Source organism: Polynucleobacter sp. VK25 (assembly GCF_018687355.1).
Classification (GTDB): Bacteria; Pseudomonadota; Gammaproteobacteria; order Burkholderiales; family Burkholderiaceae; genus Polynucleobacter.
This window is the reverse complement of the sequence record NZ_CP061288.1, coordinates 1,489,063-1,545,605: the sequence shown is the minus strand read 5'-3', so window position 1 is coordinate 1,545,605 and position 56,543 is coordinate 1,489,063. Positions and strand designations below refer to the sequence as shown.

Annotated in this window: 59 protein-coding genes and 1 other RNA gene (2 of these 60 only partly in view); 37 read left to right on the top strand and 23 right to left on the bottom strand. The window is 45.9% G+C overall.

The window, feature by feature from the left end; all coding sequences use genetic code 11:
- The 3 genes in view from AOC21_RS07770 to AOC21_RS07760 are tightly spaced (at most 46 nt apart) and all read left to right on the top strand, a layout consistent with a single transcriptional unit that may run on beyond the window.
- On the top strand, positions 1 to 993 hold the 3' portion of the coding sequence (locus AOC21_RS07770; RefSeq protein ID WP_215391430.1) for a TAXI family TRAP transporter solute-binding subunit. Its footprint begins 309 nt before the window's first position; only the last 993 of its 1,302 coding nucleotides appear in the window; its start codon lies off the left edge, out of view; its stop codon occupies positions 991 to 993.
- A 9-nt stretch (positions 994 to 1,002) separates the two neighbouring features.
- The gene (locus AOC21_RS07765; RefSeq protein ID WP_215391429.1) at positions 1,003 to 1,968 is read left to right on the top strand and encodes a tripartite tricarboxylate transporter substrate binding protein; all 966 of its coding nucleotides are present in this window, start codon (positions 1,003 to 1,005) and stop codon (positions 1,966 to 1,968) included.
- 46 nt (positions 1,969 to 2,014) lie between these two features.
- Positions 2,015 to 2,770 carry a 2OG-Fe dioxygenase family protein gene (locus tag AOC21_RS07760; protein ID WP_215391428.1) on the top strand — a complete coding sequence of 252 codons (756 nt, stop codon included), beginning with the start codon at positions 2,015 to 2,017 and terminating at the stop codon, positions 2,768 to 2,770.
- Between the two features lie 11 nt (positions 2,771 to 2,781).
- Here the strand turns inward: AOC21_RS07760 and AOC21_RS07755 are convergent, their stop codons facing one another.
- A complete protein-coding gene (locus AOC21_RS07755; protein ID WP_215391427.1) occupies positions 2,782 to 3,765 on the bottom strand; it encodes a tripartite tricarboxylate transporter substrate binding protein in 984 nt (327 codons plus the stop codon).
- A gap of 85 nt (positions 3,766 to 3,850) precedes the next feature.
- Here AOC21_RS07755 and AOC21_RS07750 point away from each other — a divergent pair, with 85 nt between their 5' ends.
- From AOC21_RS07750 to AOC21_RS07705, 10 genes are all read left to right on the top strand, one after another.
- Positions 3,851 to 5,092 carry an MFS transporter gene (locus AOC21_RS07750; protein WP_215391426.1) on the top strand — a complete coding sequence of 414 codons (1,242 nt, stop codon included), beginning with the start codon at positions 3,851 to 3,853 and terminating at the stop codon, positions 5,090 to 5,092.
- Positions 5,093 to 7,534: a heavy metal translocating P-type ATPase gene (locus AOC21_RS07745; RefSeq protein WP_251371485.1), complete on the top strand. Its 2,442-nt coding sequence runs from the start codon at positions 5,093 to 5,095 to the stop codon at positions 7,532 to 7,534.
- 9 nt (positions 7,535 to 7,543) lie between these two features.
- Positions 7,544 to 7,699 (top strand): cbb3-type cytochrome oxidase assembly protein CcoS, encoded by a 156-nt coding sequence (ccoS, locus tag AOC21_RS07740; RefSeq protein WP_215391425.1) that lies wholly within the window; start codon positions 7,544 to 7,546, stop codon positions 7,697 to 7,699.
- 190 nt (positions 7,700 to 7,889) lie between these two features.
- Positions 7,890 to 9,332: a cytochrome-c oxidase, cbb3-type subunit I gene (gene ccoN, locus AOC21_RS07735; RefSeq protein ID WP_215391424.1), complete on the top strand. Its 1,443-nt coding sequence runs from the start codon at positions 7,890 to 7,892 to the stop codon at positions 9,330 to 9,332.
- A 10-nt stretch (positions 9,333 to 9,342) separates the two neighbouring features.
- Positions 9,343 to 9,990, top strand: coding sequence for a cytochrome-c oxidase, cbb3-type subunit II (gene ccoO, locus AOC21_RS07730; protein WP_215391423.1), 648 nt, complete (start codon positions 9,343 to 9,345; stop codon positions 9,988 to 9,990).
- Positions 9,991 to 10,009: 19 nt separating this feature from the next.
- On the top strand, positions 10,010 to 10,177 hold the full coding sequence (locus AOC21_RS07725) for a CcoQ/FixQ family Cbb3-type cytochrome c oxidase assembly chaperone (RefSeq protein ID WP_216862047.1): 168 nt from the start codon (positions 10,010 to 10,012) through the stop codon (positions 10,175 to 10,177).
- Entirely contained in the window at positions 10,174 to 11,097 is a 924-nt protein-coding gene (gene ccoP / locus AOC21_RS07720) for a cytochrome-c oxidase, cbb3-type subunit III (protein ID WP_215391422.1), read from the top strand. Before AOC21_RS07725 ends, ccoP begins: the two co-directional genes overlap by 4 nt.
- A gap of 12 nt (positions 11,098 to 11,109) precedes the next feature.
- Positions 11,110 to 12,567 carry a cytochrome c oxidase accessory protein CcoG gene (gene ccoG / locus AOC21_RS07715; protein WP_215391421.1) on the top strand — a complete coding sequence of 486 codons (1,458 nt, stop codon included), beginning with the start codon at positions 11,110 to 11,112 and terminating at the stop codon, positions 12,565 to 12,567.
- Positions 12,568 to 12,591: 24 nt separating this feature from the next.
- On the top strand, positions 12,592 to 12,807 hold the full coding sequence (locus AOC21_RS07710; RefSeq protein ID WP_215391420.1) for a FixH family protein: 216 nt from the start codon (positions 12,592 to 12,594) through the stop codon (positions 12,805 to 12,807).
- Entirely contained in the window at positions 12,804 to 13,064 is a 261-nt protein-coding gene (locus AOC21_RS07705; RefSeq protein WP_215391419.1) for a hypothetical protein, read from the top strand. Before AOC21_RS07710 ends, AOC21_RS07705 begins: the two co-directional genes overlap by 4 nt.
- On the opposite strand, the gene fnr is transcribed toward AOC21_RS07705, so the two are convergent.
- Positions 13,061 to 13,831: a fumarate/nitrate reduction transcriptional regulator Fnr gene (gene fnr / locus AOC21_RS07700; RefSeq protein ID WP_215391418.1), complete on the bottom strand. Its 771-nt coding sequence runs from the start codon at positions 13,829 to 13,831 to the stop codon at positions 13,061 to 13,063. The genes AOC21_RS07705 and fnr overlap by 4 nt on opposite strands.
- 76 nt (positions 13,832 to 13,907) lie before the next feature.
- Between fnr and AOC21_RS07695 the strand changes: the two genes are divergently transcribed.
- On the top strand, positions 13,908 to 14,627 hold the full coding sequence (locus tag AOC21_RS07695; RefSeq protein ID WP_215391417.1) for a sulfite exporter TauE/SafE family protein: 720 nt from the start codon (positions 13,908 to 13,910) through the stop codon (positions 14,625 to 14,627).
- On the opposite strand, the gene AOC21_RS07690 is transcribed toward AOC21_RS07695, so the two are convergent.
- Together AOC21_RS07690 and AOC21_RS07685 are read right to left on the bottom strand one after the other, a co-directional pair.
- Positions 14,624 to 16,249: a SulP family inorganic anion transporter gene (locus AOC21_RS07690; protein ID WP_215391416.1), complete on the bottom strand. Its 1,626-nt coding sequence runs from the start codon at positions 16,247 to 16,249 to the stop codon at positions 14,624 to 14,626. The two genes, AOC21_RS07695 and AOC21_RS07690, sit on opposite strands and share 4 nt — an antisense overlap.
- Before the next feature lie 35 nt (positions 16,250 to 16,284).
- Positions 16,285 to 16,686 (bottom strand): DUF2177 family protein, encoded by a 402-nt coding sequence (locus AOC21_RS07685; RefSeq protein ID WP_215391415.1) that lies wholly within the window; start codon positions 16,684 to 16,686, stop codon positions 16,285 to 16,287.
- Positions 16,687 to 16,772: 86 nt separating this feature from the next.
- Here AOC21_RS07685 and AOC21_RS07680 point away from each other — a divergent pair, with 86 nt between their 5' ends.
- Entirely contained in the window at positions 16,773 to 17,213 is a 441-nt protein-coding gene (locus tag AOC21_RS07680) for a universal stress protein (protein WP_215391414.1), read from the top strand.
- 48 nt (positions 17,214 to 17,261) lie between these two features.
- Here the strand turns inward: AOC21_RS07680 and AOC21_RS07675 are convergent, their stop codons facing one another.
- A complete protein-coding gene (locus tag AOC21_RS07675) occupies positions 17,262 to 18,671 on the bottom strand; it encodes a M23 family metallopeptidase (protein WP_215391413.1) in 1,410 nt (469 codons plus the stop codon).
- Between the two features lie 285 nt (positions 18,672 to 18,956).
- Here AOC21_RS07675 and AOC21_RS07670 point away from each other — a divergent pair, with 285 nt between their 5' ends.
- Positions 18,957 to 20,090: a mandelate racemase/muconate lactonizing enzyme family protein gene (locus AOC21_RS07670; protein WP_215391412.1), complete on the top strand. Its 1,134-nt coding sequence runs from the start codon at positions 18,957 to 18,959 to the stop codon at positions 20,088 to 20,090.
- A gap of 81 nt (positions 20,091 to 20,171) precedes the next feature.
- On the opposite strand, the gene AOC21_RS07665 is transcribed toward AOC21_RS07670, so the two are convergent.
- The 4 genes from AOC21_RS07665 to AOC21_RS07650 all read right to left on the bottom strand — a co-directional run bounded on the left by AOC21_RS07665 (position 20,172) and on the right by AOC21_RS07650 (position 25,137).
- On the bottom strand, positions 20,172 to 22,184 hold the full coding sequence (locus AOC21_RS07665) for a TRAP transporter fused permease subunit (RefSeq protein WP_215391411.1): 2,013 nt from the start codon (positions 22,182 to 22,184) through the stop codon (positions 20,172 to 20,174).
- 97 nt (positions 22,185 to 22,281) lie between these two features.
- Positions 22,282 to 23,232 carry a TAXI family TRAP transporter solute-binding subunit gene (locus tag AOC21_RS07660; RefSeq protein WP_215391410.1) on the bottom strand — a complete coding sequence of 317 codons (951 nt, stop codon included), beginning with the start codon at positions 23,230 to 23,232 and terminating at the stop codon, positions 22,282 to 22,284.
- Positions 23,233 to 23,265: 33 nt separating this feature from the next.
- Positions 23,266 to 24,192 (bottom strand): dihydrodipicolinate synthase family protein, encoded by a 927-nt coding sequence (locus tag AOC21_RS07655; protein ID WP_215391409.1) that lies wholly within the window; start codon positions 24,190 to 24,192, stop codon positions 23,266 to 23,268.
- A gap of 15 nt (positions 24,193 to 24,207) precedes the next feature.
- Complete coding sequence (locus AOC21_RS07650) at positions 24,208 to 25,137, bottom strand: 2-hydroxyacid dehydrogenase (protein WP_215391408.1); 930 nt, start codon at positions 25,135 to 25,137, stop codon at positions 24,208 to 24,210.
- An 85-nt stretch (positions 25,138 to 25,222) separates the two neighbouring features.
- Here AOC21_RS07650 and AOC21_RS07645 point away from each other — a divergent pair, with 85 nt between their 5' ends.
- Positions 25,223 to 26,164, top strand: coding sequence for a 3-hydroxyacyl-CoA dehydrogenase family protein (locus AOC21_RS07645; protein ID WP_215391407.1), 942 nt, complete (start codon positions 25,223 to 25,225; stop codon positions 26,162 to 26,164).
- Between the two features lie 22 nt (positions 26,165 to 26,186).
- On the opposite strand, the gene AOC21_RS07640 is transcribed toward AOC21_RS07645, so the two are convergent.
- Entirely contained in the window at positions 26,187 to 27,392 is a 1,206-nt protein-coding gene (locus AOC21_RS07640; RefSeq protein WP_215391406.1) for an MFS transporter, read from the bottom strand.
- A 43-nt stretch (positions 27,393 to 27,435) separates the two neighbouring features.
- Here AOC21_RS07640 and AOC21_RS07635 point away from each other — a divergent pair, with 43 nt between their 5' ends.
- Entirely contained in the window at positions 27,436 to 28,116 is a 681-nt protein-coding gene (locus tag AOC21_RS07635; protein WP_215391405.1) for a cytochrome b/b6 domain-containing protein, read from the top strand.
- Positions 28,117 to 28,135: 19 nt separating this feature from the next.
- Here the strand turns inward: AOC21_RS07635 and AOC21_RS07630 are convergent, their stop codons facing one another.
- Positions 28,136 to 28,588: a cytochrome c gene (locus AOC21_RS07630; protein WP_215391404.1), complete on the bottom strand. Its 453-nt coding sequence runs from the start codon at positions 28,586 to 28,588 to the stop codon at positions 28,136 to 28,138.
- Positions 28,589 to 28,652: 64 nt separating this feature from the next.
- Entirely contained in the window at positions 28,653 to 29,315 is a 663-nt protein-coding gene (locus AOC21_RS07625; protein ID WP_215391403.1) for a site-2 protease family protein, read from the bottom strand.
- Between the two features lie 28 nt (positions 29,316 to 29,343).
- On the opposite strand from AOC21_RS07625, the gene AOC21_RS07620 reads away from it, so the two are divergent.
- Genes AOC21_RS07620 through crcB form a run of 4 tightly spaced genes read left to right on the top strand, consistent with a single transcriptional unit; the run spans position 29,344 to position 30,870 of the window.
- Entirely contained in the window at positions 29,344 to 29,511 is a 168-nt protein-coding gene (locus AOC21_RS07620) for a hypothetical protein (protein WP_215391402.1), read from the top strand.
- Between the two features lie 44 nt (positions 29,512 to 29,555).
- Positions 29,556 to 29,693 carry a hypothetical protein gene (locus AOC21_RS07615; RefSeq protein ID WP_169709848.1) on the top strand — a complete coding sequence of 46 codons (138 nt, stop codon included), beginning with the start codon at positions 29,556 to 29,558 and terminating at the stop codon, positions 29,691 to 29,693.
- Positions 29,694 to 29,702: 9 nt separating this feature from the next.
- Positions 29,703 to 30,482 (top strand): 4,5-DOPA dioxygenase extradiol, encoded by a 780-nt coding sequence (gene ygiD / locus AOC21_RS07610; RefSeq protein WP_215391401.1) that lies wholly within the window; start codon positions 29,703 to 29,705, stop codon positions 30,480 to 30,482.
- A 10-nt stretch (positions 30,483 to 30,492) separates the two neighbouring features.
- Positions 30,493 to 30,870, top strand: a complete 378-nt coding sequence (crcB, locus tag AOC21_RS07605; RefSeq protein ID WP_215391400.1) for a fluoride efflux transporter CrcB — start codon at positions 30,493 to 30,495, stop codon at positions 30,868 to 30,870.
- Between the two features lie 43 nt (positions 30,871 to 30,913).
- Here crcB and AOC21_RS07600 read toward each other — a convergent pair whose 3' ends face one another.
- The 7 genes from AOC21_RS07600 to AOC21_RS07570 all read right to left on the bottom strand — a co-directional run bounded on the left by AOC21_RS07600 (position 30,914) and on the right by AOC21_RS07570 (position 37,287).
- On the bottom strand, positions 30,914 to 31,891 hold the full coding sequence (locus tag AOC21_RS07600; protein WP_215391399.1) for a tripartite tricarboxylate transporter substrate binding protein: 978 nt from the start codon (positions 31,889 to 31,891) through the stop codon (positions 30,914 to 30,916).
- 18 nt (positions 31,892 to 31,909) lie between these two features.
- Positions 31,910 to 32,494 (bottom strand): chromate transporter, encoded by a 585-nt coding sequence (locus AOC21_RS07595; RefSeq protein ID WP_251371482.1) that lies wholly within the window; start codon positions 32,492 to 32,494, stop codon positions 31,910 to 31,912.
- The gene (locus AOC21_RS07590; protein ID WP_215391398.1) at positions 32,431 to 32,979 is read right to left on the bottom strand and encodes a chromate transporter; all 549 of its coding nucleotides are present in this window, start codon (positions 32,977 to 32,979) and stop codon (positions 32,431 to 32,433) included. The genes AOC21_RS07595 and AOC21_RS07590 overlap by 64 nt, the downstream gene beginning before the upstream one ends.
- Before the next feature lie 20 nt (positions 32,980 to 32,999).
- Positions 33,000 to 33,977, bottom strand: coding sequence for a D-2-hydroxyacid dehydrogenase family protein (locus tag AOC21_RS07585; RefSeq protein ID WP_215391397.1), 978 nt, complete (start codon positions 33,975 to 33,977; stop codon positions 33,000 to 33,002).
- Between the two features lie 25 nt (positions 33,978 to 34,002).
- Positions 34,003 to 35,376, bottom strand: a complete 1,374-nt coding sequence (locus AOC21_RS07580; protein ID WP_215391396.1) for an MmgE/PrpD family protein — start codon at positions 35,374 to 35,376, stop codon at positions 34,003 to 34,005.
- A 53-nt stretch (positions 35,377 to 35,429) separates the two neighbouring features.
- Positions 35,430 to 36,434, bottom strand: coding sequence for a tripartite tricarboxylate transporter substrate binding protein (locus tag AOC21_RS07575; RefSeq protein WP_251371481.1), 1,005 nt, complete (start codon positions 36,432 to 36,434; stop codon positions 35,430 to 35,432).
- A gap of 76 nt (positions 36,435 to 36,510) precedes the next feature.
- Complete coding sequence (locus AOC21_RS07570; protein WP_215391395.1) at positions 36,511 to 37,287, bottom strand: sulfurtransferase; 777 nt, start codon at positions 37,285 to 37,287, stop codon at positions 36,511 to 36,513.
- 88 nt (positions 37,288 to 37,375) lie between these two features.
- Between AOC21_RS07570 and AOC21_RS07565 the strand changes: the two genes are divergently transcribed.
- From AOC21_RS07565 to AOC21_RS07535, 7 genes are all read left to right on the top strand, one after another.
- Positions 37,376 to 38,389: a tripartite tricarboxylate transporter substrate binding protein gene (locus AOC21_RS07565; protein ID WP_215391394.1), complete on the top strand. Its 1,014-nt coding sequence runs from the start codon at positions 37,376 to 37,378 to the stop codon at positions 38,387 to 38,389.
- 35 nt (positions 38,390 to 38,424) lie between these two features.
- Positions 38,425 to 38,976, top strand: a complete 552-nt coding sequence (locus tag AOC21_RS07560; RefSeq protein ID WP_215391393.1) for a carboxymuconolactone decarboxylase family protein — start codon at positions 38,425 to 38,427, stop codon at positions 38,974 to 38,976.
- A gap of 34 nt (positions 38,977 to 39,010) precedes the next feature.
- The gene (locus AOC21_RS07555) at positions 39,011 to 39,865 is read left to right on the top strand and encodes a pirin family protein (RefSeq protein ID WP_215391392.1); all 855 of its coding nucleotides are present in this window, start codon (positions 39,011 to 39,013) and stop codon (positions 39,863 to 39,865) included.
- Positions 39,866 to 41,038, top strand: coding sequence for a class I SAM-dependent methyltransferase (locus AOC21_RS07550; RefSeq protein ID WP_215391391.1), 1,173 nt, complete (start codon positions 39,866 to 39,868; stop codon positions 41,036 to 41,038).
- A 232-nt stretch (positions 41,039 to 41,270) separates the two neighbouring features.
- Positions 41,271 to 41,762, top strand: coding sequence for an energy transducer TonB (locus AOC21_RS07545; RefSeq protein ID WP_215391390.1), 492 nt, complete (start codon positions 41,271 to 41,273; stop codon positions 41,760 to 41,762).
- A gap of 3 nt (positions 41,763 to 41,765) precedes the next feature.
- On the top strand, positions 41,766 to 41,945 hold the full coding sequence (gene hemP / locus AOC21_RS10155) for a hemin uptake protein HemP (RefSeq protein ID WP_251371480.1): 180 nt from the start codon (positions 41,766 to 41,768) through the stop codon (positions 41,943 to 41,945).
- An 84-nt stretch (positions 41,946 to 42,029) separates the two neighbouring features.
- Positions 42,030 to 44,108, top strand: coding sequence for a TonB-dependent receptor domain-containing protein (locus AOC21_RS07535; RefSeq protein ID WP_215391389.1), 2,079 nt, complete (start codon positions 42,030 to 42,032; stop codon positions 44,106 to 44,108).
- A 79-nt stretch (positions 44,109 to 44,187) separates the two neighbouring features.
- Here AOC21_RS07535 and ssrA read toward each other — a convergent pair.
- The 4 genes from ssrA to ompA form a co-directional block, all read right to left on the bottom strand.
- Positions 44,188 to 44,546: a transfer-messenger RNA gene (ssrA, locus tag AOC21_RS07530) on the bottom strand.
- A 65-nt stretch (positions 44,547 to 44,611) separates the two neighbouring features.
- Positions 44,612 to 45,292, bottom strand: coding sequence for an HAD family hydrolase (locus tag AOC21_RS07525; RefSeq protein ID WP_215391388.1), 681 nt, complete (start codon positions 45,290 to 45,292; stop codon positions 44,612 to 44,614).
- A 7-nt stretch (positions 45,293 to 45,299) separates the two neighbouring features.
- Positions 45,300 to 45,989, bottom strand: a complete 690-nt coding sequence (gene ubiG, locus AOC21_RS07520) for a bifunctional 2-polyprenyl-6-hydroxyphenol methylase/3-demethylubiquinol 3-O-methyltransferase UbiG (protein ID WP_215391387.1) — start codon at positions 45,987 to 45,989, stop codon at positions 45,300 to 45,302.
- 96 nt (positions 45,990 to 46,085) lie between these two features.
- Positions 46,086 to 46,658, bottom strand: a complete 573-nt coding sequence (gene ompA / locus AOC21_RS07515; RefSeq protein WP_215391386.1) for an outer membrane protein OmpA — start codon at positions 46,656 to 46,658, stop codon at positions 46,086 to 46,088.
- Between the two features lie 159 nt (positions 46,659 to 46,817).
- Here ompA and gyrA point away from each other — a divergent pair, with 159 nt between their 5' ends.
- The 8 genes from gyrA to rpsA form a co-directional block, all read left to right on the top strand.
- On the top strand, positions 46,818 to 49,526 hold the full coding sequence (gene gyrA, locus AOC21_RS07510; protein ID WP_215391385.1) for a DNA gyrase subunit A: 2,709 nt from the start codon (positions 46,818 to 46,820) through the stop codon (positions 49,524 to 49,526).
- Between the two features lie 26 nt (positions 49,527 to 49,552).
- Positions 49,553 to 50,650, top strand: coding sequence for a 3-phosphoserine/phosphohydroxythreonine transaminase (gene serC / locus AOC21_RS07505; protein ID WP_215391384.1), 1,098 nt, complete (start codon positions 49,553 to 49,555; stop codon positions 50,648 to 50,650).
- Entirely contained in the window at positions 50,650 to 51,729 is a 1,080-nt protein-coding gene (gene pheA, locus AOC21_RS07500; RefSeq protein WP_215391383.1) for a prephenate dehydratase, read from the top strand. Before serC ends, pheA begins: the two co-directional genes overlap by 1 nt.
- A gap of 41 nt (positions 51,730 to 51,770) precedes the next feature.
- Entirely contained in the window at positions 51,771 to 52,889 is a 1,119-nt protein-coding gene (hisC, locus tag AOC21_RS07495; RefSeq protein WP_215391382.1) for a histidinol-phosphate transaminase, read from the top strand.
- Positions 52,886 to 53,767: a prephenate dehydrogenase/arogenate dehydrogenase family protein gene (locus AOC21_RS07490; RefSeq protein ID WP_215391381.1), complete on the top strand. Its 882-nt coding sequence runs from the start codon at positions 52,886 to 52,888 to the stop codon at positions 53,765 to 53,767. Before hisC ends, AOC21_RS07490 begins: the two co-directional genes overlap by 4 nt.
- Positions 53,768 to 53,775: 8 nt before the next feature.
- Entirely contained in the window at positions 53,776 to 55,095 is a 1,320-nt protein-coding gene (gene aroA, locus AOC21_RS07485; RefSeq protein WP_215392790.1) for a 3-phosphoshikimate 1-carboxyvinyltransferase, read from the top strand.
- Positions 55,096 to 55,109: 14 nt separating this feature from the next.
- Entirely contained in the window at positions 55,110 to 55,772 is a 663-nt protein-coding gene (gene cmk / locus AOC21_RS07480; protein WP_215391380.1) for a (d)CMP kinase, read from the top strand.
- Between the two features lie 143 nt (positions 55,773 to 55,915).
- On the top strand, positions 55,916 to 56,543 hold the start of the coding sequence (rpsA, locus tag AOC21_RS07475) for a 30S ribosomal protein S1 (protein ID WP_068324328.1). It continues 1,046 nt past the right edge of the window; only the first 628 of its 1,674 coding nucleotides appear in the window; it begins with the start codon at positions 55,916 to 55,918; its stop codon lies beyond the right edge, outside the window.

The window sequence follows — 56,543 nt, the reverse complement described above, 5'->3', positions numbered from 1 at the left end:
GATGAGTATCCAAAATTAGTATCAGTTGCCGGCATGTTTTATGAGCCGATTTGGGTTTGGTATCGCCCGGGTGCATTTAAAAATGAAGGTAGTCAGCTAACTATATTGAGTCAACTCAAAGGCAAGCGAGTTTCGATAGGTAATGAAGGAAGCGGTACCTTAGTGCTTGCCAAAGATTTGTTGCAGGCAAGTGGTATTACTGAAAAAGAGATTGGCGCCGAGAGATTAAAGCCTGACGATGCTATTGAAAAATTAAGCAATGGTGATCTAGACGCGGTATTTGTGGTTGCGGCTGCAGAGGCCCCTATTTTGAGAAAGTTCTACTCTATTCCAGGCATTCGTTTAATGAACTTTGATCAGGCGGATGCTTATACCCGCAATCTCACCTACCTTTCCAAGGTTACCGTTCCTCGAGGCTTATTAAGTATTGTGCATGATCAGCCGCGGCAAGACATTCAAGTAATGGCTGCAACAGCCACTTTGGTTGCTAATGAGAACGTGAGCCCTGCTCTTGTATCTCTATTACTGAGCGCCTCGTATGATATTTTGAAATCGTATTCACGCTTACAAAAAGTTGGCGAGTTTCCTTCTAGTGCCGGATTAGATTTCCCATTGCATGTAGATGCGGAAATTTATTTAAAAGATGGGCCTTCTTTCTTGCATCGTCATTTACCATTTTGGACGGCGGTATGGGCAGGTCGCTTTGTGAAGATTGTGATTCCGTTGTTGGTGATTCTGATTCCATTGTTTACATACATCCCATCTGCTAAGAATTTCTTTTTGCGTTTGAAATTGGCTCAGGTGTATGAAGAGCTGAAGGTGATTGAAAGAAATGCCCAAAATCCTGCCTTAAAAGAAAAGAACTTTAAAGAATTGGCTGATATTGAAAGGCGAGTGGGTAACATTAAGGTATCCATGCTGGATGCCAAAGAGCTATATGATCTTAAGGGGCATGTGGGTGAAGTGCGCATGCGCTTAAGTTTGGTTCACTAGGGAGACGCAATGTATAAAAAAATTCATAAGCTATTTTTGATGTTGGGGGCTATCTTATCCCTAGGCGTCCAAGCGCAAGGTTATCCTATCAAGCCAATATCGATGGTGGTTCCTCAGACGGCGGGAGGTACTAATGACATTGTTGCGCGTTTAATTGCGCCTGCATTTGGAGAATCGATTGGTGCCTCTATTGTGGTTGAGAATAGGCCTGGTGCTGGAGGCAATATTGGTACACAAAGTGTTGCTCGTTCAGCAAAAGATGGTTACACCCTATTACTCACTATTAATAGTGCCCAGGCCATTAATCCTTCCTTATATAAAAATCCTGGCTTTGATCCTATAAATGATTTTGTGCCTTTGTATTACATTGGTGCCACTCCTTATGTATTGGTTTCTCCACCAAGCTCACCATATAAAACGCTGGCAGATGTGGTTGCGGCAGCTAAGAAGAAGCCCGGTGAATTGTCTTACGCCTCAGCTGGCAATGGCACCATTAGTCACTTGTTAGGCGCTATGCTAAATGCGAGTGCTGGTATTGAGATGCAGCATATCCCCTATAAGGGTGTAGCCCCAGCTATCAATGATGTCTTGGGAGGACAGGTTCCTTTGGCGTTTGCCAGTTTGCCATCCGCCTTAAATTACATCAAAGCCGGCAAGCTTCAAGCTATAGCTATTAGTTCTGCAAAGAGATCAAGCGCCGCTCCTGAAATCCCGACTATTGCTGAAACTTACCCTGATTGTGTGGGTGAGGTCTGGGTAGCAATCTTTGCGCCTACTGGTGTTAGTCCAGATGTAGTGAAGAAGGTGCAGGCAGCAATGGATAAGACGATGGCTAAAGCTGAAGTGCGTGAAAAGTTGACCGCACAGGGCTTGGATCTTGCCCCTGTTCCTGCTGCTAAGCTGAGCTCTCTACTAAAAGACGAGTTGGTAAAGTGGGCGAAGATCGTGAAGGCATCTGGCGCACAGTTGGATTAACGCAGTTGAATAAACCAAGTTCCGTCGCTTGACCTAAAATAGATCCATGACGATTGCTGGCCTTGCGCCTCCGCTGACCCCTCTTAAGCAAATTGATCAAGCTTTGCGAAATGATGGCTTTGCCATTGTTTCGGCTGAGACTGTCGCCGAGTTTAGTCATATTGCGCTATCTAAGCTTCAGGGCCTCACTCAGTTTTGGGAAAATTTGCCGCGCGACCCGTATTTAAAAGATGGTGGTCGCTATCGTTTTCGGCGTCATGCCAGCTATCAAATTGAGGGCGATGATCTTGCCTTAGTTCCACATCGTGCACATTGGCAATCACTTGATTACAACGCGCTGCATGGTGGTATTGAGCGTTGGTTTGAGCCTATTCAGGCCGAGCTATTAAGTAATCCTGCTTGGCAATCCGTATTGCTCGGATTGGCCCATATCCTCAATGGTCTAAAACCTGTAAAAACGTGGTTTGTAGAGGCCCATCAGTTTCGAATAGATACCACTGATGGGATTGGGCGACCAACGCCTGAAGGTGCACATCGTGATGGCGTTGATTTTGTGGCCGTCTTCTTGTTGGATCGCTCTGGCATTAAAGGTGGCGAGACCAGAATATTTGATGCTACTGGTTCTGCAGGCTTACGCTTTACGCTAACGCAGTCCTGGTCTTTATTATTGATGAATGATCAACGCATGATTCATGAATCTACACCGATTCAGCCTTTAGCGAATTATGGCTATCGAGATACCTTGGTCCTTACTTACCGCTCCAACGGTTTTCAGGACTCACCTAAGCATAGCCAGCAATAAGCAGCTCAGGCTTACTCTGGCTCCATGCCTGCTTCTTTGATAGCCTTTGCCCACTTCGCAGTTTCTAATTTAATTTTTTGTCCAAGTGCCTCTGGTGTACCTGGTTGTGTTTCAAAACCGTTTGCAGAAAGTCGCTCAACAAGATCTTTTGATTTAGCTGCATTGTTGATTGCTTGATTAAGTTTGAGAACGGCATCTTTTGGCATGCCTGCTGGACCAAACGCTGCAAAGAAAGCAATCAGCTCATAGCCTTTAGTGCCTAATGCTTCATTCACAGTGGGTAGTTCAGGAATCACTGGCGAGCGCTTTAATGAGGTAACAGCTAGTCCTCGGATCTTTCCTGCTTGCACCTGCGGTAAGGAGACTCCAAAGTCAGATGTGAACATATTGACTTGACCACCTATTAAATCAGTCATTGCATTAGGCCCACTCTTGTAAGACACCCCAGTCATTTTGATGTCAGCAAAGCTCGCTAACATTTCTGACGAAACACGTTGTGACGTACTCGCATAAGCAAAAGTAACTTTTCCTGGATTGGCTTTAGCTAGCGATACAAATCCATTGAGTGACTTAACAGGCACATCATTATTGACAGCAACAATGAGCGGGGCTGACCCAAAGTAACCAATGGGAGTAAAAGCAGTATCTTGGTTATAGGGCAAATTTTTGACTAAGCTTTTCAGGGCAGCATTAGTACTATTGGTGCCGATAAGAATTGTGTAGCCATCTGCAGGAGCCTTAGCCACAAAATCTGCACCAATGAGGCCATTTGCGCCAGGTCGATTTTCAATAACTACCGGCTGTCCTAATGTTTCAGACATTTTTGCTGCAAAAGCGCGGCCGATCTGGTCGGTAGTGCTTCCTGGTGCAAATGGAACAATCGCTTTAATAGGTTTGGAGGGGTAACTATCTGCAAATGCTAGGGGGCTTGCAAGGCCAATAAGGGTGCTGACCCCGATCTGCAATAAGTAGACTCTCAAAGATTTAGTTTTCATGCTGTCTCCATGGTGTTTTCAATAGTGTAGCGGGTCTCTTTCCTTCTGGGCGAGTAGAATGAGTTCACGTTTCTACTGACTATTTATGCGCTTTCGTTCAGCTGGTTATACCCCTCTTATGCTCATGGCACAAACCTGTGCTTTATTAGGCTTTGCGTGTTATGCCGTTGTATTAACGACTTTACAAGCAGAGTGGCATCTCAGCAATTTGCAGTCAGGTTTAATTGCCAGTGCCTTCTTCTTTGGCTATATGCTTGCTGTACCTTTGGCTACCGCATTAACTGACCGTGTTGATGCTCGTAAGGTCTATTTAATAGGTGGCCTCACTGCCACTTGCGGTCTTTTGGGTATGGGCTTATTGGCTTATAACTTTTGGACTGCACTCCTATTTATGGCTCTGAATGGTGCGGGTCTTGCCGGTACTTACATGCCCGGTCTCAAGATTTTGTCAGATCGCATTCAATCTGGAGAGTTAACGCGCCATATTGCGTTTTACACCGCCTTCTTCGGCATTGGCACTGGATTTTCGTATCTTTGTTCAGGTTGGATTTTGAGTGCGCTTGGTTGGCAGTATGTATTTGGCCTGATTGCCTTGGGCCCATTGAGCGCCTTTCTGATTGTCTTGTTATTGATTCCAGCCTTGCAACATGAGAAGTGGAAAGGATCTATCAATATTCGCTTGCACGATATTTTCCCGGTAGATAAGTGGAAATTGGTTTTGCAGGATAAGAATGCTTCAGGATTTATTTTTGGTTATACCGCGCATACCTTAGAGCTGTTTGCCTCTAGAAGTTGGATCGTTGCTTTCTTTGCTTTTTGTACGATTGCTTCTGGCGAAGAATTTTTTCTGGCAGCCACGACTTTAGCTGGGGTAATTAATTTCTTTGGTGTGCCCGCATCTATATTAGGAAATGAAATTGCTCTAAAAGTAGGGCGCCAAAAATGGGTGTGTATTGTGATGCTGACTAGTGCTGTATTGGGTATTGCATTTGCTTTCTCAACGGGCCATTCTTGGTGGTTAATTGTTGCTTTAGCAATTGGGCATGCTATTTTCATCATGGCAGACTCTTCAACGCTCACAGCTGGCTTAGTGATTAGCGCACAAGAAAATATCAAAGGTGCGGCGATGGGCTTGCACTCTTTAATGGGTTTTGGTGGTGGCTTATTGGGCCCCGCCATTTTTGGTTTTGTATTGGATATTTCGGGCTCCCAAACTTCGCAAGTTGCCTGGGTATGGGCTTATGCTGCCGTAGTGGTATGGGGGGTGTTGTTTGTTATTTACGAGCGTCGCAGAGGTTGGGGCAGTAAAGCGTCTGTGAGTCATTAGATGAATCAGATTAATCAGAGGCATTCTTTGACTTGCTATCACTGCGCAAGCCAGATTCTTCCGGGTGAGTTAATCGAAGCAGAGTTAGGTGGCGAGCCCCACACATTTTGCTGCCCTGGTTGCATGGCCATTGCGCAAACAATTCATGGTGAAGGCTTGGAAGTGTTTTATGCCAGACGTTCACAGTCTGGTGACAAGCCTGCGGCTTATCTTGCTAGCAATGAAATTCCTGAAAAGCTGAAGCCTTATGATGATCCATCCTTAAGAGCTCGCTTTACTCGTTTGTATGGTGAAGCAGGCGATCTTGAGACAACACTGCGCTTAGAGAAAATTCGCTGTGCCGCCTGTGTTTGGTTATGTGAGCAACACTTGCGTCGTAATGCCGGCGTTCAAGATGTACAAATTAATTACGTCACACAAAAAGTGATGGTACGTTTTTCCCCGGACAAAACAAGTCTAGCAAGATTGCTTTTTGAGATTGAGCGCATTGGATACGAGGCCTGGCCATTTGAGCCTTCTCAATCCTTAGATAGAGCAAAAAAAGAAAGACGCAGCCTGCTTCTACGTCTTGGAGTGGCAATGCTGAGCATGATGCAAGTCATGATGTATGCATGGCCAACTTATGTTGGTGCTGACATCACTCCTGAGTTTGAGATTCTTTTAGGCTGGACTAGTTGGGGCTTGACTGTGCCAGTGATGGTGTACTCAGCAGGACCAATATTTCAGGCGGCTTGGCGTAGCCTTCAATCGTTCAAACAGACTCACATGTTGGGTATGGATGTGCCGATTGCTTTAGCCTTGGCCTTAGCATTTATAGCGGGCACAATTAATTTAATTACTGGCGCAGGCCAGAGTTATTTTGATTCCATCACCATGTTTGTCGCGTTCATTTTGGCCGCAAGATATGTAGAGTTATTAGCAAGGCAAGATGCGCAAGGTGGGGCGGAAGCTTTAGCAAAACAATTGCCTGCAACTTGCGAGCGCGCATTGAATTACCCTGTATCACAGGAGATTGAGCTTGTTCCAGTGGTTAATTGCAATCCTGGTGAAGTACTACGCGTTTCTCCTGGTGAAGTGGTGCCAGCTGATGGCGTATTAATTGAGAATGCCAGCTCTCTAGATGAATCTTTGTTGACTGGTGAATCCAAGCCTGTTGAGAAAAAAGTTGGGGATCTTGTGTATGCAGGTACACATAACATTCTTAATCCATTTTTCATGAGAATTGAGGCGGTAGGACAATCAACTCGCATTGCAGGAATTGCCTCTCTGTTAGATCAAGCATTGCTTGCCAAACCAGTGATGGTGAGTCTCGCAGAAAAATGGACAGCGTATTTTGTCGCTTTCTTATTATTGGGCGCACTTGTTTCTTCGGCGATTTGGTTGTTCTTTGACCCTAGCCGTTCCTGGACTGTTTTGGTTTCTGTTCTGGTCGCCAGTTGTCCTTGTGCATTGTCTCTAGCAGTTCCTACTGCAATGGCGGCTGCCCAAGGTGCTGTTACTAAATTAGGTCTACTGATCGTGCGTGGCCACGTGATGGAGGGCTTGGCAAAGTCAACCGACTTAGTGCTTGATAAAACAGGCACTTTAACGATGGGCCAACCTGAGTTGCAAGAAATTATTAATTTACGTACAGACTATCGTCGCGAAGATGCTTTAGCTCTTGCTACAGCTTTGGAGGCAGGGCAAAAGCATCCGCTTGCACTTTCTTTAATGCGTGCTGCCGAAGTTGAGAATATTTCTTTGCTTTCATTGAATGAGCCAGTCATTAATCACTTAGGCAAAGGTTTAAGTTCAGGCGACTATCGACTGGGTAGCGCTCTGTGGATAGGTGTAGAGCAGGGTACTCAGCTGGGGCAATACGGCCAAGTACATTTAGCGGATGCACAAGGGTTAATAGCCAGCTTTATTTTTTTAGATACTCCGAGACCAGGGTTAGAGCAGTTTTTAAAAGCAGTGAAGGCAAGAAACATTGCTCTACATTTAGTTTCTGGCGATGATCATGCCACGGTTTCCTGGTGGGCTAATCATGTTGGCATTGATCACTATCAAGGCGGATGTGCGCCTGAAGATAAATATGACTACATTGAACGTTTGCAAAAAGCAGACTGTTTTGTCTGGGCCATTGGGGATGGTGTGAACGATGCTCCCTTACTTGCACGTGCAGATATTTCCATTGCCGTTGGCGCGGGCGCGCCATTGGCAGCAGCAGGGGCTGACGCAATTCTGACGGCAGTCTCACTAGAGCCTCTAGCCAAAACTTTACGCTTGGCAGATAAGACTCGGACCATCATTAAAGAAAATTTATGGTGGGCCTTGGCATATAACGTGTTGGCCATTCCTGCTGCAATGATGGGTTTGGTTAACCCATGGGTTGCTGGCATTGGGATGTCACTTTCTTCGTTGGCAGTGACTTTAAATGCCTGGCGTTTGCGAAAAGCTTAGACTGTAGGGATGGAAAGCCTATTTCTCCTCATCCCCTTATCGCTAGTTCTGGTTGGTCTCTTGGTCTGGATTTTGCGTTGGTCCATTAAAAGTGGGCAATTTGATGATTTAGATGGTCCAGGACATGCCATTTTGATGGATGATGACACGCCAGAGTCTAAATAAGTTAGTAATCACTATCTTATATATCTATATAAAACAATGACTTAATAATTCTTAATCCTGTCTTTTGGGGTCAGCCTGAATATGACCCACCCTTTTTGATATAGATCAAAACCCCTCCGTAACCTTACTTTGATAATCAATCCAGTCTATTTGGATTATGTCGTTGTTTGGCCACAAAAAAGGAGAAACCATGGGACTTACCGTGGGGAGTAATCAAGATACCTTCAATTACAAGGTTGTCAGCCAATTTGCCATCGTTACTGTGCTTTGGGGGATTGTTGGCATGCTCGTGGGGGTTATCCTCGCAGCCCAGCTCATCTGGCCTGAAATCACTTTTAATATTCCTTGGTTGAGCTACGGGCGTTTGCGTCCACTGCACACTAACGCGGTGATTTTTGCCTTTGGGGGCTCTGCACTATTCGCAACGTCCTATTACATCGTGCAACGCACATGTCAGGTACGACTCTTTTGTGACAAGTTGGCGGCGTTTACCTTCTGGGGTTGGCAGGCAGTGATTGTTTCCGCTGCCATCACTTTGCCATTGGGAATCACCACTTCTAAAGAATACGCTGAACTCGAATGGCCAATTGATTTGTTAATCACAGTCGTTTGGGTTGCTTATGCAGTGGTGTTCTTCGGTACCGTGATTAAGCGCAAAACAAAACATATTTATGTTTCTAACTGGTTCTTCGGCGCATACATTTTGACGATTGCCGTCTTGCATATTGTTAACAATATGGAAATGCCAGCAAGCCTCTTCAAGTCTTACTCGGCCTATTCTGGTGCACAAGATGCAATGATTCAGTGGTGGTACGGACACAATGCAGTGGGCTTCTTCTTGACAACCAGCTTCTTAGGCATGATGTACTACTTCATTCCAAAGCAGGCTGAGCGCCCAATTTACTCATATCGCTTATCTATCGTTCACTTCTGGGCTTTGAACTTTACTTATATGTGGGCAGGTCCTCACCACTTACAACACACTTCATTGCCAGACTGGACCCAGTCCTTGGGAATGGTTTTCTCATTAATCCTGTTGGCGCCATCATGGGGCGGCATGATCAACGGCATTATGACTTTGTCAGGTGCTTGGTATAAATTACGTCGTGATCCAATCTTGAAATTCTTGGTAGTTGCATTGTCGTTCTACGGTATGTCTACCTTCGAAGGTTCGATGATGTCTATCAAGACAGTGAACAGCTTGTCTCACTACACTGACTGGACCATCGGTCACGTTCACTCTGGCGCTTTAGGCTGGGTTGCCATGATTACTATTGGCTCCTTGTACTACCTCATTCCACGCTTAGTTGGTCAAAGAGATATGTACAGCACGAAGTTAATCGAATTTCATTTCTGGATTGCAACAATCGGAGTGGTGATTTACATCGCTGCAATGTGGATTGCTGGGGTAATGCAAGGTTTGATGTGGAGAGCATTTGAGCCGGATGGAACTTTGACCTATAGCTTTGTTGAATCCGTTAAAGCAACTTACCCCTTCTATGTTATTCGTTTGATAGGCGGCCTATGCTACTTGAGTGGCATGTTTGTAATGGCTTACAACGTCTATAAAACAGTGATCGGTAAAAAATTCATTGACGCTGCCATTCCACAAGCGTCTGTAGCAGCTCATTAAGGATAAGAACATGTCAGAACAACGTCGATTTTTCTCCCACGAAACGCTTGAGCGTAATGTTGGTTGGTTGATCATCGCTACCATTGCGGCAATCTCGATTGCGGGCTTGGTGCAGATCGTGCCTTTGTTTTTCCAACACTCAACCACTGAGCCAAGCCCAGGTGTTGAGCCGTATTCGGCTTTGCGTTTAGCCGGTCGCGATATCTATCAACGCGAAGGTTGTATGGGCTGCCATTCACAGCAGATTCGTACCCTGCGTTCGGAAGTAGAACGCTACGGTCCTTATTCTTTGGCTGGAGAATCAGTATTTGATCATCCATTCTTATGGGGTAGTAAGCGTACTGGTCCAGATTTAGCTAGGGTAGGTGGTCGCTATTCAGATGATTGGCATCGTATTCACTTGCGCAATCCGCGCGATGTAGTGCCTGAGTCTAATATGCCAGCGTATCCATATTTGCAAACACCAGCTGCTGCAGACACCATCTCCTCACATATGACTGCAATGCGTCGCTTGGGTGTTCCATACACTGATGAGCAAATCGCAAATGCACCTAAAGAGTTAGAGGGCAAAACTGAAGAGGATGCATTAATCGCTTACCTCCAAGGTCTTGGCGTCAATCGTAGATACATCATTGTGGATGAGGTGGTTGCTAAGTAATCCTTAGCGACAGAGAACTATGCAAAATATTGCCCCTTATCTCTCAGCAATTTCTACCGTGCTTGGCTTGGTATTTTTTATTGGAATCGTTTGGTGGGCTTGGTCTGCAAAAAGACAGCCTGCCAATCAAGAGTCCGCCGAACTTCCGTTCGATCTTCCCGATGAATTCAGTAAGGATAAATCATGAGTGACTTTCTTGGTGCTGGTTGGAGCGCCTATATCGCCTTAGTAACATTGGTCGGTATTTTTTGGTGCATCTGGCTATTATTTTCTCAACGCAAGACCAAGGTAACCCTAAAGCCGGATGGTCAGGTGGACGATACCGGTCATGTATGGGATGGTGATCTACGTGAGTTGAACAATCCATTGCCTCGTTGGTGGATGTGGATGTTCTTGCTCTCATGCATCTTTGCTTTGGTTTATTTGGTTCTCTATCCAGGGCTTGGTTCCTATCCTGGTGTTTTGGGATACAGCACAGACGGCGCCTTGATGAATTCAATGACTACCGCTAATGATGAGCTCAAGCCTGTTTATGCTAAGTACGTCAAGATGGATATTGAGCAAGTCGCAGCCGATCCAAAGGCGCGCGAAATGGGGCAACGCCTCTTCTTGAATTCCTGTGCACAGTGTCATGGTTCTGACGCTGGTGGTGCTAAAGGCTTCCCAAATCTGACTGATGGCGACTGGCTCTATGGCGGTTCACCAGAAAATATCAAAGCTTCTATCGTTAATGGTCGTGGCGGAGTAATGCCTCCATTCCCACAATTAGATAGTAAGCAAATTGTGGATGTTGCTAACTATGTTCGTAGCCTTTCTGGCTTACCAAATGATGAGCAAAAATCAGCTCGTGGAGCAGAAGTTTTTAATGCAAACTGCGTAGCCTGTCACGGCCCTGATGGTAAAGGCAATATTGCCTTAGGTGCACCGAATTTGACGGATAAGACTTGGTTATATGGCAGTTCAGAAGCAACTATTGTCGAGACGGTTACCAAAGGTCGTATGGCAATGATGCCCGCTCAAGACAAAGTGTTGAGTCCAGAGAAAATTCAGTTGTTAACTGCCTATGTTTGGGGTTTATCTAACAATAAACCTGCAGCAGCAAAGTAAGCAAAGTAATTAGTGTCAAATAATTCGCCGGGTGGGAAACCAGTTCCGATAGAAGTTATTGAGGAGTCTCTTTACGAGGTCCGGCGAAAGATTTACCCGCGTTCAGTATCAGGACTCTTTGCTCGTTGGCGCTTTATATTGGTTTTTGCAACACAACTATTGTTTTATGGTTTGCCATGGTTGAGTTGGAATGATCGTCAAGCCGTTCTCTTTGATCTAGTGCAGCGTAAGTTCTATATTTTTGGCTTAGTACTTTGGCCACAAGATGTAATCTATCTCACGCTCTTGCTCATCCTATCTGCCTTAGCCTTATTTCTCTTTACAGCAGTCGCTGGACGTTTATTTTGCGGTTATGCCTGTCCACAAACGGTTTATACCGAGATCTTTATGTGGATCGAGCGTAAGGTCGAGGGTGACCGCTTTGCGCGCATTCGTTTAGATGGTGAGGAGTGGCCTTGGGGTTTTCGCAAATGGCGCTTAAAGATCACTAAACATTTCCTTTGGCTATTAATTGCTTTCTGGACGGGCTTCACATTTATTGGTTATTTCACCCCAATAGAAACATTAGGTGCATCACTACTCCACCTTTCTCTCGGGCCATGGCAAACATTCTGGCTATGCTTTTATAGCTTCGCGACTTGGGGTAATGCTGGTTTCATGCGCGAACAGGTTTGTAAGTACATGTGTCCATATGCGCGTTTCCAAAGCGTGATGGTGGATAAAGATACCTTCTTGGTGACATATGACAAAGTGCGTGGTGAGCCAAGGGGTAGTCGCAGTAAGTCAGCTGACCACAGCTCCTTGGGATTAGGCGATTGTGTTGATTGCAGTATTTGCGTGCAGGTTTGCCCAACGGGTATCGATATTCGTGATGGCCTGCAATATATGTGTATAGGTTGCGGCGCTTGTATTGATGCCTGCAATCAGGTGATGGAGAAGGTCAACTATCCCAAGGGCTTAATTCGCTATACAACCGAGCGTGCCATTGAGGACAAGGAATCCAATCAAAGTGCAATTCGTCATATTTTGCGACCACGGGTATTGATTTATACCGCTTTTATCACGGTTCTTACGTCGGCATTTTTGATTTCTCTAGCAACACGCAACCCATTAAGAGTTGATGTGATGCGCGACCGCGGGGCATTGGCTCGTGAAGTAGAGGGCGTCCGTATCGAGAATATTTATCGCATCCAGATCATGAATGCCTCTGAACATCCAATGAAAGTGCGAGTAAAGGCGACTGGCCTGGATGATTTAAAGATTCTCAACTCTCAGGGTGGAGAAATTCAAGAGATTGATGTTGCACCTGCAAGCAATCAGTTGTTCCCAATTAAGGTCAGTACTACTATTGGTCAAAGCGAGTCTGGAAATTACCCAATTCACTTTGACGTGGTTGCCCAAGAAATATCTGGCAATCAGACAGTCATTCGAACTCGCGATGAAAAATCAACTTTTATAATTCCCCGTTAAGTGATAGCAATGAAGAGGATGCATATGATAGAAGAGCAAACTACTAAACCTTGGTTTAAACAGTTATGGCCATGGTTACTAATCAGCGGTCCTGCAGTTGCCATGATTGGCTGCATCATCACTATTTACTTGGCGATCAATTTATATGCGGATAAACCTTTGCGCGAAGGTCTTGTTAAGCAGGGTTTAAAAGTTGAGCAACTTAAAGATGTGCAATCAGATGCACAGGCAAAAAAATGAAGTCCCGCCTGCTAATCTGGATTTTGTGGCCCTCCTTTTTGGTGGCTGGTATGGCAGAGGGCCTTTTGTTCACTGTGATAAATCCACAAGATCTTTTATTTTTTGGTCATCATCCAGATATTGCTGATGAAGGCATCTACACCATTGGATTTTTTGCAATTTGGATTTTTTGCGCAATTTCTAGTGCGCTTACTGCTTATATCTTGCCTGGTATTGAAGCTTCGGATAGTAAAGAAATCGACCGCGGCTTACTTTAAGTGTGTTTTACAGGGATGTCTGCGCTGACGCAGGCTGATCTATCTGGGTTAGGGACCCCAGCAAGTTCATATAGACCATCCATATCAATCAGTTTGATATGGCGTTGCTTAATTTGAATGAGGCCTGACTCGGCGAAGCGCGACAGCATACGACTGACAGTCTCAATTTGAATGCCTAAATAGCTGCCAATATCATTGCGACTCATACGTAAATCAAATTCATTATTAAGATAGCCACGCGCTGCTAAGCGTTGTGAAAGACTCAATAAGAATGCTGCCAACCTCTCTTCTGCGCGCATCGTGCCCAGCGAAAGTAGGTGGCGCTGATCCTGAGTCAATTCACGACTCATGATTTTATGAAACTGATTTTGTAGGACTGGGATCTGGCGTGCTAGATCTTCAAAGGCCTCATAACGAATAATGCAAACTTCACTTTCTTCAAGAGCGATTGCATCAGATTGATAGTGGCCTTCGCCAATGCCATCAAGACCTAAAATCTCACCAGGAATGTGAAAGCCGATAACTTGTTGTCTACCATCTTGAAGGCAGAATTCTGTTTTGAGGGTGCCAAAGCGAACGCTATAGACTGCGCTTAGTGGGTCACCATGACGATAGAGGCTCTCGCCTTTCTGCAAGTGAACGCGCTCTTTTACTAAGGTATCGATTTTTGAAACTTCGGTGCTATTAAGACCTACCGGAAGGCAAAATTGACCCAGTACGCAGACTGAGCATTTGCTGGCTGGGCTATCGGTAGGTTTGTAATTCATATTTGAACGATTCTATAAGAGCAGTTTATTCTATTAATATGAAAATCATGGCTTTTACCTACTTTTTATTGATGTCATGCTAACGACCAGTCTGCTGTTAGCTGTGTTTCTGGGGGCCTTAGTGAGTGGCTGGCACTGCGCTTTGATGTGTGGTGGCATAGCCGCAGCCATTGAGCGACCTGTAGCCTTGGAGACCCCTATAAGAGCTAAATCCGAGCTTTTTTATCTACAGTTGATTATGCATTTGGGGCGTGTAACGACTTATGTCCTATTGGGTGCTTTAGCTGCCTCTATAGGAGTAGTGGTTTGGCAGCAAAACCTCATTCCGATACAGCGCCCTCTATTTGCTTTGACATCGCTGATCTTGATTTTGATGGGCATCCGCCTGCTAAGAATGGGTAAGTCAGAAGGCTTACTTGGGGGTAAATGGCTGAGTACCAAAATTGCAGCTTATTGGGCCAAATACTTGGGCCGTATCGCTAGCGGTCCATCCCGGTGGTTCAGCGGCATGCTGTGGGGCCTGTTACCTTGCGGATTGGTTTACAGCGTCTTACCGCTCGCATTTTTATCGGGAGATATTTTTACTGGTGCCGCATTGATGTTGGCATTTGGTTTGGGTACTTTGCCTAATCTGTTACTCATCTCTAAATTTTCAGCAGCGCTTACCCAGTTTGGACAGTATCGCTGGGTGCGCTATTTGGCTGCTTTACTTTTGCTGATTGCTGGTGGCTTTGGTTTATATCGTGCCTGGGTTTTGCCTGAAGCCCTTTTAAAAGGTGGCTTCTGTATTTCTTAAGAGCTTGCCGCCTCTATTCCGGAAGCAAGGTCTGGATATAAAGAGTCTTGCGATAGTGAAGCAATAAAGTCACTACGCTCTGCCATCTCTAAAGGTTGATGCGCCAAGCCACAAATGATCAATCGAATGTTCCGAATCTTGCATAAGTGTGCGAGTTCCATGATCGTATCCATACCGGATGTATCAATGTAGATCACATTCTTCAAGTCGAGCAAAAGTGTTTGTGACGGTAAGTTCGTCTCAATCTTTTCAAGGAGTTTTACTGCTCCAAAAAAGATAGCGCCATGAATGCGATAGGCATCAATTCTGCCTTGCTGATTGCTCAGTCCAGGGAAGTCACTGGCTAGCGCAATCTCGCAACGCGATAGGCTGGAGATACGATAAATAAAGGTGATGAAAGCAAGCAATAAACCGACCTCAACAGCAATGGTGAGATCTAAGACAACGGTCAAAATAAAAACGCTCAAAATAGTAATGCGATAAGGTAGACGAAATTGTTTGAGCTCAATAAATTTTTTCCACTCACCCATATTCCATGCCACATACATCAAGATAGCAGCCAAGCTAGCGAGGGGAATATTTTTAGCAAGGGGTGCTGCAAATAAGACGATGATCAGTAACGTGCCTGCGTGAACAAGGCCCGAGATTGGTGTGGAAGCGCCGCTTTCGACATTGGTAACGGTTCGGGCAATGGTGCCCGTTGCTGGCATCCCACCAAAGAATGGAATGGTGAAGTTGGCAATGCCCTGAGCCATGAGTTCTTGATTGGATTCATGGCGATCATGCATCAGGCCATCGGCAATCCGTGCGCAGAGTAAAGATTCAATGGATCCTAATAGAGCAAGCGTTAAGGCTGGCGCCACCATAAATTGAGCGCTATCCCAGCTTACCGGAATCCATTGAAAAGTGGGGAGTCCGGATGGAATGCCACCAAAGCGACTACCAATAGTATCAACAGGTAAGTTAAAAATACTGGCAACGATCGTCGCTACCACCATGGTGACTACAGTGCCAGGCAGGTGCGACAGCCAGCCTAGCCGCTTCTGAAATAATTTCCAGAAAATTAATAACGCAAGGCTAGCGCAGGCAAGGCCAAGCGCAGCAGGATTGAGGGTGTCGGCCGCTACGTAGAGCGCATGAACTTGTTGAAAAAATTGCGCCGGCATTTTTTCAATCCGTAGTCCAAAAAAGTCTTTTATTTGGGACAGGCCAATCAGAAAGGCGATGCCGTTAGTAAAACCAATAATGACTGCAATCGGAATAAAGCGTACCAACGTTCCAAGGCGGAATAAGCCCATCAGAAATAAAAATACTCCTGACATGGCGGTTGCTAGCAATAAATTTGGCACACCATAGCGCTCGACAATGCCGTAGACAATCACAATGAAGGCTCCAGCAGGGCCGCCGATTTGAACGCGGCTCCCACCGAGTAAGGAAATGATTCCGCCGGCAATAATGGCAGTAAAGATGCCAGCTTCAGGCTTTAATCCGCTAGCAATTGCAAAAGCCATGGCCAGAGGCAATGCAATAACACCAACGGTTAATCCCGCTAGAACGTCTTTTGTGAAGAGGGTGCTGTTATAGCCAGAAAATGAATCTAGTAGCCGGGGGCGAAAAAACATTATTGAGATGTCTTAATAATTTAAGAGATAAATATTCAGGAGATACGGTTGCCAACCCAATAAGCACAGCCTGAACATACAGCCGTCACAAAACTTCCCCAGGCAATATCAATGAAAGCCAATTGCGTTGGAAAGTTTCTCACTACCGCTAAATTGGTTAGGTCGTAAGTCATATAGCAAAATAGACCAAACAAGGCTCCATATTGCAGCGCATATATCCAAGACTGTTTTGATAGCGCTGGAACAATGACAAAAATACAGACGCCCAGTGCATAAAGAAGGTAGAACGCGAGTCCAGCCAGTAGTTTGGGTTCGCTTGCCATCAGGTCGCCCATCTCAGTGCGGTAGAGGTTTTTCGCAACCCCCAGGAGCCATACCAAATCGATTGCGATAAGGGCGATTAAAAATGAGAGGTAGATAGCAAAATTCTTGAGCAATTAAGTTACCTTTATTCTTTTATATACTAATAATAAGCATTATGATGGAAAGAGTAGAGTAGTAGTTCAATTTAAGAGGAGTTAATATGTTTAAGCATTTATTGGTGCCGGTAGACGGCTCAGATGTCAGCAAAAAATCCTTGAAGAAAGTGGCTGCACTTGCCAAGGCGGATGGTGCTGCGGTTACTTTAGTGTATGTTTCCGATCCTACGCCCCCGATGGCGTATTCAGATAGCACTATGGGCTATGGGATTTCTAAGAAACAGCATACTGAAGCTTGCGCGGCTTTTGCGCAGGATGTCCTTAAGAAGTCGACAACTGCGCTAGGCGCTGGTAGCAAAGTGAAAAGTCTTCACATTGAAAATAGTAATTTATCTGAAGGCATTTTGGCTGGCGCTAAAAAGGCGAAGGCTGATGTGATTGTCATGGCATCACATAAGCGCACAGGTATTAAAGGTATTTTGTTGGGTAGCGAGACTCACGAAGTCATCGTCCACGCAACTTTGCCAGTGCTAGTACTGGGTTAACTTACTCAGTGCTTAACAAAAGGGTCCAAGTGGACCCTTTTTTATTGCTTAGTTATGCTTGATCGGGCTACCTAACAGGAGAATTTCTCTAGTGAGTAGTCCACTTTCGTTATCTCGCATAGACCACAAATCGAGTTGAGTCTTAGAGCCATAAGGGTCAACATAAATCCCATTTTTTCTTAATTCAAAATGAAGGTGTGGTCCAGTGGATCGACCAGTTGATCCTACATAACCAATTTCTAAACCGCGCCGCACTTCATTGCCCAATTCAAGTTCTACGTTGTAATTGCTTAAGTGAGCGTAGTAGGTGTGGTAATTGCCTGGGTGCTCCAAAATGATCAAATTCCCAAATGCACCGCTGTAACCAATATGAGCCACTCTACCGTTGGCAACGCTAAAGATCGGCGTGCCGATTGGCGCGGAGTAATCAATGCCCATATGAGCGCGATAACGTTGTTTAGTTGCTGGAGCTGGAGCTGGAGTTGGGGCTGGGGCTGTAGTTTTGGCTGCTGGCGCTGTAGTTTTGCTACGTTTGCCTGAGGAGGCTCTCACCATGCCAACGCCCCTTGAAATACGGCGATAGCTCAACGGGTTGGTCCAGAAGGAGCGCTCAAGCGATTCACCAGTCCCCGTAAAGAAGCCACCGGGAATGTCGCTACGCTCCATCCAGAAGGCATTTGCAAATACTTCTTTGGTGGTGGGATCAATGATTTCAACGGCCCAAATTTGTGCCCACTTCTCTCGATCACCAAAGTCGACAATTAAACGCACAACACTATTAGTATTTTCTAGGGAATTATTTTCTTCTGGGTAAATTTGCTTGATCAGAGAGTTCAATTCCCATACCAGTTCAACCGGCAGTTGGTCGCTTACTTTGCGTGGATCATATAAAACATCTCTTAAGGGAATGCGTATTTCGGTTAGGCGCTTAGATTCATCCCTCAGGTAGTCCTGCTGAATTAAAAATCCACCAACAGCTGAAGGTGTAAATGTCCAAACTTCTGTTTTACTATCCTGGATAGGGCCGTTCATGATGCTTAATGAATCAAAACGATTTCGGCTACCAAAAGCAACTGCGTAAGGAATGCAGTCTCCACGCATGCGATCAAAAAACGTTTTAGTCTGACTTTTGAAAAATTCAGAAAACTGGCGGTTATCGATGCCAACACTTGACGGCAAATTATCTTCGTTAAAGTTGCGTCGTAAGCAGCCTTGGGCAACCCGGTAATCTAAATTAGCATCGCTATCGAGCATGAGCTCATCTGGTGATTTGCGCTGGAATAGGGATGGGTTCAGACTCATGCTACTGATCTTTGAGCCAGCACCCGCTGATTTATCTTTAAAGCCAACCTGTTTGGAAGGTTGAACAATTACCTTCTGGCGAGTTTGGTTGGCATTTTGCGCTTGAGCTGCATAAGCTAGGCCCGGAGTTGAGCTCAGAAAGGCGCAGCCAGACAAAATGATTATTCCCTTGGTGAACAGGGAGCTAATAGATGCGTTTTTATTCACCCCCCAATTATCTAATAATGTGAGGTCGAACCCGAATAAATATGTTGTGCTGCAGCAAAATCAATTCAGTCTTGATCTGGGGGCAGCCTACGGACCTCAAAGCCGGTACCTTTGGCAGTGCCAGTTTTGTTACTTTTAACTACATCTGTAGTGCTACCAGAAGCTGTGCCTATCTTGGGTGGAGAAAGATAAATGAAATTCTCGATACAATTATTTTTTGATTAAGGAGTGTAGATGCCGATTATTGAATCTATCCAAGTTGCCTCAGTGGCAGTGCCTTTAGATAAGGTCACCTCATTTTCTACGCGTACCGTATCTGAGCGTCACTATTGCCTTGTAAAAGTGCGCGGTAAAGATGGCAATGAAGGCATTGGCTTTTGTTATGTCGGTAGCGCTGGTGGAGATATCGCTAAGATTGCTGTTGAGCAACTACTTGCTCCAAAATTGATTGGTCAAAACAGTCATCGCAGTGAAGGTCTTTGGATGGAGATGTATAACGAATCCATCCTTCAGGGCCGTGCGGGCGCAGTAATGCGCGGCATCTCAATTTTGGATACGGGCTTATGGGATTTAAATGCCCGTTCAGCGGGATTACCTTTACATCAATACTTGGGCTCGGTTGTAGATGATCGTGTCCCGGCCTATGCTAGTGGTGGTTATTACTTGGATGGTAAAACTCCTGCCAAGTTAGGTGCAGAGATGGAGTCTTACGTAAAGCAGGGCTTTAAAGCGGTCAAGATGAAAGTGGGTCGCTTATCCCCTTCTGAAGAAGAAGCGCGCGTGAAGGCGGCTCGCAAAGCGGTAGGCGATGATGTATTACTGACTTTGGACGCTAACAATGCTTGGCGTGATTTGCCGACTGCACTGGAGTATGTGCGTCGCTTTGAGGCTTACAACCCTTACTGGATTGAGGAGCCGTTCTCGCCAGATGCAATTGATTTACATGCAGCATTGGCTCGTCAAACCAAGATCAACGTTGCTACTGGTGAAATGGAAGCAGGGCGCTGGCGCTTTAGAGAATTAATCGATGCTGGTGGCGCTGCCATTTTGCAATCAGATGCTGCAGTCTGTGGTGGCATTACCGAATGGCGAAGAATTTCTGCATATGCCGATTTAAAAGGCGTCATCGTTTGTCCACACTGGATGCATGATTTACATGCACCGTTAGTAGCTGCTACTCCGAATGCACGCTTTGTTGAGTTTTTCTTAGATGATCAAGTTCTGAACTTCCGCAGACTAATCAACAAACAACTCACCTTTAAGAATGGGGATTTGATTTTGCATAAAACTCCTGGATTGGGATTTGAGTTTGATGAGGCTGCTGTTAAAAAGTACGCAGGTAAGGCTGCTTGGAGCAAGATTACTTAAGTTAAGCAGTAGTCAGAAACAATAAAGCCCGCTATTGCGGGCTTTATTGTTTCGAAGATTCAATCCTCATTCAGGTATGCATCAAGAAGATCTCGGATTGAGCTTGAAGTGTGTAATGGTTTGCGTTACCAGAACCAAGCCAAACCCAATAAAGCCGATTAAGTCTGCTTCTGTAGAAGGGTAAGCTAGGGCAACACCAGAAATCACCATGATCACGCGTTCAAAGATCTTAGTCTTCTCAATGAACCAGCCTTGAAGCCCTCCTGCTAAGCAGATAATGCCAACAACTGCCGTAAAGGAAACCCAGGCAATTTGCATCCAGTCAGCTTGCTCTAAGGCGCTAGTAGATCCCATCAACAGCAAGCTCACACCGGATTTATCTAATACAAACATAAATGGAACTAGGATAGCTGGAGCTACATACTTCCAGGTTTGCAAGGTGGTCTTATAGGGATTGCCTTTACAAATTGCCGCTGCTGCAAATGGTGAAAGCGCAGTCGGAGGTGACACTTCCGAAAGAACAGCGTAATAGAAGATAAACATATGCGCAGCAAAAGCAGGTACGCCTAAATTAATTAAGGCTGGCGCTGCAATCACCGCACAAATAATGTAAGAAGCGGTAACTGGAACGGCCAGTCCAACTACCCAAACAACTAAGGCGGTAAAAATAGTCGTCAGCAAGAGTGAGCCGCCTGCGTACTGAATCACAATCGAGCTAAATTTCAGGCCAAGACCAGTCAAAGTAACGGTACCTACAATCAAGCCAGCCCCAGCGCAGGTAGCGGCAATGGCTAAAACGCCCGTTGAGCCAGAGGCAAGTGCTTTGGTTAGGTTGGAGTTGTAGAGTCCAGAGAGGATAGGCTCTTTTCCTTTAAACCATGCCCATGGAATAATGGCGGTATCTTCGCGCAACATACTTGATAGGGCTGAAACCACTGTCGCCCAAAACACCGACATGACAGGGGAGAAGCCCATCAGCATGAACACCACAATCGAGATGAGCGAGAAAAAATGGAACCAATATTTTTTGGTTAGTTGCCATGCAGTCTCAGTCGATGAAAACTGAATACTCTTCATGCCGTACTTGCGAACATCAATTTCCACCATGACAAATAAACCAAGATAGAAAAGAATGGTTGGAATAGTTGCCATGAGCAACACATCTAAATACGAAATCTTTAGGAAGTCAGCAATCAAGAAGGCTGCTGCACCGAGTACTGGTGGTGAGATGATGGCGCCAAGACCGCCGGCTGCCAAAAGTCCACCAGCAGCATTTTTTTCGTAACCCACTTTATCCAACATAGGAGCTGCGACTGAGCCAACCGTAACGGTCGTAGCTACACCTGAGCCTGATGGTCCACCCAATAAGAATGAAGACATCACAATGGTTCTGCCGACGCCTGAGGATTTGCCACCCATTGCAGCAAATGAAAAGTCGATAAAGAACTTACCCGCGCCAGTGAACTGCAAGAAGGCGCCGAAAATAGTGAAAAGAATAATGAGTGTTGCTGAGACGTCCACAGCAGTGCCATAGATACCTTCTAGTGTCATATACATATAACCCACTAAACGATCTAGACCGTAACCTTTGTGGGTCCAAGGTGCTGGCAAATAGTCACCAAACAGGGCATAAAGAAGAAACAAGACAGTGACCGTTACTAAAACCATGCCATTCGTTCTTCTAACGCTCTCGAGAATGAGCAGAATTAAGCCAATGCCAATCATGACATCGGTAGAGTTGGGGGCAGTATTTCTATCCATGAAATCATCGCCGCCAGTCAAAATGTAATAGGCGATGGCTACAGACCCTAGCGCAAACAGTGCATCCCAGAACATGAGACGGTTTTTGAAGCGAGCGGCTATTGGGAAGCTTAAGAAAACCAGGAACAGAACCAAAGCTACGTGGATCACACGCAATTGTTGCGTTGGAACAATAGAGTATGCGGCGTAAAGATGAAATAAAGACATGCCCACTGCTACCAGAGTGATGAACTTGGCTAGTAGGCCCTTGTAATCATTGGAGTCACCTTCTTCCTGTTTGATGAAGGCGTCTAATTTTTCTTGGGTTTCGTTATCTATAACGTTTTGATTCATGTCTCAACCTATTTTTTATATTGATGCGTACTTTATTTTTTGTCCGCTTTAAAACGAAAGGGGTGAGCTTGACTCACCCCTTATTGCAAAATTGAACTTAATTAACTTTGATGTTCTTTTCTTTGAAGTACTTTAAAGCGCCTGGGTGAAAATCAATCGGAGTTGATTTCACTTTTTGATTTTCCAAGCTGACATTCATGTATTCCTGATGGGTACGTACTAGATCAATCTTGTTGTCAAACATGGTTTTGACAATCTTATACGCTTGGTCATCCGGCATATTGGCATTCACCACGAGGATGTTTGCAACGGCAGCCACTTTATTGTCTTTAGCCATACCGCTATACATTGCCTTAGGAATCACTGTCGGGAAATATAAATTTCCATACTTCTTGTTCATGAGAGGTACTTCATCGGAGGTATCGACCATAACAATTTTCATGCCGGGGCTATTAGCTAAATCAGTAACAGCTGCTGTCGGTAAGCCACCAACCCAGAAGAAGGCGTCGATCTTACGGTCTTTAACAGCGTTAACAGATTCAGCAACGCTTAAGCGCTCGCGCTTTACATCTTTATCTTTATCAATACCAGCTGCTTCCAGTAAGCGAAAAGCCATTACTTCCGTTGCGCTACCAGGGGCGCCAGTGCTGATGCGCTTACCTTTTAAATCCTTCATGGATTTGATGCCAGTAGAGTCGACTGTTACTACGTGCATCAAGTTTGGATAGAGAACTACCAGGGTACGAAGATCCACTTTTTTACCAGCAAATTTACCTTCACCAATCTGAGCATCTTTTGCGGCATCGGCCATCGAAAAGCCAACATACGGTTTTCCTGTGCCAATGAGGTTCAAGTTATCTACTGAACCGCCAGTAACTTCTGCTGTGGCAGACATTCCAGGGACTTTGGTGGATAGGACAGAAGCTAAGCCACCACCCATCGGGTAGTAAACACCACCTGTACCGCCTGTTGCAATAGAAATATTTTGAGCACTAACACTTGCGCAAAGGAAGCTTAGTGATAAAGCAATTACCTTAAGTAGTTTCATGGTTGTCTCCTAATGATTTTTTAGTTTTTTAAATTACAGGCCTGGCATGCTGAAGTTAATTGCTTTTAGCTCACCAAGTAATTGGGCTTGTTGCTCAGCACTTAACTGCATGAGTGGTGGGCGCACTCTAAGCCACTCGGGATCTTTGCTGTAATGTGCAACGGCAGTCTTCATGCCGGCAATCATTTGATACTTGGCAAAAATGCCACGTACTTGATCTAAGCCTGCTTGACGTTCATCCGCATTTGATTCTGTCCAATGGGCTGCTAAATCAGCAATTGCCTTGGGGTTCACGTTAGCGGTAGCTGAGATACAGCCAACGCCACCAGCACGCAAAGCACGCATGAGGAATACTTCGCTACCTGCATAAACGCGGAATCCTGATGGAGCTAAAAGCTTAATCACTGATTCTGTATAAGCCCAATCGCCAGAGCTATCTTTCATACCCACAACAGTCTTTGGATATTCCTTCACTAAGCGCTCAAGCAAAGAGAGGCTTAAGGTCACTTTGGTGACTGGTGGAATGTTGTAAATATAAATCTGTAATGCGGCGCTACCTACTTTTTGAATCACTTCTGAAAAATAAGCAAATAAGCCATCATCAGTAACGTCTTTGTAATAGAAGGGCGGCAACATTAATACGCCTGCGCAGTGATGGTTCACTGCGTGTCGTGTCATATTGACTGTGGCATCAATCGAAGTTGCACCAGTTCCTGGCATCAAGTGCTCAGGTTTTAATCCACCTTCAATTAGGGTGGTCAATGCGCTCATCTTCTGTGGAGCGGACATGGAGTTTGCTTCTGAATTCGTACCAAAGATCGCCTGCCCAACACCATTGGCTTCTAGCCATTGGCATTGCTTTAGTAGCTTAGGCGCATCCGGGCTTCCGTCTGCCTTAAATGGTGTAAGTACAGGGGATAACACCGCAGGTAAGGTGGAAGGGTGCAGAGAAATCGTCATGCTGGCTCCGTTGTTTTAGTTATTTACTTCCGATGGAAGTGTTTGGTGTTTAAAGAAGGCTTCTAAATTATCCACAGCTAAGTTGGTCATGGCTATCCGTGTTTCCGAGGTAGCGCTCCCAATATGTGGTGCTAACAATACATTATCAAGGCTTAAAAAAGCAGCTCTTGGATTTGGCTCATTTTCGAATACATCTAAGGCAGCGCCAGCAATCTTTTTATGTTGCAGTGCATATAAAAGGGCATCCTCATCCACTACGCTTCCACGGGCTATGTTGACTAAATATCCTGAGGGCCCCAAGGCTTCCAATACCTTGGCATTAACCATCTTGTCGGTATCTGGAGTTGCAGGGCAGGCTAAAAATACGATGTCACAGGCATTTGCCAATTCATGAACGCTTGGAAAGTAGTTGTATGGCAAAGGCTTTTGAGTGGGTCCTGAGTAGGCAATTTCCACTTTAAAAGGCTCTAATCGCTTGGCTAGGTCTTGTCCAATGCGACCCATCCCAGCGATGCCTACGCGCTTGCCAGCTAGGGTGCTGGTGAGCCTAAAAGGCGCCTTTGACCAAGCGGTACTTTTGACGTGCTCCTGCGCCTGCGGTAGTTGACGAAGCAGAGCCAGCATCATGCCGATGGCAAGTTCGCACACGGCATCATTCAAAACACCAGGAGTATTGCTTGCTTTGATGCCCTTTTCTTTCAAATAAGTCAAAGGAAGGTTGTCGTAGCCAACACCACAGGTTGCCACCATACGAATACTGGGAATCTGCTCAACAAGGGCTTGCGGAAGCTTGGTATTAGAGCGAATCAAGATAGCCTGAAAGTCTCCGACTGGGGGAGGCGCATTCAGATCTAGGTGATGAATCGGGGTAAAGCGCCGATCTATCTCTGCCTGCATAATTTCAGGGAAATGGCCGACCTGCAGCACCGAATTGACGGGGATCATGTCTCACTAACTTTTTTATTGAAATAATGGTCTCATTGTAAGAGGATTTTTTAGAAAAAGTCCGCCCCCATTTAGGAGAAAGTTCATGTTATTTACCCCAGCCGAAACTAAGGTAGTGATTGTCGGTGGTGGCACGATGGGTGCCGACGTAGCAGCTGTTTGTGCGCGTGGTGGTTGCGCTGTTCAAGTTGTTGAGCCAACTACTGAACGACGAGCTCTCTTGCCTGATTATTTTGCAAATACTATGACTGAGCTTGGTTATGAGCATCGCATTCATTTGCTTTCAGTTGCCGGCACACTTGAAGAGGTGGATTGGTCTGATATCGATTTAGTGATTGAGTGCGTGCCTGAGCGTTTAGATATTAAGCGCGAGTTATTTGCCAAGTTGGAAAAATATGCAAAGCCTGAGGCAGTCTTGGCGAGTAATAGCACAAGCTTTCCGATCAGCGAAATTGCAAACGGTCTTAAAACGGCTGCCCGTATGATCGGCCTACACTTTTTTATGCCGGCGCATTTGGTGCCTTGCGTAGAGGTGGTTTATGGTGCGAAGACTTCGCCCATGGTTGGAGAAAGCCTTTCACGTTTGATGACTGCGTGCGGCATGGTGCCTGTTACTGTTAAAAAAGATCTCCCAGGTTTCTTAGCCAATCGTCTTCAACATGCTTTGTCACGTGAAGCTTTCTCGATGGTGGATGAAGGTATTTGCACTCCCGAGGATATTGATAAGGCCGTTCGTTTCGGCTTTGGCTTTCGCTACATTGCGGCAGGTCCAGCCATGCAACGAGATCATGCAGGCTTAGAGGTGCATGGTGCCGGAGGTACCACTATTTATCCAACATTAAATAATGCGCCCACGATAGCAAAGTGCTTGAGTGATCGCATTGCGAGTGGCAAGTTTGGTATGAAAACCGGTGAAGGTTTTTTTAAGTGGACTGCTGAAACGATTAAGGCTGAACGTGAGCGCTATCAAGAGGCTTTGCGTGCAGGCTTGAAGATCATTCAAAAAGATCTGCCGGAAATTAAGTAGCAATAATTTCTTGAGGCGTCTACTAAGAGATATCTTTCAGATGTAGTTTGCCAAGATGCGGGGCAAGGCGATAGGTGATGAAGACGATCGCTATTGTTGCTGCTCCGCCGAAGACGATAGACGGCACTAAGCCTATCAAGCTAGCAGCGATGCCGGATTCAAGTGCGCCTAATTCATTGGATGAGCCAATGAAGATGCCATTGATGGCACTGATTCTGCCGCGCATGTGATCGGGTGTTGTGAGCTGCATGATGCTGCCACGAATCACTACGGATATAGAGTCAAAACATCCGGAGATAAATAAGAAGAAGGCGCAGAGCCATAAATTACTAGAGATGCCAAAGGCAATAATCGCTGCACCAAACCCTGCAACCGAAATCAGCAGATATTTTCCAGAGTCCGTCAGAATGGGGTGCCTAGCCAGGTAGATGCCAGTAATCACAGCACCAGCTGCAGGGGCAGCGCGCAAAATCCCTAGAGTTTCCGGCCCTGCATTGAGTACCTCTTTGACAAAAGCGGGAAGTATGGAGACTGCGCCACCGAAGAGAACGGCAAACATATCGAGCGCCATGATGCTCAAAATGAGCTCATGCTTTCTGACGTAATGAAAGCCCTCCAAAAAACTCTTGAGGAAGTGACCAGATAAATTGCTCGACTTTTCCTGCACAGCATTGATGAAGGTAATGCCATATAAACCGACTGCTCCAGAGAAGGCGGCCAGCAAGTAGGTCCACTCAAGACCAGCAAAGCCAATCATGAGTCCACCCAAGCCTGGTCCAGTTACCACGCATATCTGAAAAGCAGAGGATGCATAAGCCGTGTAACGCGGCAATTGGTCTCGGGGAATGATTTGCCCAAAAAGCGCTTGATAGGAAGGTCTCAGTAGGGCGCGGCCAATACCAATGAAAGCTACAGCGGTGTATATCAATGGCACCGGAGGGGAAAGCCAGCCGAGTGCAATAGCAGTCAAAAATAAGCCAACGGCAATATGAATGCTGCAGGCTATCGCAGCAATCCATTTGCGAGAGTGGTGATCAACTGCATGTCCTGAATACAGCGCTAGTGCAAAGTAGGGAACCAGCTCAGCAAGACCAATAAGTCCAAGAGAAACAACGCTATTCGTGATCTCGTAAAGATGCCAGCCAACCGCTACCATCGTAATTTGATAGCTTAGTGTCGCGCCAACGCGATACAGCAGTAGGGTTCTAAAGGCTTTGCCAGGATTCATGAATTACCTCCATTTTAGAGGAGAAGAGGATTATCCTTAAGTTATGAAGAAAATCATTCGCGTATGGGACTTGCCAATCCGTGTATTTCATTGGCTCTTGGTGGTTTGTATCGCCGGCAGCTTTCTGACTATCAATTTGGGTGATCAATTCATTCAATGGCATGCCTATTTCGGTTACAGCATTTTGACTTTGTTGATCTTCAGAATCATCTGGGGGTTTGTTGGCTCAACCCATGCTCGCTTTTTATCTTTCATTCCAAGTAAACAAGCAATTTTCGATTACTTGCGTGGGCGCTCACCCCACGTTCTTGGTCACAATCCAATAGGTGCGATCTCTGTATTTGCGCTACTTTTTGTCTTAAGTATTCAGGTGTTTACAGGATTATTTGTTGATGATGAGGTGTCCTTCAAAGGGCCCTTAGAGAAGTATGTCTCTGGTTCGGTCTCTTCATTTTTATCGGAGATTCACGAAGGCAATCAAGTAGTGATACTGACCCTGATTACAATACACATTGCTGCCATTATCTTCTACAAGAAATTTAAAGGTGAAGATCTGATTAAGCCAATGATTAGTGGCGATAAAGAAATTGACCCAAGCGAGGAGGCAAAATATTTGCCGGCTGACTTGGGTCGGGCCTCCAAGGATGGAGTACTACAGCGCGGTTTTGCTTTAGTGCTATTAAGCGTGATCGCGGTAGTAGTTGGTTACCTGATTACGAAATAACGATCAATAAAAAAATCACTTATTTCTTTTTGAAATCATCATGGCAGCCTTTGCAGGTTGCTCCTGCTGCGCCAAACGTCTTCTTAATACTTTCTTGATCGCCAGACTGAGCGGCCTTATTTAAATCTGCCACAGCCAACTGCATTTTGTCAGCAGCGGCTTTGAATTTTGCGTTGTCTGACCAAACCTCAGGTTTTGCTTTGCCGCCTTCAGTACCGGGACCAAATGCTTGCCACGGCAAAGTAGACATCATGGCAACAATAGCTGCATTCTTCGCAACTTCATCCTTGTTGTAGGGGGCTTCACCCTTCACAACGGCACCAATTTTCCCGAAAGAATTTGCCATTACCGTAAATACGCTTTGACGATATTTAATAGCGTCTTCTGGTTTTTGGAATTGAGCAAATGCGAGACCTGCGCCAATAGTCAAAACAGTTGCGGTACTTGCTAGAACAAATTTCTGTAGTTTCATGATAGTTCTCCATTAATCAGGTGAGCTGCGTTGCTTCAGCATATCCCAGAACAGCATTTCTCGCTTAAAAAATCATCCTTAAGGGAGTCATCAGAAGATTAATGATTCCTAAAAAGAAGTTGCTGAGGGGCTCCATCCATAAAGATCCAATGATTCCTGTAAAGACCAGGCCAAGCACGATGAAGAATCCCCATGGTTCGAGCCGCCCAAGCGCAATCGATTGACGGGCCGGGAGCAGGCCGGCCAAAATTCTGCCGCCATCGAGTGGCGGTAGTGGGAAGAGGTTAAATACCAATAGGCCGATATTCCACATCACGCCTGCTTTTGCCATGGAGGTCAGAAAAGGCTCGTCTATTCCAACCCCTTGGACGAGTACCCAAAAGATTGCCCAAATAACCGCCTGTATAAAGTTAGATCCCGGTCCTGCTAGGGCAACCCAAATCGAGTCAATTCTCGGATTTCTGAGACGACCAAAATTAACCGGTACAGGCTTGGCATACCCCACTAAAAAGGGTGATCCAGTCAGAATTAACACCAGCGGAATCAAGATTGTGCCAACAGGGTCTATATGTTTGGCTGGGTTGAGGCTCACCCGACCCAGCATATAGGCAGTGTTATCGCCAAATTTGCGGGCCGCGTAACCATGGGCCGCCTCATGGATAGTGATGGCAAAAATCAAGGGAATCGCATTAATGGCGACAGCTTGGATAGAATAGTCAGTAATCATGGCAATATGATATCCATAGGAGCTCAAAGTGACTGACGAAAAGAAACCTGATTCAAAAACCCCAGTAAAAGCGGTGGCAGCTAAGCCGCCCGCACGTCCACCCGTCCCAAAAGGACCCGCAGGCCCAGCTGGAAGGCCTCAGGCAGGCTTTGGCGGGGGAAAAGGCATGATGCGCAAGGCCGGACGCGGTCGATAGTGGATAATTACCCTATTCAATAATGTGTTTACAGAGGATTTAGCATGAACGAATGGCATAACGAATCTAAAGAAGAAATCAACAAAAAGATCATTACCTTGGTCGTCATGTTGGCAGCAGCTACAAGCTTGGCTATTTTGTTTGCATTGGTTGCAGCTCATACAGGTTACGTATTCGGTTAATCGGCATTAATGACTAGCCATCGCCAACCTGCAGTATTTGCTGGCCATGGCAGTCCAATGTATGCCATAGAGCCCAATCGCTACTCAGCAGCATGGACGGCTCTCGGAAAATCGTTAAAGCGCCCTGACGCTATCTTGGTCATTTCAGCGCACTGGGTAACTCGAGGCACTTGGGTTACTGCAATGCCTAAACCAAAAACCATTCACGACTTTGGCGGATTCCCGCAAGCACTCTTTGATATTCAATACCCAGCACCAGGTAGTCCTGCGTTAGCAGATCGCGTACAAGAGTTATTGAATATTCCTGTGGTGCTCGAAGAAAATGAGTGGGGTATCGATCACGGCGCTTGGTCTGTTCTCAAATATATGTACCCAGATGCAAATGTACCGGTGGTGCAGTTAAGTCTTGATGGGTCTATGTCAGCGCGTCAGCACTATGAGCTGGCGAAGCAGTTAAGTCCGCTGCGAGATGAAAATATCTTGATCCTATCTAGCGGTAATGTTGTGCATAACTTGCGTACTATTCATTGGCAAGCAGGTTCTGAGCCTTATCCTTGGGCAATAGAATTTAATGATTTTTTTGCTTCAGAAATTCACGCTAATCATCATGATGCTTTAATTGATTGGGAGCGTTATGGTGATGCTGCACATCTTTCTATCCCGACTGCTGAACACTATTGGCCGGCTTTGTATACCTTAGCTTTGCAGCGAGAGGGTGAGCGGGCAACAGTTTTTACAAATGGCATTGAGATGAGTTCCATCAGCATGCTGGGTTTTTCAATTCAATAAAGAGCAGACTATGTGGCTACCTATCTTTGCAATTTTCTTTGGTGCGGGCTTCGGTGCTTTATTAAGAGCGGGCTTTAATTTCATGACCGTAGGCGTTACCTCGTCACTGCCTTTGGGAACTTTTATATCGAATATGGTCGGCGGATACTTGATCGGTATTGCAGTTGCGTTCTTTGGCAACAACCCCCATCTTTCTCCTGAATGGAAGCTTTTAGTGGTTACTGGCTTTTTGGGAGGTCTTACTACCTTCTCGAGTTTTTCAGCTGAGGTAGTCGGTTTTATGCAGCGCGGTGAATTTACCTGGGCTTTAGGTACAGCACTACTGAATCTAGTTGGCTCACTGGTATTAACCTTCTTGGGTATCTTGACATACCAAGCGCTTAAATAAAAAAGGGAGCATTAGCTCCCTTTGTCTTTCTGTGCCTACATTTTTATTCTGGTTTGATGTTAGCTGTTTTAACAACAGCACTCCATTTTTGGGATTCTGCTTTGATTAAAGCAGCGAACTCAGCTGGACTTCCGCCACCAATTTCATTTCCTTGTGACAGCATCAGTTCGCGTAATTGAGGATCTTTAAGCGCCTCATTTGCAGCGGCATTTAATTTATCAATAATCGCTTTTGGCGTTCCGTTGGGCGCGATCAAACCTTGCCAGTTCAGCACTTCAACCTTTGGGTAGCCAACTTCAGTAAAGCTTGGTACGTTTGGCAGTAGTGGTGAGCGCTTCTTGCTAGTAATTGCAATCGGACGCAATTTATCTGCCTTGATACTCGGCATTGCAGAATACATTTGATCAAACATCATCGTTACGTTTCCAGCCATGAGGTCAGTTAATCCTGCGGAGCCACTCTTATAAGGAACGTGAATCATTTCAATGCCAGCATTCTGCTCAAAGATTTCAGCAGAGAGTTGATGGCTGCCACCAATACCACCTGATGAGAAAGTGAGCGCACCCGGCTTGGCTTTAGCGGCCGCAACGATATCTTGCACTGTTTTGTAGGGCGAGCTAGGGTTGACTACCAATACCAGCGGTCCTTTTTCAACGAGAACAATCGGCGTGAGATCTGTTTCTGGGTCATAACGTAAATTACCAAAGAGGGTTTTGTTGACTGCCATTGGCGCAAAGTTCCCCATACCAATGGTGTAGCCATCTGGCGCAGCTCGAGAAATATATTCAGTACCAATATTGCCGCCAGCACCAGGCTTGTTATCCACAATGATCGGTTGCTTGAGAATGACGCTCATCTTTTGAGCAATTTGACGACTACGTGAGTCTGCGCCACCACCAGCGCCGTAGGGCACGATGAAGTTAATGGGTTTGTTTGGGTAATTGCTTTGTGCAAAAGACGTATTGCAGAAAATAGAGAGAAAGCTTGCTATGAAGACGGTGATGTATTGAATTAGTCGCATATCTTTTCCATGAGGCGTTTAAATAAATCCTAGAACACCCAAAATTCCCCCAATAGCTATTAGGTAGAGTGGGTGCCAGCGTGTGAATAAGGTAATCGCAATTGTGCTAAAGGTCAATAAATAAGCAGCAATACCCGTATTAATCTGGAGGGCGATTATCCAGGCCGCAGATAAGATCAAGCCAACCGCTAAAGCGCCAGCAGCCGATTCAATCATTTTTTGTTTTTGAATATCCTGCATGCCTAAGATGAAGCGCTGCAAGAAATAGATCATGATTGAGGAGGGCCAGGCAATAGCCAGGGTAGCAACGATTGCTCCGATAACGCCCCCTACCTTCCAGCCAATGAGTGTTACGGTCATCAGGTTGGGCCCGGGAGAGGCTTGTGCAATTGCAAAGTAATCGGCAAAGGTTTGGCTATTAAGCCAATGCTCTTGATTTACTGATAGATCATAGAGTATGGGTAGGAGTGCATTGATGCCACCAAACGCTACTAAGGAAAAAGCGGATAGCTTGAGAAACAGACTAAGGAGGGTGCCGATCACTTTTTCACCTTCTTCCATGCCAGAAAGAATGCCAGTGGTGAGGCAAGCAATACTACCCAACCAAGACCTAAGTGAAAATAGGTCGCTGCCAATATTGTCAAGAAAATCACGGAGAGCATGGGCGGGTAATTTAGTTCGGCGCGCATCATCTTGAAGCCTGTGCTTGCAATAAGACCGACTCCAACCGCGGAGATGCCTCTGAGTAATCCTTGAACGACGGGCATATAGCTGTAGTGGTCATACAAAATACCGAGCAGTATGACTAGGGTTAAGGGGGCCAGCAATAAGCCTAGTACTGCTGCGAATGCACCGGGTACACCAGCAAAGCGACTACCCACACAAACACCCAGATTCACAATATTAGGTCCGGGGACAATTTGGCAGATCCCAAGCATGGCGTTAAATTCTTCGGGCGTGAGCCATTTTTCTTGTTCAACAATGGTACGTCGTGCCCAAGGTAGTACGCCACCAAATCCAGATATCCCAATTTTGCTAAACCCAATAAAGAGCTGCTTGGGGGTAAGTGTCTTGGGTTGATTGGACATCAATATATTGTTCTGAAATATTACTGAGGCTTAAAAGGATGTGGCACGGGTTTATTTTCTAACCAAGCTTCAAGGGTTTCGGTAATCCCTTTGGAGAACGTTGCAAAAATAGGTTCTGCAATAAATCCAAGATGCGGCGTTACCAAAAGATTTGGGGTATTACGAAGCATATCTTTTTCTGGCAGAGGTTCTACATCAAAGACATCCACCGCTGCTTGACCAGGCCTGCCTTCAGCCAATGCCTTTTGTAGATCAGGCATGTTGATTAATGCGGCGCGTGAAGTGTTTACGAGGATTGAATCTGGGCGCATGAGCGCCAATTGATCTGCACTAATGAGACCCTTGGTGCCAGGGCCGGCTACCAGGTGCATAGACACTACTTTAGAAGTTTTTAGGAGCTCATCCAGGCTAACTGCTTTTGCATTTTCAGCAGCAGCACGTTCGGGAGTCATGCGAGGACTCCATGCAACTACTTCCATACCAAAGGCCGCGCCAACGCGGGCTACGCGACTACCAATAGCGCCTAGGCCCATGATCCCTAAACGTTCGCCAGAGAGCATTGGTAAAACTGACATGGCATCACGCCAGCCCCCTGAGGCAATCAATTTATTCTCTTCAATGAGGCGCTTGGAGGCGCCCAAAATGAGAGCCCAAGTCAGTTCGGCGGTTGTTTCTTTTGAGGGGCCGCCAGGTGTGCAGCCCATCGGAATACCCCTGGAAACCAAGGCTGATGCTTCAAGGGTGCCATTGCGCTCACCAGTAAACATTAAAAACTTGAGTTTAGGTAGGCGTGCAATCATCGCCTCATTAAATGGGGAGCGATCTCTCACTATCGCAATAGCATCTGCATCTTTTACAGCTTCATACAGAGCCTCATCACGCAAAGGCTCGTGATGAATAGCGAGATTTGCTTGTTTCTCTAACTTATCCCAGTTAGAGAAACGGCGCAGTGCACGCTCATAGTCACCAAGAACAACGATATTTGGTAATGAAGCCATAGATGGAAAAAACTTTCGGATGAAATTAGTCTGGAGTGCAAAGGCTGAGAATTTGCTTGAGATCTGGTGCCTGTCCAAGTTTCCACAGCGCAGAAATCAGTTGACGAGTTTTCTCTTTGCCTATGATAGGTTCTGCCAGGCTAGTGAACTTTTGTTCCAAGTTGGCATCGCTCATTGGGTTCTCAACAGAGCCAATCGCATTCTTCACGAAAATATGCACTTCTTTGCCATTCTTTAGGAAGGCTGTAACGTCAACGGATGCTTCACTAATGGAGGTATCCGTAGTGGCATTAACCTTGGCGCGCAAAGCTACAACATCAGGGCGGTTTACGATGTCATCGGCATACTCGCCTTCGCCGGCTTGACCAAAAATCAACCCTACAGCGCAGCCGTGATACACGCTGAACTTGCCTTCTAAACCATCTTTAGGTGTTTTCTTGCCAGTGAGTTCAAGTACTAGTGGGTGAACACGTAGCTCAATGCGTTCTACATCTTCTGCATTAACGCCTTGGGCGCGTAATTGTGCGCAGGCATCAATCGCTGGGTGAATCACGATGCCACAAGCAAAAGGCTTGTAGGTATTTAAGGAGATTTCGAAAGACTTTCCTAATGCACGATCAATTTCTGACCAATCGCATTTAGTGGATACTGTCTGCATATAGCCACGACCAGCCTCAAGAGCTTTAGGACTCGCAGTAAAACCATGTTTTGCTAGCAACGCAGAAAGTTGTCCTGCACGGGCAGCCCCACCTGGATGAAAGGGTTTGGTCATGGTGCCAAATTGCTCACGCATACCAACGGGTTGTGAGGCGGCAATACCTAGAGCCATTGTTGTCTTTTGAAGATCAAGACCCATAAGTCGTGAGCATGCAGCTGCAGAGCCGAGCATGCCGGTTGATCCAGTGATGTGCCATCCGCGATGGTAGTGGTCTGGATACATCGCATTACCAACACGGCAGGCAACATCAATTCCGAGAACAAGGGAGTCAATTATTTGACGACCATTGGCGCCAATGTGTTCACCCAACGCTAGGATTGCCGATGCTACTGGACCTGCTGGATGAATCACGGTCTTGAGGTGGGTGTCATCAAAGTCAAAAGTATGTGAGCTAATGCCGTTAATCAGCGCAGCGCCACCCATATCCACTTTGTCTTTACGACCAAGAATGCTAGCTTGTGCCGCAGGTTGAAATTCACGGATAGCGGCCAATGAAGATTCGACACTCTCATGATTTGCTGCGCCGATAGCGCAACCAAGCCAGTTTAAGAAAGTACGATGTGCTTCATGCTCAACCTCTGGAGTCCAGCCCTGACTTGGATGAGCGTTAACAAACTCTGCCAATATTTTAGTAACTGGTGGTGCGTTGAGATCGGCTGCAGCGGTAATAGCATGAGACATATAAAAGATCCTATGAATAAGTGTGAGTATTTTTAAATAAGTGGGTTTGAAAATTAATCGATTTCAATATTGCGGTCTTTGGCAACCTTGGCCCAGCGTGCAATATCTTCTTTGATGTAATTGGTAAATTGAGGAGGCGTCATTGGCATCAATGTCATCGCTTCATTCGTCATTTTTTCTGAGAAGTCGGGTAATGCAAGAACTTTATTGAGTTCAGCATTGAGCTTGGCAACGATAGCGGGTGGTAAGTTAGCTGGACCAACCAAGCCATACCATTGCTGGCCATCAAAGCCGTTATAGCCCAATTCTTTAAAGGTGGGAATATTGGGTGCAGCTGAACTCCGCTTAGAGCCAGTGACTGCAAGGCCGCGTACACGGTTGGTGTTGATGTAAGGCAGCGCTGCAAATAGGGTGGGGAACATTGCCTGAGTTTGACCAGCCAACAAGTCGGTATATGCAGGGCCCACGCCACGATAGGGCACATGGACCATAAATATTCCTGCAGCTAACTTCAGTTGCTCCATCCCCAGGTGAGTAAGCGTTCCGGGGCCAGCGGAACCGTAGCTTAATTTAGCGGGATTCTTTTTTGCGTAATCGACAAACTCTTTAAAGTTTTTGATTGGTAGATCAGGGTTAATGATCAGAACATTGGGTGTTGCGCCAATCATCCCGATAGGGGTGAAATCTTTAATAGCGTCATAAGGGAGCTTGCGGACGGCAGGGTTTGTGCCATGCGTCCCAACATACGCAACCATGAGGGTGTAACCATCGGCCGGTGCTTTAGCAGTTGCTTGTGATGCAATAGAGCCACCACCACCACCCATATTTTCTACAACGACTGTTTGACCAATTGAGCGGGAGAGTTTCTCCGCAACAGCACGCGCAATATTATCGAGTCCGCCACCAGCAGCAACTGGTGCAATCAGTTTGATAGGTTTAACGGGATAGGCTGGTACTGCACTTTGTGCATGTGCGTTAAGGTGAATTGCCATTCCCAGAAATGTAAAGAGAAGGGATGATAAAAAAATCGGCTTTTGCCGATTAATCGTATTAGACATGTCTCGAGTCCGAATTGTTGTTGTTTGTTAGTTTTGTACTGCCTGGTAATTTTACTATTTAAGCCCCCAACCTCGCTCAGGAAGCGTTGGCTTTGAGCTTTTTCCGAATAGATTGCTCTACAGGGATGGAATCGAGGCTGGGCTCTAGGGCTTCGCGCTCATCAAAGACAAAGCAACTGCCTTGGTAATGGGCAGATCCAACCTCTTCAAAATACTTCAAAATCCCGCCTTCTAGCTGGTAGCTATGCTGCATACCAATTTCCCGCATATACAAACCTGACTTTTCACAGCGAATGCCACCTGTACAAAAGCTGACTAGTGTTTTATCTGCTAATTCATCTTTGTGGGCGGAAATAGCGGCGGGAAACTCGGTGAACTTTTCAATATTGAAATGCAAGGCATTTTCAAAGGTGCCGTAGTCAACTTCAAAAGCATTGCGTGTATCCACCATCACCACGGGGCGACCTAAATCATCAGTTCCTCGATCTAACCACTCTTGCAATTTTTTTGGACTAATAAAATTAGCGCGACCTTCCTCTGGGCGAATCGCTGGGTGATTCATGCGGATGATTTCATTTTTCAGCTTAATCAGCATTTTTTTGAAAGGCTGATCCTCTGACCAGCTTTCCTTCGCCTGAAGTGGGGCAAAACGAGCATCGGTACGTAGCCAATCTAGGAAACCGCGCAGCTCCTCTGTTTTGCCGGCAAGAAACATATTGATGCCTTCGCCAGTCAATAAGATGGTGCCCTTCAGCTGGCGAGCATTGCATTCATCCAGCATTTTGGCGCGCAGCTCTGGCAAGCCATCTAGGCTGACAAATAAATATGCTGCAATATTTAGAATCGACTTCATTTTTCTCTCACTGGGCTACAACAGCATTATCGGACAAATAGGCTGCGGGAGTGTTAATCTTGAGTTCTTATTGATAGGAGACAAATCCATGCAGGATTTAGCAAAAATGGCTAAAAGAGCCTTTAAAAACAGCCTCTTAGCCACTTTGATGGTCTTGGGCGTTAGCAGTTTTGCTTTGGCACAAAATGCAGGTGTTGGCACATGGCCAACCCAAAAGCCAATTCGTTTGATTGCCGTATTTCCGCCGGGTGGTTCGGTAGACCAGGTTGCCCGTGTATTAGCGCCAGCATTGCAGTCAGAGTTAAAGCAAAACGTCATTGTTGAGAACGTTGGCGGAGCATCAGGTGTGATTGGTACTTCAGCGATGACGCGCTCAGATCCAGATGGCTATACCTTCGCTGTGGTGTTTGATACACACGGTGTTAATCCAAGTCTCAAAGATAAGCTTCCCTACGACTCGATTAAAGATATTGCGCCTGTCATTTTGGTGGGTACATCACCGATGGTCTTGGTTGCTAGTAAGAAGTCAGGCATCACCAGCTTCAAGCAGTTGGTAGACCTTTCTAAAACAGGCAAGCAATTTAGTTATGGCTCTATCGGCATTGGAAGTCTCGGACACTTAGCAATGGCCCGGCTTGCTAAACAAGCTGGCTTTGATTGGAATCACATTCCGTATCGTGGCGGCGGACCTTTGATGCAAGATGCATTGGGTGGCCAGGTTGAGTTGGCAGTAGGCTCAGAATTTTTGGTCAAGCCGCATATTGATAGTGGCGGCGTAATTCCATTGGTTATTACTACAGCAAAAAGATCACCATCCTTGCCTAATGTGCCAACGATTGCTGAAAGTGGCTTCCCGGGCTTTAGTGCTCCAGCATGGTGGGCAGTATTGGCTCCAGGCAAAACGCCTCCAGCGGTAGTAGATGCGATGAATAAGGCTTTAAATAAGGCCTTGAAAACACCAGCAGTAGCTGAAAAGTTTAAGGCTCAAGGAATTCAAATTGTTGGAGGAACACCTGTAGCCGCTCAAGATTTCATTGGCAAGCAGATTGGCATCTGGGGTAAGTTTGTTATTGAAAACAACATTAAAGAAACTGCTCAGTAAGAGACGTTAATAAGCAGTATTAATAAAAGGTATTTATGTCAGAACGTTTAATTCCGTATCAGCCAATGGATTTGGCAGAGCCAGCTGAGTTAGTTGCCGCCATTCGCAAGAGGCGCGGCGGTCAGTTCATTAATTTGGACCGCATGCTTTTGCATAGCATTCCTATCGCAGAAGGTTGGAATCATTTCATTGGCGAGATTCGCAATAATCTTTCTTTGAATCCTAAGTTGCGTGAGCTGGCAATGTGTGGGGTGGCTGTCCTCAATGGTGCTGAGTATGAATTCTTTCACCATGCGCCTCCATTTAAAAAGGCTGGCGGTACTGAAGAGCAGGTGCAAGGTTTACGTTTAATTGGTCAACCCAATTTCCCTAAGAATCTGTACTCTCCGGTAGAAAACGATGCTGCTGAACTGACTTTTCAGATGACGCGCAATATCAAAGTAGATCCTGAGTTGATGAAGCGTCTGCAAAAATCACTGGGCAGTACTGATACGGTTGAGTTGGTAACAGTGATTGCTGCATACAACATGGTTTCTCGTTTCTTGATTGCGCTTGATGTTAATCCTGAAGATCATCCTCCAGCTTAAAGACAAACCAAGTTAAACCAAAGCATTCATACACATGATCCGTAATATTCAAACCATCATTCCTGGCATTGCCACTTCTGATGGTGCGGGTGTCAAATTACGTCGCAGTCTTGGGGGTCAGAATCAAGTCAGGCTAGATCCCTTTTTGATGCTGGATGAGTTTTCTTCAAATGATCCGAATGACTATGTTGCGGGCTTTCCGGCCCACCCTCATCGGGGTTTTGAGACTGTGACCTATATGCTTGAAGGTCATATGCTGCATGAGGATCATTTGGGTAATCAAGGACATCTCAAAACGGGTGGTGTGCAGTGGATGACGGCAGGGCGCGGCATTATTCACTCTGAGATGCCTCAGCAAGTGAGCGGTGCCATGCGCGGCTTTCAGTTGTGGATTAACTTGCCATCTCAAGAAAAGATGAAGCCTGCTGGGTATAAAGATATTCAGGTTGAGGATATTCCAAAAATTGCTCTAGCCAACGGCGGTTCGGTAAAGGTGATCGCTGGAACATACAAGCAAAATGACAAAGAGTTGCAAGGTCCGATTCAGGGGATTACCACTGCACCATTATTTCTTGATGTGCATTTACCACCTAATGCCGAATTCGAACATAGCGTTCCCAAAGAGCTTAATGCCTTTGTTTATATCTATGAGGGCGAGCTAGAGCTTGGTGGTCCCATGAGGGAAGTGCCAAAGCAGGCTGCGATTGTGCTTGGAGATGGTGATCTTCTGAAAGCGAAGGCAGGCTCCGCAGGGGCGCAATTTATTGTTCTAGCCGCTTTACCACTCCATGAGCCCATTGTTCAATATGGTCCCTTTGTAATGAATACCCGTGCGGAGATTGAGCAGGCTATCGATGATTATCAAAACAATCGTTTTGTGGTTTCTTAGGTGACTCAATCTGCAAGCCTTCAATGGGAAGAGGGTGGACAAGTTTGTTCAGCTCGGTGGCATTCCGAAAATGGCATAGCGCCTCATAAAAAAATACAGATCGCAGATGACACTCTGACGGCCGATATTGCTTACCGCTTAGCTTGTGAAGGTACGGCAATGCTTTACAAGGGTGATTTTCAGAATGCAAGACAACTGTTGCAAGCTTTGGCAAGAAGGGTTGATAAGCCTTCCAAGAAATCCGCTAGATCCGATAGGGTTGCAAAAGATAAAGTCAAAAGCCCGCTAGATACATTCAATTTGCATCGCCTGGCTCAGTCACAGCGTGCCCGTATTTTGGGAATGATTTTGATAGAGATAAATGGGGATCACAGCATTCCATTAAGACGTGCTCCCAATGTTGCTCAAGCCTGTTTAGAGGCCTATGGAGAGCAGACTGCGCCTTACGTTATCTCACTGCGTGAGTTGCTTGGCGTCATTAGTGCCCATGAGTGGCGTAAGACAGGTGTTCAAGTGCTAACTAGGGGTGATGAAGAGGTTCGTATTCATCCTCACTATGGTGTTTTCTCTCCAGTGCGCAGTGAATATATTGATTTGGTTCTGAAAGCCCCGCTGCCAGAAGCTATAAAACAAAACTCTGTGGCTTTTGATGTTGGAACGGGCACGGGCGTTCTGGCTGTTGTTTTAGCTCTGCGAGATATTCAGCAAATTATTGCAACCGATTTAAATGATCGAGCCATTGCCTGCGCCCGAGACAATATGAATCAACTGGGCCTCAATACACAGATTGAAATACAGAAAGCCAATCTTTTTCCAGAAGGTAGGGCTGCACTCATTGTTTGCAATCCTCCATGGCTTCCAGCAAGGCCAAGCTCCTCACTAGAGCATGGGGTATATGATCCTGAGAGCCAAATGCTGAAGGGTTTCTTGAGTGGATTAAAAAATCACCTACTTCCAAATGGTGAAGGTTGGCTTATTTTGTCTGACTTGGCCGAGCACTTACGTTTGCGAACTAGGCAAGAGCTGCTTGATTGGATTGAGCAGGCTGACCTAAAAGTTATTGCACGCTTAGATACGAAGCCGACACATCCAAAAGCATTTGATAAAACAGATGCATTGCATGCTGCGCGATCTAAAGAGATCACCTCACTTTGGCGTTTGACCTCAAAGTAGTAACACACACAATAGCCCTACAAGTCCCGTCCCCATTGGGATCATGGTTGTTTATCTAGAATAGCGTCCTTAAAATCACTGAGAGCAATAGACGACTTACTACAAGCTTTATCGGTAAGTTCACTTAAGTTTTTCTCATTTATCTTTATAAGGAAGTGGCTTGCACTGTAGTATGTTATCTAGAAATGCCTTGCTGATTTCAGGAGTGGTAGCTTCTCATCTATTGGTTTTAATGAGTCTCCTATATGGATCTTTTGGTGGAGGGCAATCATCCGTACCGGGGGTACTCGCGCTCAATCTGGTGGGTGAGAGAGCAACATCCTCTTTGCTAGAAAAGTCCATCACACTTAAAAAGAATTCATCTTCAAGCAAAGAAAGTCTCAGTTCTATCCAAGCAGATGGGTCTTCATCTCCTGTTGGGACTCAGAGCGCTAGTCATTTGATGGGGCATGCAGCTAGGCAGCCTCTATATAGCCCTAAGCCCCATTACCCTTTGGCCAGCAGGAAACTTCGCGAGCAGGGTTTAGTGGTGGTGAAACTCTGCGTGAATGAACAAGGCATTGTCGGCGAGGTTGGCGTTTCTAAAAGCTCAGGCTTTCATGGTTTAGATCAATCAGCCTTAAGAACTCTGGCGCAGTGGAGATTTAATCCATTGGCCCCCAATTCCGGCAATCTTTCCTTGCAGTGCTTTCAGACTCCCGTTCAATTTACCTTGGAGGGATAGCTTTTGAGCGAGAAAAGTACTTCAAATTTTGAATCTCTCAACGCCGAATCCACTCATTTTTTACCCAAAGTAATTTCTAGTGAGGTCTTATTGGGTCAGATGAAGCAGATTTGCATTCTGCATGATGGGTATGTATATCAATTGCGCATCACCAAATTAGGAAAGCTCATTTTGACTAAGTAGAAATTAAATCAGTTACTAGCCAGCAAGAGCATTTTCATATGCATATAGCCAGCGATTTTTTGTTGTTATCACTGGAGATGGTATATGAAGCATCAAGAAGTTTTTTGTTCTCGAAACAGGCTTGCCTGGATTTCATCATTTGCTTTACTTTATGGGAGTGCATTTTCAAACTGGGTTAAAGCACAAGATATTGAATTACCAAGAATTGATATCGTTGGCCGTGAGGAAAATGCCCTTAGTAAAATTCCAGGAACGGTTGATGTCATCAATCAGAAGAGGATGGAGGAGTTGCAGCCTCAGTCCTTGCAGGACGTCTTAAAGACGATCCCCGGCGTCAATATTCGTGGTGATGAAGGCGGCCTGGGATCCATTCCAAATATTGGTATTCGAGGTTTAAATCCGAGTCGTAGTTCAAAAGTATTGCTACTAGAGGATGGCGCTCCAATCCAGCCAAGCCTATTTATCTCAAATGCCTCTTATTACAGCCCGCCAGTTGAACGCATTGGTGGAATTGAGGTATTGAAGGGTGCATCAGGTCTGAAATATGGCCCATCCAATATTGGCGGGGTTGTTAATTACCTCAGTAAAACTCCCTCTAATGGTTTTAAATTAACCGGCAAAGTAGGAAATTACGGTTACCGTTTGGCAGAGATTGAGGCGGGCGGAAAATCGTCTTCGAATGGTGCGGTTGGTGGGATTAACTTCATTCAATCTGAGTCTAACGGGTATCAAGATAATGGCTTCAAGATGTATGACGTCTTAATGAAGGGCGGAATAGAAGTTGCCCAGAATCAATGGTTAAGTCTGAAATACACCCATTACGATAACAATATCAATACCTCTTATGTTGGGTTACGCCCTGCTCAGTACAGCAATGGCATGAAAGCAAATCCAGCACCCAATGATCGCTTTATCACTCAACGAAACGCTGTGGACATCAATCACTCGATCGATATTGATCAGGACACCAAAATCAATACCTTGCTGTACTGGAGTAAGTTATCTCGAGACTATTGGCGGCAAAGTATTGTGAAACGCACTCAAGATACTACCGTTTTCAAGCCCTGTAATCTGGGTTCAGACTGCTTAGTTGGTCGTAATCGTGAGTTTCAAATGTTGGGTTTGGATTCTCGATTAAGTCATGCCTATAAGGCTTTCGGGATAGCGAATGAGGCTGAGTTTGGTATTCGCTTGCATACTGAATCTCAAATCAATCAGTTGGTGAACTCTAAAACAACAGCTTACTCCGGTCGAGTTTCATTTAATGAGGATAACAAAGCAAACTCACTTGCAATGTACGCCCAGAATCGTTTCTTGCTAACGAAAGACTTTGCCTTGATACCAGGGGTGCGTGTTGAAAGTTACAACCAAACTCGTTCGAATGTCATTACTAATAAAAGTGGCAGCACTAAGAATGTAGAGACTATTCCGCAGATTGGCGCAACTTGGCAAGTAGTGCCGCAAGCCCAGGTATATGGCAGCCTCTACAAAGGATTTGCGCCCGCACAATTAGCTACTGCGATTGACGACAAGGGAGTTGATCAACAGTTGTCACCAGAGCGGTCAACTAATATGGAGCTTGGATTGCGCGGTCGATCGGGCGGATTTTCTTATGATTCAGCAGTGTTTAGTATGAACTTTAGTAACCAAATTGTGAATCAGAGTTTGGCTGCTGGGATCTCTAAAGCCAATGGCGGGAAAAGTTTGCATCAGGGGGCTGAGCTTGCATTGGGATATCAGTTTGACCATGGCTGGGGAATTAACGGCAATGCCACCTATATCCCAGTGGCGAAATTTGTGGGTACTAATTCCTTGGGGCGGGATGGTAACCGTATTCCCTATACCCCAAAGCTGTCTTCAAACTTGGGTGTTAGTTATGAAAGGAATAGCTTTAATACCTTAGTAAGCCTCAATTATGTATCTACTCAATATGCTGATTCTGCAAATACAGTAATAGAGAATGAGATCGGAACTTTAGGCGAGGTCCCCTCATACGTTACGGTAAATTGGAGTGCCAACTATGCCATCAATAAAGATTGGAAAGTATTTGGAGTGATTAATAATCTATTTGATAAGAGATATATATCTAGCCGCAGTCCGGATGGAATCTTTGCTGGTGCACCACTTAATTTTCAGGCTGGCATGAGCTATCACTTTAATTAATGCTCATCATGCAATGATTTTTTGAGAAAAGAAAAACGCCACCGTTGTAGGTGGCGTTTGACTATTACATACTTCAAAATGGTGGAGTCGGCGGGAATCGAACCCGCGTCCGCAAATCCTCCACAACAAGTTCTACATACTTAGTCATATCATTTGATTTAATCAGCTAAGCACGGACTGACACGTTCTTCGCTGACGATCCACTAAATTTTCGAATCATTCCCCGTGACATGAAATGATCTTATCTCTTGTAAATGACCCTGATCTAGCTTGCGCTAGCTGACCCAAGAGAGAATCAGTTCAGGGGCAACCGCAATTAAGCGGCTAGTGCGAAACGTTCGTCGTTTGCAGTTAAAACATTCCCATTGATTTACGAGATAACGGGTCCTCGGTATGCCCTTGATGCTTTGTAATCCACGTCGAAACCATGTCGACCCCGGAGTTCATGCATAGGAAACCCTATTTTAAGGCCGTCGACCTTAAATTGCTCAATATCTTTTGGTCTATTCCCTGTTGGGAAAGATGATTTGCATTAAATCGAGTGGAGTATTAACGATGTAATCCGCTCCCCAGGCCTCAGGAGGCTCTTTGCAGCCACAGTAACCATAAGCCGCTGCCACTGTCTTCATCCCAGCCGCTTTACCAGCGAGAACGTCTCTAATGTCGTCCCCAACATAAATTGATTTTGTTGGATCGATATTGGTAGATCTGGCTGCATGCAAAATGGGCTCTGGATGCGGCTTTGAGTAGGGTGTTGTATCGCCAGAAACGGTAGAAACGGCTCGCTGGCGCAGACCCATGAGATCTGTCAGGGGGTTGGTAAAGCGCTCACTTTTGTTGGTAATAATTCCCCAGGGAAGCTTTGCTTGATCCATTTGATCGAGTAAATGACCAATTCCATCAAACAATTTACTGTCCACCAGCAGAGCCTTTTCATAATTACTGAAAAATTCATCACGCAATGCGATGAAGTCTTCATGATCAGGGGCAATACCAAAGGCGCCCTCCAGTAATCCACGGGCACCAGCTGATGCATAGGGGCGTAGAAACTCGTAAGGTTTAGGTGCTAGATTTCGTGCAACCAGTAATTTATTGGTTGCTGCGACTAAATCGGGTGCTGTGTCAGCTAATGTGCCATCTAAATCAAAAAAGATTCCGGCATAAGGACTGGAAAGATTACTCACTGTTCAATTACTTTCGTACGGCAATCATGTAGTTAACATCCACATCTTCACCTAGGCTGTATACCTGCGTGAGTGGGTTGTAGCTCATACCTTTCATGCCGAGCATCTCTAAGCCTGCATGGCGAGTAAAGGCTACTAACTCAGAAGGCTTGATGAATTTAGCGTATTCGTGGGTGCCTTTAGGGAGTAATTTCAGGATGTATTCAGCGCCAATAATGGCAAATAAGTAGGACTTAGGGTTGCGATTGAGGGTGCTGAAAAATAAAGTACCACCAGGTTTGCAAAGCTTCGCGCAGGCTCGCACCACTGATGCAGGATCGGGAACGTGCTCGAGCATTTCCATGCAGGTCACCACATCGTATTGTTCTGGTTGCTCGTCAGCCAGGTCTTCTGCTGAGATGGAGCGGTAAGTCAGATTTGCACCTACTTCCAATGCATGCAATTCAGCAACCTTGAGGGCTTTTTCGGATAAATCGATGCCGGTGGTGTCTGCACCTGACTGGGAAATGGATTCTGCCAAGATGCCGCCGCCACAACCAATATCAACTACCTTCTTGCCTTCTAAATTGACAAAGGATTTGATCCAATTGAGTCGTAGCGGATTGATGGCGTGTAAAGGCTTGAATTCGCTATTAGGATCCCACCAGCGATGGGCTAGGGCGCTAAATTTGGCGATTTCTGACTGGTCGACGTTCATATGAGTTGGCTATTGGTGAGGCTATTAGGGAAGTCTATGAATATAGCGGAAATAAAAAAGCCCGCTAGAAGCGGGCTTTTTTACAAGTAAAGTGAATTACTTAGCTGCTGTACCAACAACTTCGATGTCAGTACGGCGGTTCTTAGCGCGGCCTTCAGCAGTTGCATTTGATGCAACTGGATTGCTCTTGCCTTTTGATTCTGTGTAGATGCGGCTACCGTCAACACCTTTGCTTGTCAGGTAAGTCTTAACTGACTGAGCACGACGCTGACCGAGGGCCATGTTGTATGCATCTGTACCAACGCTGTCAGTGTTACCAACAGCAATGATTACTTCTAACTTGATTTTCTTCAAGTCAGCAGCGATCTTGTCCAAAGTAGCTTTACCTTCTGGTTTTAAGTCAGACTTGTTGAAGTCATAAAGTGTGTCAGCTTGCAAAGTAATTTTGCTTTGGCTAACGCCAGAAGCAGCAGGAGCAGCAGTCAAAGCACCGTCACAACCTTTAGCTGCAGTTGCAGGAGTCCAGTTGTTATCGCGCCAGCACAATGTGCCATCGCCGTTTTTCCAGTTTAGGGCGCCATCGCCGTTTTGCCAGTTATCAGAAGCCATTGCTGCAGAAGCAGAAACGGTAATAACAGAAGCGAGCAACACTCTTAGGGTTTTGTTCATTTTTAGTCCTCAAAAATCTCTTTTTTAATTAAAGTCAAACTTAAATGTAATTCGCCCTACCTTGATGCAAAAACTGCAAAGCGACACATCTCAATTTCGTACAAACTGACAGAATCTTAGCATAGGGCCTACCTGTCATCAAAATGATATTATTTCTAGATGGAACAAGCCGCTAAAGAAACACTACCAATATCCCTCGAAGACGAAATGCGGCGGTCCTATTTGGACTACGCAATGAGCGTCATAGTCGGCAGAGCCCTGCCAGACGTGCGTGACGGCCTCAAACCGGTTCACCGCCGGGTCTTATTCGCTATGTATGAATTAAACAACGATTGGAACCGAGCTTACAAAAAATCTGCCCGTATAGTTGGCGATGTAATCGGTAAATACCATCCGCACGGTGATTCTGCGGTGTATGACACGATCGTTCGGATGGCCCAGGACTTCTCCCTGCGCTATATGCTGGTTGACGGACAGGGTAACTTTGGCTCCGTAGACGGCGATAACGCTGCTGCGATGCGATATACCGAGATCCGCCTCCGCAAGATAGCCCATGAGCTTTTGGCCGATTTGGACAAGGAAACGGTCGATTTTGGGCCAAATTACGACGGTAGTGAGAAAGAACCCCTGATTCTGCCTGCCAAAGTGCCTAATTTGCTGATAAATGGCAGCTCTGGCATCGCTGTAGGCATGGCAACCAATATTCCTCCACATAACCTGGATGAGGTGGTTACAGCCTGTTTACACGTACTTCACAACCCAGAATGCACGATCGATGAGCTGATCGAGATCATTCCAGCCCCAGATTTCCCGACTGCCGGCATTATTTACGGTGTTCAAGGGGTTCGTGAGGGTTATCGCACTGGTCGTGGTCGCGTTGTGATGCGTGCCAAAACCCACTTTGAAGATTTGGATAAGGGCGCGCGTCAGGCAATCATCGTTGACGAGTTGCCATACCAAGTGAATAAAAAGAACTTGCTCGAGCGTATCGCTGAGTTAGTGAATGAGAAAAAAGTAGAAGGCATTTCTGATTTACGTGATGAGTCAGATAAATCCGGTATGCGCGTTGTCATTGAATTGAAGCGCGGTGAAGTGCCTGAAGTCGTTCTCAATAATTTGTATAAGAGTACACAGTTACAAGATAACTTCGGTATGAACATGGTGGCCTTGGTAGATAACCAACCACGCTTGTTGAACTTGAAACAAATGCTGGAGTACTTCCTACAACATCGTCGCGAAGTCGTTACACGTCGCACGATTTTTGAATTACGTAAAGCACGCGATCGTGGTCACGTCTTAGAAGGTCTAGCTGTTGCGTTAGCAAACATCGATGAGTTCATTGCGATTATTAAAGCGGCTGCGAACCCTGTGATTGCTAAGCAAGAGTTGATGGGCAAAGCATGGGATTCATCGATGGTACGTGAGATGTTGGCGCGTGCTGAGACAGATACGCCAGGCGGCCGTAACGCTTATCGCCCAGAGGGATTGTTGCCTGAGTACGGCATGCAAACTACTGGCTTGTATCGTTTGTCAGATAGTCAAGCGCAAGAAATTTTGCAGATGCGTTTACAACGCTTGACTGGCCTTGAGCAAGACAAGATTGTTAACGAATACAAAGAAGTAATGGCAGAGATTTCTGACTTACTGGATTTGTTGGCGAAGCCAGAACGTGTAACTCAAGTGATTGAGTCTGAATTAAAAGAAGTGCAATCTGAATTCGGTATTGCTGGTGGTGATACTGGACGTCGTTCATTCATTGAAATGAATGCAACTGAACTCTTCACAGAAGATTTGATTACGCCACAAGATTTAGTGGTGACGCTTTCAAATACTGGTTATATGAAGAGTCAGCCGCTGAGTGAATACCGCGCACAAAAACGTGGTGGTCGTGGCAAACAAGCTGCCGCTACTAAGAACGAAGATTGGATTGAAACGCTCTTTGTAGCGAATACCCACGATACGATCTTGTGCTTCTCTGATCGAGGTCGTATGTATTGGCTCAAGGTCTGGGAAGTTCCGCAAGGAAGTCGCACTTCTCGCGGTAAGCCAATCGTTAATATGTTCCCGCTGATTGAAGGCGAGAAAATTACTGTGATTCTGCCAATTAAGGGCTATCAAGACGATCAGTATGTCTTTATGGCTACTAGCTTGGGTACCGTGAAGAAGACGCGTTTGTCTGACTTCTCTAATCCACGCAAGGCCGGCATTATTGCGGTTGACTTGAATGAAAACGACTTCTTGGTTGGCGCAGCGATTACCGACGGTCAGCACGATGTGATGTTGTTCTCTGACGCTGGTAAAGCAGTGCGCTTTGACGAGAATGATGTTCGTCCAATGGGTCGTACCGCACGTGGTGTGCGCGGCATGAACCTAGGCGAAGGTCATCAAGTGATTGCGATGTTAGTTGCTCCAGCGGAGGCTGCAGAAGGTGTTGAAGCGGCTGTAGTTGATGCAAACGGTATTGCGATTCCAAGCAGCGTGTTAACTGCAACAGAAAATGGTTACGGCAAACGTACGCCAATCGCTGAATACACTCGTCATGGACGTGGTACTAAAGGCATGATTGCGATTCAGACTTCAGAGCGTAACGGTAAAGTGGTTGCCGCTTCCTTGGTATCTCCAGAAGATCAAATCATGTTGATTACTACTGGCGGTGTCTTAGTGCGTACACGCGTTTCTGAAATCCGTGAGATGGGTCGCGCTACTCAAGGTGTTACTTTGATTAACGTAGATGAAGGTACACGCTTATCTGGCTTGCAGCGTATCGCTGAAAGCGATTCAGATGACGAGACTGATGACGCAGAAGAAGGTGATGTATCTGTAGATCCAGCAACCGACTCTAATGACGATACGGCAGGTGACGCTTAAGCGTCACCTCTAGACTAGAGCACATCATGACTTTTGACCGCCGCATTTTTAATTTCGCTGCGGGGCCTGCTACTTTGCCAGAAGAGGTGCTGAAGCAGGCTGCCGATGAAATGCTCAATTGGCGTGGACTCGGCACTAGCGTGATGGAGATTAGTCATCGCAGTAAAGAGTTCATGGAAGTGTATGAGGAGGTTGTTCAAGATCTTCGTACGCTGATGAATATCCCTGACACTTACGAGATCTTGCTCTTGCAAGGCGGTGGTCTTGGTCAGAATGCTGCTATCCCCATGAACCTCATGCCTTTGGCCAAGAATGGACCAAAGGCGGATTACATTGTGACCGGCGTATGGTCTGATAAATCTTACAAAGAAGCGCAGAAGTACGGTATTGCAAACCTAGCGGCTTCCTCTGCTGCAGAAAAATTCAATACGATTCCTTCAAGAGACTCATGGAAGTTATCGAGTGATGCTGCCTATGTTCTTTACTGCGCCAATGAAACCATTGGTGGTGTTGAGTTTCCGGATGTACCTGATGTAGGTAACACGCCACTGGTCGCAGATATCTCTAGCAATATTCTCTCTAAAGAGATGGATGTCAATCAATGCGCCGTTTGGTTTGGTGGTGCGCAGAAAAATATCGGCCCATCTGGTGTAACGATTGTGATTGTTCGCAAAGATTTAATTGGTCACAGTATGGGTATTACGCCAACGATTTGGGATTGGGCTATTCAGGCTAATACGCAGTCCATGATTAATACGCCACCGACTTTCTCAATCTACATGGCTGGCTTGGGATTTAAGTGGTTGCTCAAGCAAGGTGGCGTGAAAGCCATCGAAAAGCGTAATCAAGAAAAAGCGGATTTGCTCTACGGCTTCTTAGATCAAAGCAGTTTGTATGAAAATCGCGTCACAAAAGAATATCGCTCACGTATGAACGTGACTTTCTTCTTAAAAGATGAGAACCTGAATGCAGAGTTTTTGGCGCAATCGAACGCGGCTGGCTTAGTTGCCTTGCGGGGCCATAAGGCGGCAGGCGGTATGCGTGCCAGCATCTATAACGCGATGCCCATTGAAGGTGTAAAAGCCTTAATTGAATTTATGCGCGACTTTGAAAGGCGGGCTTAATGAGTACTGAAGAACAGCGCTTAGCTCCCTTACGGGAAAAAATTGACGCACTCGATGCGCAAATTTTAGATTTGCTGACTCAGCGCGCAAAAGCAGCGCAGGAAGTTGGCCATGTCAAAGGTGGTTTCTCATCGCCAGTATTTCGTCCAGAGCGTGAGCGCCAAGTAGTTGCGCGTTTGCAAGAAATAAATAAAGGTCCATTGCTGCCAGATGGTATCGCTGCGATTTGGCGTGAAGTGATGTCTGCATGCAGAGCTCTAGAAGCTCGCCAAGCGATTGCTTATCTTGGTCCAGTAGGAACATTTTCAGAGCAAGCAGCGCAAACCTACTTTGGGCACTCCATTGCAGGTTTGCCTTGTGCAAGCTTAGATGAAGTTTTCAAAGCGGTGGAGAAGGGCGCGGCGCAATTTGGTGTAGTGCCTGTAGAAAACTCTAGCGAAGGTGCTATCTCACGCACATTAGATTTGTTGCTTGATTCATCAATGCGTATTAGCGGTGAAGTGGTGCTACCCATTCGCCATCACTTACTGACCAAAAGCGGCAATTTAGATGGGGTTACAACCGTCTGTGCTCATGCCCAAGCATTAGCTCAATGTCAGCAATGGTTGAGCGTGCACGCCCCTCAATTAAAGCGTCAAGCTGTTAGCAGCAATGCAGAAGCAGCTCGCATGGCTGCTGCCGATCCTACTTTGGCTGCAATTGCTGGTGATCCCGCCCAAGAGGCTTATGGCTTGCAAGCAGTAGCTGCGCAGATTCAGGATGATCCGCATAACCGTACCCGTTTTGTTGTGGTTGGTAATTACGCATGTTCGTCTACTGGTAAGGATCAAACTTCTTTAGTGCTTTCAGTAGATAACCAGCCGGGAGCCGTGCATCGCCTATTGGCACCCTTAGCAAAACATGGTGTTTCAATGAATCGCTTTGAGTCTCGCCCTGCTCGTAAGGGCACTTGGGAATATCACTTCTATATTGATATTGCCGGCCATGCAGATGATGAAAAAGTGGTGAAGGCGCTTGAAGAGTTAAAAGGTGTTGCCGCTTTCTATAAGAACCTTGGCTCTTATCCACATTCGGCTTAATCAGAAACATCCGCAGTTAACTACAACATTAGTAAATCCAAATGACTTCTAAGATTGGTCTCAAACATATTCATGCGATTGCCCCTTATGTTGGCGGTCGTCCTATTAGCGAGGTTGCTCGTGAATACGGTTTGGATGAAAACAAAATTGTGAAGCTGGCTTCCAATGAGAATCCATTGGGTATGCCTAAGTCTGCCCAAGATGCCATGCTCAAGGCTGCTGGTGATTTGGGTCGCTACCCAGATTCGAATGGGTTTGAGCTGAAGAATGTTTTAGCTGATCGCTTGGGTGTACCGACAGACTGGATTACTTTAGGCAATGGTAGTAACGATATTCTGGAGCTGGCGGCCCGAGCCGTTGCACAAGCTGGCGATGAAGTGATCTTCTCTAAACATGCATTTGCTGTTTATCCCCTGGCGACGCAGGCTGTTGGTGCTAAGGCAATTGAGGTTCCTGCGACTGCAATCTATGGCCATGACTTACCAGCGATGTTGGCAGCAATTAAAGCATCTGGCGATAAAGCAAAGCTCGTATTTGTGGCCAACCCAAATAATCCAACGGGCAGCTACTTAACAGCAAAAGAAATTGAAGATTTTTTAGTGGCAGTTCCATCAAATGTAGTGGTGGTACTTGATGAGGCTTATAACGAGTACCTTACCCTAGAGCAACGCTACGATGCGATTGCTTGGGTAAAGCGTTTCCCAAATATGATTTTGTCGCGCAGCTTCTCTAAAGCATACGGTTTGGCTGGCTTGCGTATTGGTTATGGTGTGGCTCAGCCGCACTTAACGGATCTTTTGAATCGTATTCGTCAACCATTCAATGTGAATAGCTTGGCGCAGGCTGCAGCGATTGCAGCGTTTCAAGATACAGCATTCTTGCAGCAAGGTTTTGAACTGAATCAGGCTGGTTATGAACAGCTCACTAAGGCATTTGATCAATTGGGTCTGCGGTATTTGCCTTCTGCCGGAAACTTTGTTTTGGTTAAGGTGGGTGATGATGATCAGGCAGGCGCACGCATCAACTTAGAGTTGCTTAAGCGCGGCATCATTGTTCGCCCGGTAGGTAATTACGGTTTGCCGCAATGGTTACGTATCTCTATTGGCTTGCCAGAAGAAAATGCGGCTTTTATTTCTGCCTTAAAAGATATTCTTAAATGACCATCATTAATCCAGCGAGTAATTACGGCACTGTCACCATTGTTGGCGTCGGCTTGATTGGCGCCTCTTTAGGGTTAGCGCTTAAAAAAGCTGGCGTGGTGACTAAAGTATTGGGCGTAGGTCGTAGTAAAGAAAATTTAGATCAAGCGCAAAAGATGGGCGCGATTGATGGTGTAGTAGATTTAGTTGAGGCCGCAAAGCAATCTGATGTGATTGTGCTTTGCGTGCCAGTAGCGCAAATGCGAGCTGCCTTTGAAGTGATGGAGCCGCATCTTGAGTCTCGCACCATGATTACCGATGCTGGTAGCACTAAAGGTGATGTCATTCTGGCTGCTAAAGAGGTGTTGGGTAAGAAGGCCTGTCAATTTGTGCCGGCGCATCCGATTGCCGGTGGTGCTCAGCATGGCGCTAGCGCTGCTAAGGCAGATTTGTTCCAGGGTAAGCAGACAATAATTTGCCCATTGCAAGAAAATTCTCCTGAAGATACAACCTTAATTACTGGCTTCTGGGAAAGTGTTGGCTCTGAAGTGAAAAAGATTGGTGTCGTACAGCACGACGCGATTTATGCGGCTGTGTCTCATCTCCCTCACCTCTTGTCTTACGCTTTAATGGCAAGCGTGGTCAATTCCGAAGATGCTGAGCAAAAGTTGAGTCATGTAGGTGCTGGCTTTAAAGACTTCACTCGTATTGCCGCTTCTAGTCCAGAAATGTGGCGTGATATTTGCTTAGGCAATCGCACTGCCATTCTGAAAGAGTTGGACCAATATCTCTTGATCGTGAACCATATGCGCAAACTTGTCTCTGAAGGTGATGGCGCTGGTTTAGAAAAATTATTCAATAAGGCGAGCAAAGCACGTCAAGACTTGGACGTACTTTAATGAGCGGTTTGCCAGATATTAGCGTTGGGCCATTGAAGCGAGCGCAAGGCTCGATCGTATTACCTGGCTCCAAAAGCATCTCTAATCGTGCGCTGTTGCTTGCAGCCCTTTCTTCAGGTACGACTACCTTGACGAACTTGCTAGACGCGGATGACACGCAAGTGATGCGTAATGCATTGCGTCAACTGGGCTTATCTGTAACCGATAAGGCTGACAAGGTTTGCGTCGTTGAGGGTTGTAGTGGCAAGTTCCCCGTGCAGGATGCAGACCTCTTTATGGGTAATGCCGGCACTGCGATTCGTCCTTTAACTGCAGCGCTTGCAATGCAGGGCGGCAACTACCGCTTATCTGGTGTTGCACGTATGCATGAAAGACCGATCCGAGATTTAGTGGATGGTTTGCGTCAAGTGGGCGCAAAGATCGATTACGAATTGCAAGAAGGCTATCCCCCAATCAAAATCTTGGCGGCAGATATTCAGATCAAAGATGTTGTGAAGGTGCGTGGTGATGTATCTAGTCAATTCTTGACGGCATTGTTGATGGCTTTACCGTTGGTCGCAAACGAGCCGGTACGCATTGAAGTGATTGGCGAGTTGATTTCTCGTCCATACATCGATATCACTTTGAAGTTGATGGCGCGTTTTGGCGTCACAGTTGCTTGCCCTGATATGCAATCTTTCATCATTCCCGCAAAAACTTCAGACGCCGTATATAAAAGTCCTGGCCAATTATCGGTAGAGGGTGATGCCTCTTCAGCCTCGTATTTCTTGGCTCTTGGCGCTATCGGTGGCGGCCCAGTGAGGGTGCTTGGTGTAGGTAATGACAGTATTCAAGGAGATGTGGCATTTGCGGACGCGCTTGCGCTGATGGGCGCCAAGATTAACGCTGGTGAAGATTGGATTGAAGTGTCCGGCATGGAAAATGCCAATGGCAAACTCAATGGCATCACGATTGATTGCACAGAAATTCCGGATGCTGCAATGACGCTTGCGGTTGCGGCTTTATTTGCAGAAGGCCCAACGCGTTTAAATAATATTGCTAGCTGGCGCGTTAAGGAAACTGATCGTATTGCCGCGATGGCAAAAGAATTAAAGAAGGTTGGTGCAATCATAGAAGAGGGTGCCGATTACATCGTAGTTCAGGCGCCCGCTTCACAAAGTGATTGGAAGTCACCAAGCGAAGGCATTGATACTTATGATGACCATCGTATGGCGATGTGTTTCTCACTCGCTGCGTTTGGCCCAAATGCACTCAAGATCAATGATCCCAATTGCGTAGCAAAAACATTCCCAACCTACTTCGCAGAATTTGCGAAAGTAGTTAGCTAAGCCAAACCCTATTTATGAGTCTTCCACCAGTCATCGCAATTGATGGACCTACAGCCTCTGGCAAAGGGACGGTTGCCTCGCTCGTGGCAGAAAAGTTGGGATTTCATTATTTGGACAGTGGCGCACTCTATCGTTTGGTTGCCTTGGCTAGTGAAAAACAAGGAATTGACGTCAAAAATGCCCTCGAATTAGGCCTTTTAGTACCTAAGTTATTGATTTCATTCAAAAATAGTCAAATTTTCCTCAATGGCGAGGATGTCACTGAGGCAATTCGTACCGAAAACATCGGTTTAAGAGCCTCCGCTCTAGCAGTTCATCCTGAGGTCAGGGCTGCTTTAGTGGGTTTGCAGCGCAGTTTTCGCCAATTGCCAGGGCTAGTAGCCGATGGCAGGGATATGGCCAGCGTCATATTCCCAGATGCGGTTTTGAAGGTTTTCTTGACTGCAACGGCTGCTGCCAGGGCTGAGCGTCGCTATAAGCAATTGATAGCTAAGGGAATTTCTGCTAAACTTTCCGACTTACTGCAAGATTTGCAGGAGCGCGATGCCAGAGACAGTAGTCGAGGTACCGCACCCTTGTTAGTTGCAGATGGTGCAAAAGTGCTTGAGACATCAGATTTGTCGATAGATCAAGCAGTTAAGACGGTTTTAGATTGGCATCAATCCTCAATCGCCTAGTTTGTAGTTGTTTTAGTTGTAGCAGTAAGCAGTAGTTTTTGGTGTCTTAAGAAACTCCACAACGCGACTTTTCATTAGCGTGTTTCTTGAAGACTTTTTTAACCTAACCCGTCAGGCCTTCTGGCGGCACAAAGTGAATACACATGTCTGAATCATTTGCAGAACTATTTGAAGAATCATTAACCCGATCGAATATGAAGACCGGCCAAGTTATTTCGGCTGAAGTTCTTCGCATCGACCATAACTTCGTCGTTGTTAACGCTGGCTTAAAGTCTGAAGCGTTTATTCCTGTTGAAGAATTCCATAACGACGCTGGCGAGATTGAAGTAGCTCCTGGCGATTTCGTTTCTGTTGCTATTGACGCTCTTGAGAACGGCTATGGCGACACAATCCTTTCCCGTGATAAAGCTAAGCGCTTGGCATCATGGATGAACTTGGAAAAAGCTCTCGAGCAAGCTGAGATCGTTACCGGTACTGTTACTGGTAAGGTTAAAGGCGGCTTGACTGTAATGGTTAACGGTATCCGTGCATTCTTGCCTGGATCACTCGTTGACACACGCCCAATCAAAGACACCAGCCCTTACGAAGGTAAGACGATGGAGTTCAAGGTTATCAAGCTCGACCGTAAGCGTAACAACGTAGTGTTGTCACGTCGTGCTGTTGTTGAAGCTAGCCAAGGTGAAGAGCGTGCTAAGTTGATGTCTAACCTTAAAGAAGGCGCAGTGGTTACTGGCCTCGTTAAGAACATTACTGACTACGGCGCATTCGTTG

Excerpts from the sequence above, each read along its gene's own strand:
- AOC21_RS07765 (WP_215391429.1), top strand. The coding sequence starts at position 1,003 with ATGTATAAAAAAATTCATAAGCTATTTTTGATGTTGGGGGCTATCTTA.
- AOC21_RS07760 (WP_215391428.1), top strand. The coding sequence starts at position 2,015 with ATGACGATTGCTGGCCTTGCGCCTCCGCTGACCCCTCTTAAGCAAATT.
- AOC21_RS07755 (WP_215391427.1), bottom strand. The coding sequence starts at position 3,765 with ATGAAAACTAAATCTTTGAGAGTCTACTTATTGCAGATCGGGGTCAGC.
- AOC21_RS07750 (WP_215391426.1), top strand. The coding sequence starts at position 3,851 with ATGCGCTTTCGTTCAGCTGGTTATACCCCTCTTATGCTCATGGCACAA.
- AOC21_RS07745 (WP_251371485.1), top strand. The coding sequence starts at position 5,093 with ATGAATCAGATTAATCAGAGGCATTCTTTGACTTGCTATCACTGCGCA.
- ccoS (WP_215391425.1), top strand. The coding sequence starts at position 7,544 with ATGGAAAGCCTATTTCTCCTCATCCCCTTATCGCTAGTTCTGGTTGGT.
- ccoN (WP_215391424.1), top strand. The coding sequence starts at position 7,890 with ATGGGACTTACCGTGGGGAGTAATCAAGATACCTTCAATTACAAGGTT.
- ccoO (WP_215391423.1), top strand. The coding sequence starts at position 9,343 with ATGTCAGAACAACGTCGATTTTTCTCCCACGAAACGCTTGAGCGTAAT.
- AOC21_RS07725 (WP_216862047.1), top strand. The coding sequence starts at position 10,010 with ATGCAAAATATTGCCCCTTATCTCTCAGCAATTTCTACCGTGCTTGGC.
- ccoP (WP_215391422.1), top strand. The coding sequence starts at position 10,174 with ATGAGTGACTTTCTTGGTGCTGGTTGGAGCGCCTATATCGCCTTAGTA.
- AOC21_RS07710 (WP_215391420.1), top strand. The coding sequence starts at position 12,592 with ATGATAGAAGAGCAAACTACTAAACCTTGGTTTAAACAGTTATGGCCA.
- AOC21_RS07705 (WP_215391419.1), top strand. The coding sequence starts at position 12,804 with ATGAAGTCCCGCCTGCTAATCTGGATTTTGTGGCCCTCCTTTTTGGTG.
- fnr (WP_215391418.1), bottom strand. The coding sequence starts at position 13,831 with ATGAATTACAAACCTACCGATAGCCCAGCCAGCAAATGCTCAGTCTGC.
- AOC21_RS07695 (WP_215391417.1), top strand. The coding sequence starts at position 13,908 with ATGCTAACGACCAGTCTGCTGTTAGCTGTGTTTCTGGGGGCCTTAGTG.
- AOC21_RS07690 (WP_215391416.1), bottom strand. The coding sequence starts at position 16,249 with ATGTTTTTTCGCCCCCGGCTACTAGATTCATTTTCTGGCTATAACAGC.
- AOC21_RS07680 (WP_215391414.1), top strand. The coding sequence starts at position 16,773 with ATGTTTAAGCATTTATTGGTGCCGGTAGACGGCTCAGATGTCAGCAAA.
- AOC21_RS07670 (WP_215391412.1), top strand. The coding sequence starts at position 18,957 with ATGCCGATTATTGAATCTATCCAAGTTGCCTCAGTGGCAGTGCCTTTA.
- AOC21_RS07665 (WP_215391411.1), bottom strand. The coding sequence starts at position 22,184 with ATGAATCAAAACGTTATAGATAACGAAACCCAAGAAAAATTAGACGCC.
- AOC21_RS07660 (WP_215391410.1), bottom strand. The coding sequence starts at position 23,232 with ATGAAACTACTTAAGGTAATTGCTTTATCACTAAGCTTCCTTTGCGCA.
- AOC21_RS07655 (WP_215391409.1), bottom strand. The coding sequence starts at position 24,192 with ATGACGATTTCTCTGCACCCTTCCACCTTACCTGCGGTGTTATCCCCT.
- AOC21_RS07650 (WP_215391408.1), bottom strand. The coding sequence starts at position 25,137 with ATGATCCCCGTCAATTCGGTGCTGCAGGTCGGCCATTTCCCTGAAATT.
- AOC21_RS07645 (WP_215391407.1), top strand. The coding sequence starts at position 25,223 with ATGTTATTTACCCCAGCCGAAACTAAGGTAGTGATTGTCGGTGGTGGC.
- AOC21_RS07640 (WP_215391406.1), bottom strand. The coding sequence starts at position 27,392 with ATGAATCCTGGCAAAGCCTTTAGAACCCTACTGCTGTATCGCGTTGGC.
- AOC21_RS07635 (WP_215391405.1), top strand. The coding sequence starts at position 27,436 with ATGAAGAAAATCATTCGCGTATGGGACTTGCCAATCCGTGTATTTCAT.
- AOC21_RS07630 (WP_215391404.1), bottom strand. The coding sequence starts at position 28,588 with ATGAAACTACAGAAATTTGTTCTAGCAAGTACCGCAACTGTTTTGACT.
- AOC21_RS07625 (WP_215391403.1), bottom strand. The coding sequence starts at position 29,315 with ATGATTACTGACTATTCTATCCAAGCTGTCGCCATTAATGCGATTCCC.
- AOC21_RS07615 (WP_169709848.1), top strand. The coding sequence starts at position 29,556 with ATGAACGAATGGCATAACGAATCTAAAGAAGAAATCAACAAAAAGATC.
- ygiD (WP_215391401.1), top strand. The coding sequence starts at position 29,703 with ATGACTAGCCATCGCCAACCTGCAGTATTTGCTGGCCATGGCAGTCCA.
- crcB (WP_215391400.1), top strand. The coding sequence starts at position 30,493 with ATGTGGCTACCTATCTTTGCAATTTTCTTTGGTGCGGGCTTCGGTGCT.
- AOC21_RS07600 (WP_215391399.1), bottom strand. The coding sequence starts at position 31,891 with ATGCGACTAATTCAATACATCACCGTCTTCATAGCAAGCTTTCTCTCT.
- AOC21_RS07590 (WP_215391398.1), bottom strand. The coding sequence starts at position 32,979 with ATGTCCAATCAACCCAAGACACTTACCCCCAAGCAGCTCTTTATTGGG.
- AOC21_RS07585 (WP_215391397.1), bottom strand. The coding sequence starts at position 33,977 with ATGGCTTCATTACCAAATATCGTTGTTCTTGGTGACTATGAGCGTGCA.
- AOC21_RS07580 (WP_215391396.1), bottom strand. The coding sequence starts at position 35,376 with ATGTCTCATGCTATTACCGCTGCAGCCGATCTCAACGCACCACCAGTT.
- AOC21_RS07575 (WP_251371481.1), bottom strand. The coding sequence starts at position 36,434 with ATGTCTAATACGATTAATCGGCAAAAGCCGATTTTTTTATCATCCCTT.
- AOC21_RS07570 (WP_215391395.1), bottom strand. The coding sequence starts at position 37,287 with ATGAAGTCGATTCTAAATATTGCAGCATATTTATTTGTCAGCCTAGAT.
- AOC21_RS07565 (WP_215391394.1), top strand. The coding sequence starts at position 37,376 with ATGCAGGATTTAGCAAAAATGGCTAAAAGAGCCTTTAAAAACAGCCTC.
- AOC21_RS07560 (WP_215391393.1), top strand. The coding sequence starts at position 38,425 with ATGTCAGAACGTTTAATTCCGTATCAGCCAATGGATTTGGCAGAGCCA.
- AOC21_RS07555 (WP_215391392.1), top strand. The coding sequence starts at position 39,011 with ATGATCCGTAATATTCAAACCATCATTCCTGGCATTGCCACTTCTGAT.
- AOC21_RS07545 (WP_215391390.1), top strand. The coding sequence starts at position 41,271 with ATGAGTCTCCTATATGGATCTTTTGGTGGAGGGCAATCATCCGTACCG.
- AOC21_RS07535 (WP_215391389.1), top strand. The coding sequence starts at position 42,030 with ATGAAGCATCAAGAAGTTTTTTGTTCTCGAAACAGGCTTGCCTGGATT.
- ubiG (WP_215391387.1), bottom strand. The coding sequence starts at position 45,989 with ATGAACGTCGACCAGTCAGAAATCGCCAAATTTAGCGCCCTAGCCCAT.
- ompA (WP_215391386.1), bottom strand. The coding sequence starts at position 46,658 with ATGAACAAAACCCTAAGAGTGTTGCTCGCTTCTGTTATTACCGTTTCT.
- gyrA (WP_215391385.1), top strand. The coding sequence starts at position 46,818 with ATGGAACAAGCCGCTAAAGAAACACTACCAATATCCCTCGAAGACGAA.
- serC (WP_215391384.1), top strand. The coding sequence starts at position 49,553 with ATGACTTTTGACCGCCGCATTTTTAATTTCGCTGCGGGGCCTGCTACT.
- pheA (WP_215391383.1), top strand. The coding sequence starts at position 50,650 with ATGAGTACTGAAGAACAGCGCTTAGCTCCCTTACGGGAAAAAATTGAC.
- hisC (WP_215391382.1), top strand. The coding sequence starts at position 51,771 with ATGACTTCTAAGATTGGTCTCAAACATATTCATGCGATTGCCCCTTAT.
- AOC21_RS07490 (WP_215391381.1), top strand. The coding sequence starts at position 52,886 with ATGACCATCATTAATCCAGCGAGTAATTACGGCACTGTCACCATTGTT.
- cmk (WP_215391380.1), top strand. The coding sequence starts at position 55,110 with ATGAGTCTTCCACCAGTCATCGCAATTGATGGACCTACAGCCTCTGGC.